At 36.8% G+C, this 57,671-nt stretch carries 57 protein-coding genes and 1 tRNA gene (1 of these 58 running past the window's edge); 27 read left to right on the forward strand and 31 right to left on the reverse strand.

The features are described from left to right. Positions 1 to 146 precede the first annotated feature (146 nt). The 5 genes from VB691_RS20660 to VB691_RS20680 form a co-directional block, all read right to left on the reverse strand. Positions 147 to 929 (reverse strand): DUF4058 family protein, encoded by a 783-nt coding sequence (locus tag VB691_RS20660; RefSeq protein ID WP_323293418.1) that lies wholly within the window; start codon positions 927 to 929, stop codon positions 147 to 149. Between the two features lie 37 nt (positions 930 to 966). Continuing rightward, positions 967 to 1,551, reverse strand: a complete 585-nt coding sequence (locus tag VB691_RS20665; protein ID WP_323293419.1) for a Uma2 family endonuclease — start codon at positions 1,549 to 1,551, stop codon at positions 967 to 969. Between the two features lie 68 nt (positions 1,552 to 1,619). Next, positions 1,620 to 2,999 (reverse strand): FADH(2)-oxidizing methylenetetrahydrofolate--tRNA-(uracil(54)-C(5))-methyltransferase TrmFO, encoded by a 1,380-nt coding sequence (gene trmFO / locus VB691_RS20670; RefSeq protein ID WP_323293420.1) that lies wholly within the window; start codon positions 2,997 to 2,999, stop codon positions 1,620 to 1,622. A gap of 60 nt (positions 3,000 to 3,059) precedes the next feature. After that, positions 3,060 to 3,356, reverse strand: coding sequence for a hypothetical protein (locus VB691_RS20675; protein WP_323293421.1), 297 nt, complete (start codon positions 3,354 to 3,356; stop codon positions 3,060 to 3,062). 22 nt (positions 3,357 to 3,378) lie between these two features. Next, positions 3,379 to 3,804 (reverse strand): DUF29 domain-containing protein, encoded by a 426-nt coding sequence (locus VB691_RS20680; protein WP_323293422.1) that lies wholly within the window; start codon positions 3,802 to 3,804, stop codon positions 3,379 to 3,381. A 96-nt stretch (positions 3,805 to 3,900) separates the two neighbouring features. On the opposite strand from VB691_RS20680, the gene VB691_RS20685 reads away from it, so the two are divergent. From VB691_RS20685 to VB691_RS20700, 4 genes are all read left to right on the forward strand, one after another. Continuing rightward, complete coding sequence (locus tag VB691_RS20685) at positions 3,901 to 4,650, forward strand: biotin/lipoate A/B protein ligase family protein (RefSeq protein ID WP_323293423.1); 750 nt, start codon at positions 3,901 to 3,903, stop codon at positions 4,648 to 4,650. Positions 4,651 to 4,653: 3 nt separating this feature from the next. Further along, the gene (locus VB691_RS20690) at positions 4,654 to 5,904 is read left to right on the forward strand and encodes a sugar ABC transporter substrate-binding protein (RefSeq protein WP_323293424.1); all 1,251 of its coding nucleotides are present in this window, start codon (positions 4,654 to 4,656) and stop codon (positions 5,902 to 5,904) included. Positions 5,905 to 5,919: 15 nt separating this feature from the next. Then, a complete protein-coding gene (locus tag VB691_RS20695) occupies positions 5,920 to 7,284 on the forward strand; it encodes a mechanosensitive ion channel family protein (protein WP_323293425.1) in 1,365 nt (454 codons plus the stop codon). A 167-nt stretch (positions 7,285 to 7,451) separates the two neighbouring features. Continuing rightward, positions 7,452 to 8,501: a leucine-rich repeat domain-containing protein gene (locus tag VB691_RS20700; RefSeq protein ID WP_323293426.1), complete on the forward strand. Its 1,050-nt coding sequence runs from the start codon at positions 7,452 to 7,454 to the stop codon at positions 8,499 to 8,501. A gap of 79 nt (positions 8,502 to 8,580) precedes the next feature. Here the strand turns inward: VB691_RS20700 and trmH are convergent, their stop codons facing one another. Continuing rightward, entirely contained in the window at positions 8,581 to 9,228 is a 648-nt protein-coding gene (gene trmH, locus VB691_RS20705; RefSeq protein WP_323293427.1) for a tRNA (guanosine(18)-2'-O)-methyltransferase TrmH, read from the reverse strand. Positions 9,229 to 9,301: 73 nt separating this feature from the next. Here trmH and VB691_RS20710 point away from each other — a divergent pair, with 73 nt between their 5' ends. Beyond that, complete coding sequence (locus VB691_RS20710) at positions 9,302 to 10,468, forward strand: FAD-dependent oxidoreductase (RefSeq protein ID WP_323293428.1); 1,167 nt, start codon at positions 9,302 to 9,304, stop codon at positions 10,466 to 10,468. On the opposite strand, the gene VB691_RS20715 is transcribed toward VB691_RS20710, so the two are convergent. The 3 genes from VB691_RS20715 to psbD all read right to left on the reverse strand — a co-directional run bounded on the left by VB691_RS20715 (position 10,439) and on the right by psbD (position 12,764). Continuing rightward, positions 10,439 to 10,837, reverse strand: a complete 399-nt coding sequence (locus tag VB691_RS20715) for a DUF2809 domain-containing protein (protein WP_323293429.1) — start codon at positions 10,835 to 10,837, stop codon at positions 10,439 to 10,441. The genes VB691_RS20710 and VB691_RS20715 overlap by 30 nt on opposite strands. 2 nt (positions 10,838 to 10,839) lie before the next feature. Next, the gene (locus tag VB691_RS20720; protein WP_323293430.1) at positions 10,840 to 11,583 is read right to left on the reverse strand and encodes a DUF2993 domain-containing protein; all 744 of its coding nucleotides are present in this window, start codon (positions 11,581 to 11,583) and stop codon (positions 10,840 to 10,842) included. A 125-nt stretch (positions 11,584 to 11,708) separates the two neighbouring features. Further along, positions 11,709 to 12,764 carry a photosystem II D2 protein (photosystem q(a) protein) gene (psbD, locus tag VB691_RS20725; protein ID WP_323289771.1) on the reverse strand — a complete coding sequence of 352 codons (1,056 nt, stop codon included), beginning with the start codon at positions 12,762 to 12,764 and terminating at the stop codon, positions 11,709 to 11,711. A gap of 273 nt (positions 12,765 to 13,037) precedes the next feature. On the opposite strand from psbD, the gene VB691_RS20730 reads away from it, so the two are divergent. Further along, positions 13,038 to 13,310 (forward strand): hypothetical protein, encoded by a 273-nt coding sequence (locus tag VB691_RS20730; protein ID WP_323293431.1) that lies wholly within the window; start codon positions 13,038 to 13,040, stop codon positions 13,308 to 13,310. Between the two features lie 68 nt (positions 13,311 to 13,378). Here the strand turns inward: VB691_RS20730 and VB691_RS20735 are convergent, their stop codons facing one another. Both VB691_RS20735 and VB691_RS20740 read right to left on the reverse strand, forming a co-directional pair. Beyond that, a complete protein-coding gene (locus tag VB691_RS20735) occupies positions 13,379 to 14,053 on the reverse strand; it encodes a PD-(D/E)XK nuclease family protein (RefSeq protein ID WP_323293432.1) in 675 nt (224 codons plus the stop codon). 119 nt (positions 14,054 to 14,172) lie between these two features. Continuing rightward, positions 14,173 to 14,964, reverse strand: a complete 792-nt coding sequence (locus tag VB691_RS20740; RefSeq protein WP_323293433.1) for a pentapeptide repeat-containing protein — start codon at positions 14,962 to 14,964, stop codon at positions 14,173 to 14,175. Between the two features lie 103 nt (positions 14,965 to 15,067). Between VB691_RS20740 and VB691_RS20745 the strand changes: the two genes are divergently transcribed. From VB691_RS20745 to VB691_RS20800, 12 genes are all read left to right on the forward strand, one after another. After that, positions 15,068 to 15,610, forward strand: a complete 543-nt coding sequence (locus VB691_RS20745) for a Uma2 family endonuclease (protein WP_323293434.1) — start codon at positions 15,068 to 15,070, stop codon at positions 15,608 to 15,610. A gap of 119 nt (positions 15,611 to 15,729) precedes the next feature. Then, positions 15,730 to 17,775 carry an elongation factor G gene (gene fusA, locus VB691_RS20750; protein WP_323293435.1) on the forward strand — a complete coding sequence of 682 codons (2,046 nt, stop codon included), beginning with the start codon at positions 15,730 to 15,732 and terminating at the stop codon, positions 17,773 to 17,775. Between the two features lie 49 nt (positions 17,776 to 17,824). Then, entirely contained in the window at positions 17,825 to 18,688 is an 864-nt protein-coding gene (locus tag VB691_RS20755; RefSeq protein WP_323293436.1) for a sulfotransferase domain-containing protein, read from the forward strand. 89 nt (positions 18,689 to 18,777) lie between these two features. Then, on the forward strand, positions 18,778 to 19,368 hold the full coding sequence (gene cbiT / locus VB691_RS20760) for a precorrin-6Y C5,15-methyltransferase subunit CbiT (RefSeq protein ID WP_323293496.1): 591 nt from the start codon (positions 18,778 to 18,780) through the stop codon (positions 19,366 to 19,368). Positions 19,369 to 19,508: 140 nt separating this feature from the next. Then, positions 19,509 to 20,405 (forward strand): phosphatidate cytidylyltransferase, encoded by an 897-nt coding sequence (locus tag VB691_RS20765; RefSeq protein ID WP_323293437.1) that lies wholly within the window; start codon positions 19,509 to 19,511, stop codon positions 20,403 to 20,405. Between the two features lie 50 nt (positions 20,406 to 20,455). Continuing rightward, positions 20,456 to 21,523, forward strand: coding sequence for a PstS family phosphate ABC transporter substrate-binding protein (locus VB691_RS20770; protein ID WP_323293438.1), 1,068 nt, complete (start codon positions 20,456 to 20,458; stop codon positions 21,521 to 21,523). Positions 21,524 to 21,583: 60 nt separating this feature from the next. Further along, positions 21,584 to 22,726, forward strand: coding sequence for an anhydro-N-acetylmuramic acid kinase (locus tag VB691_RS20775; RefSeq protein ID WP_323293439.1), 1,143 nt, complete (start codon positions 21,584 to 21,586; stop codon positions 22,724 to 22,726). Positions 22,727 to 23,080: 354 nt separating this feature from the next. Further along, positions 23,081 to 23,524: a hypothetical protein gene (locus VB691_RS20780; RefSeq protein ID WP_323293440.1), complete on the forward strand. Its 444-nt coding sequence runs from the start codon at positions 23,081 to 23,083 to the stop codon at positions 23,522 to 23,524. Positions 23,525 to 23,598: 74 nt separating this feature from the next. Beyond that, positions 23,599 to 25,128 (forward strand): serine/threonine-protein kinase, encoded by a 1,530-nt coding sequence (locus VB691_RS20785; RefSeq protein ID WP_323293441.1) that lies wholly within the window; start codon positions 23,599 to 23,601, stop codon positions 25,126 to 25,128. A 50-nt stretch (positions 25,129 to 25,178) separates the two neighbouring features. Further along, on the forward strand, positions 25,179 to 25,850 hold the full coding sequence (locus tag VB691_RS20790) for an energy-coupling factor ABC transporter ATP-binding protein (RefSeq protein WP_323293442.1): 672 nt from the start codon (positions 25,179 to 25,181) through the stop codon (positions 25,848 to 25,850). Between the two features lie 74 nt (positions 25,851 to 25,924). Beyond that, positions 25,925 to 26,458, forward strand: coding sequence for an NYN domain-containing protein (locus VB691_RS20795; protein WP_323293443.1), 534 nt, complete (start codon positions 25,925 to 25,927; stop codon positions 26,456 to 26,458). Between the two features lie 89 nt (positions 26,459 to 26,547). Further along, a tRNA-Glu gene (locus VB691_RS20800) sits at positions 26,548 to 26,620 on the forward strand. Positions 26,621 to 26,855: 235 nt separating this feature from the next. Here VB691_RS20800 and psaK read toward each other — a convergent pair. Continuing rightward, positions 26,856 to 27,122, reverse strand: a complete 267-nt coding sequence (gene psaK, locus VB691_RS20805) for a photosystem I reaction center subunit PsaK (RefSeq protein WP_323293444.1) — start codon at positions 27,120 to 27,122, stop codon at positions 26,856 to 26,858. 240 nt (positions 27,123 to 27,362) lie between these two features. Between psaK and VB691_RS20810 the strand changes: the two genes are divergently transcribed. The 4 genes from VB691_RS20810 (at position 27,363) to VB691_RS20825 (ending at position 30,140) form a co-directional block, all read left to right on the forward strand. After that, on the forward strand, positions 27,363 to 27,713 hold the full coding sequence (locus tag VB691_RS20810; protein ID WP_323293445.1) for a YbaB/EbfC family nucleoid-associated protein: 351 nt from the start codon (positions 27,363 to 27,365) through the stop codon (positions 27,711 to 27,713). A 112-nt stretch (positions 27,714 to 27,825) separates the two neighbouring features. Next, positions 27,826 to 28,939 (forward strand): peptide chain release factor 2 gene (gene prfB, locus VB691_RS20815; RefSeq protein WP_323293446.1). Its coding sequence is split into 2 segments (ribosomal slippage): positions 27,826 to 27,897 and positions 27,899 to 28,939, totalling 1,113 coding nucleotides; the frame shifts between segments, so codons are not numbered across the junction. Positions 28,940 to 29,078: 139 nt separating this feature from the next. Further along, positions 29,079 to 29,516, forward strand: coding sequence for a pentapeptide repeat-containing protein (locus tag VB691_RS20820; RefSeq protein WP_323293447.1), 438 nt, complete (start codon positions 29,079 to 29,081; stop codon positions 29,514 to 29,516). Positions 29,517 to 29,681: 165 nt separating this feature from the next. Continuing rightward, positions 29,682 to 30,140, forward strand: coding sequence for a VOC family protein (locus VB691_RS20825; protein ID WP_323293497.1), 459 nt, complete (start codon positions 29,682 to 29,684; stop codon positions 30,138 to 30,140). A gap of 10 nt (positions 30,141 to 30,150) precedes the next feature. On the opposite strand, the gene VB691_RS20830 is transcribed toward VB691_RS20825, so the two are convergent. The 10 genes from VB691_RS20830 to VB691_RS20875 form a co-directional block, all read right to left on the reverse strand. After that, positions 30,151 to 30,321: a hypothetical protein gene (locus tag VB691_RS20830; protein ID WP_323293448.1), complete on the reverse strand. Its 171-nt coding sequence runs from the start codon at positions 30,319 to 30,321 to the stop codon at positions 30,151 to 30,153. Positions 30,322 to 30,522: 201 nt separating this feature from the next. Continuing rightward, complete coding sequence (locus tag VB691_RS20835; RefSeq protein ID WP_323293449.1) at positions 30,523 to 32,709, reverse strand: hypothetical protein; 2,187 nt, start codon at positions 32,707 to 32,709, stop codon at positions 30,523 to 30,525. 46 nt (positions 32,710 to 32,755) lie between these two features. Continuing rightward, on the reverse strand, positions 32,756 to 33,820 hold the full coding sequence (locus tag VB691_RS20840) for an NAD-dependent epimerase/dehydratase family protein (RefSeq protein ID WP_323293450.1): 1,065 nt from the start codon (positions 33,818 to 33,820) through the stop codon (positions 32,756 to 32,758). 27 nt (positions 33,821 to 33,847) lie between these two features. Next, on the reverse strand, positions 33,848 to 35,704 hold the full coding sequence (locus tag VB691_RS20845; protein WP_323293451.1) for a hypothetical protein: 1,857 nt from the start codon (positions 35,702 to 35,704) through the stop codon (positions 33,848 to 33,850). A 105-nt stretch (positions 35,705 to 35,809) separates the two neighbouring features. Further along, positions 35,810 to 36,490, reverse strand: coding sequence for a class I SAM-dependent methyltransferase (locus tag VB691_RS20850; RefSeq protein WP_323293452.1), 681 nt, complete (start codon positions 36,488 to 36,490; stop codon positions 35,810 to 35,812). 38 nt (positions 36,491 to 36,528) lie between these two features. Further along, on the reverse strand, positions 36,529 to 37,827 hold the full coding sequence (locus VB691_RS20855) for a glycosyltransferase (RefSeq protein ID WP_323293453.1): 1,299 nt from the start codon (positions 37,825 to 37,827) through the stop codon (positions 36,529 to 36,531). 100 nt (positions 37,828 to 37,927) lie between these two features. After that, positions 37,928 to 38,992, reverse strand: a complete 1,065-nt coding sequence (locus tag VB691_RS20860) for an NAD-dependent epimerase/dehydratase family protein (RefSeq protein ID WP_323293498.1) — start codon at positions 38,990 to 38,992, stop codon at positions 37,928 to 37,930. 164 nt (positions 38,993 to 39,156) lie between these two features. Beyond that, positions 39,157 to 39,693: an NYN domain-containing protein gene (locus VB691_RS20865; protein WP_323293454.1), complete on the reverse strand. Its 537-nt coding sequence runs from the start codon at positions 39,691 to 39,693 to the stop codon at positions 39,157 to 39,159. Positions 39,694 to 39,840: 147 nt separating this feature from the next. Further along, positions 39,841 to 40,665 carry a sulfurtransferase gene (locus tag VB691_RS20870; protein WP_323293455.1) on the reverse strand — a complete coding sequence of 275 codons (825 nt, stop codon included), beginning with the start codon at positions 40,663 to 40,665 and terminating at the stop codon, positions 39,841 to 39,843. Between the two features lie 23 nt (positions 40,666 to 40,688). Then, positions 40,689 to 41,117, reverse strand: a complete 429-nt coding sequence (locus VB691_RS20875; RefSeq protein WP_323293456.1) for an ATP-binding protein — start codon at positions 41,115 to 41,117, stop codon at positions 40,689 to 40,691. Between the two features lie 194 nt (positions 41,118 to 41,311). Here VB691_RS20875 and VB691_RS20880 point away from each other — a divergent pair, with 194 nt between their 5' ends. Then, positions 41,312 to 42,451, forward strand: coding sequence for a PP2C family protein-serine/threonine phosphatase (locus VB691_RS20880; RefSeq protein WP_323293457.1), 1,140 nt, complete (start codon positions 41,312 to 41,314; stop codon positions 42,449 to 42,451). Positions 42,452 to 42,465: 14 nt separating this feature from the next. Here the strand turns inward: VB691_RS20880 and VB691_RS20885 are convergent, their stop codons facing one another. The 4 genes from VB691_RS20885 to VB691_RS20900 all read right to left on the reverse strand — a co-directional run bounded on the left by VB691_RS20885 (position 42,466) and on the right by VB691_RS20900 (position 46,996). Continuing rightward, on the reverse strand, positions 42,466 to 42,798 hold the full coding sequence (locus VB691_RS20885; RefSeq protein WP_323293499.1) for an STAS domain-containing protein: 333 nt from the start codon (positions 42,796 to 42,798) through the stop codon (positions 42,466 to 42,468). A 4-nt stretch (positions 42,799 to 42,802) separates the two neighbouring features. Next, a complete protein-coding gene (gene ftsH, locus VB691_RS20890) occupies positions 42,803 to 44,683 on the reverse strand; it encodes an ATP-dependent zinc metalloprotease FtsH (RefSeq protein ID WP_323293458.1) in 1,881 nt (626 codons plus the stop codon). A 134-nt stretch (positions 44,684 to 44,817) separates the two neighbouring features. After that, positions 44,818 to 46,509 carry a DUF3685 domain-containing protein gene (locus VB691_RS20895; protein WP_323293459.1) on the reverse strand — a complete coding sequence of 564 codons (1,692 nt, stop codon included), beginning with the start codon at positions 46,507 to 46,509 and terminating at the stop codon, positions 44,818 to 44,820. Positions 46,510 to 46,555: 46 nt separating this feature from the next. Next, positions 46,556 to 46,996 (reverse strand): Fur family transcriptional regulator, encoded by a 441-nt coding sequence (locus tag VB691_RS20900; RefSeq protein WP_323293460.1) that lies wholly within the window; start codon positions 46,994 to 46,996, stop codon positions 46,556 to 46,558. A gap of 108 nt (positions 46,997 to 47,104) precedes the next feature. On the opposite strand from VB691_RS20900, the gene VB691_RS20905 reads away from it, so the two are divergent. Together VB691_RS20905 and VB691_RS20910 are read left to right on the forward strand one after the other, a co-directional pair. After that, the gene (locus VB691_RS20905; protein WP_323293461.1) at positions 47,105 to 47,527 is read left to right on the forward strand and encodes a DUF29 domain-containing protein; all 423 of its coding nucleotides are present in this window, start codon (positions 47,105 to 47,107) and stop codon (positions 47,525 to 47,527) included. Between the two features lie 287 nt (positions 47,528 to 47,814). Next, positions 47,815 to 50,616 carry a protein kinase domain-containing protein gene (locus tag VB691_RS20910; RefSeq protein ID WP_323293462.1) on the forward strand — a complete coding sequence of 934 codons (2,802 nt, stop codon included), beginning with the start codon at positions 47,815 to 47,817 and terminating at the stop codon, positions 50,614 to 50,616. 1,642 nt (positions 50,617 to 52,258) lie between these two features. Here VB691_RS20910 and VB691_RS20915 read toward each other — a convergent pair. From VB691_RS20915 to infC, 4 genes are all read right to left on the reverse strand, one after another. Beyond that, the gene (locus tag VB691_RS20915; protein WP_323293463.1) at positions 52,259 to 52,429 is read right to left on the reverse strand and encodes a hypothetical protein; all 171 of its coding nucleotides are present in this window, start codon (positions 52,427 to 52,429) and stop codon (positions 52,259 to 52,261) included. 215 nt (positions 52,430 to 52,644) lie between these two features. After that, positions 52,645 to 54,366, reverse strand: coding sequence for a diflavin flavoprotein (locus VB691_RS20920; protein ID WP_323293500.1), 1,722 nt, complete (start codon positions 54,364 to 54,366; stop codon positions 52,645 to 52,647). A 16-nt stretch (positions 54,367 to 54,382) separates the two neighbouring features. Further along, the gene (locus tag VB691_RS20925; RefSeq protein WP_323293464.1) at positions 54,383 to 54,793 is read right to left on the reverse strand and encodes a DUF6174 domain-containing protein; all 411 of its coding nucleotides are present in this window, start codon (positions 54,791 to 54,793) and stop codon (positions 54,383 to 54,385) included. A gap of 176 nt (positions 54,794 to 54,969) precedes the next feature. Then, positions 54,970 to 55,506: a translation initiation factor IF-3 gene (gene infC / locus VB691_RS20930; RefSeq protein WP_323293465.1), complete on the reverse strand. Its 537-nt coding sequence runs from the start codon at positions 55,504 to 55,506 to the stop codon at positions 54,970 to 54,972. A gap of 238 nt (positions 55,507 to 55,744) precedes the next feature. On the opposite strand from infC, the gene VB691_RS20935 reads away from it, so the two are divergent. Then, positions 55,745 to 56,659 (forward strand): alpha/beta fold hydrolase, encoded by a 915-nt coding sequence (locus VB691_RS20935; RefSeq protein WP_323293466.1) that lies wholly within the window; start codon positions 55,745 to 55,747, stop codon positions 56,657 to 56,659. Between the two features lie 23 nt (positions 56,660 to 56,682). Beyond that, complete coding sequence (locus tag VB691_RS20940) at positions 56,683 to 57,312, forward strand: Uma2 family endonuclease (protein WP_323293467.1); 630 nt, start codon at positions 56,683 to 56,685, stop codon at positions 57,310 to 57,312. Positions 57,313 to 57,350: 38 nt separating this feature from the next. Here VB691_RS20940 and VB691_RS20945 read toward each other — a convergent pair whose 3' ends face one another. Next, on the reverse strand, positions 57,351 to 57,671 hold the 3' portion of the coding sequence (locus VB691_RS20945) for a Uma2 family endonuclease (RefSeq protein WP_323293468.1). It continues 243 nt past the right edge of the window; the window shows 321 of its 564 coding nt (coding positions 244-564); its start codon lies off the right edge, out of view — the gene reads right to left on this strand; it ends in the stop codon at positions 57,351 to 57,353.

Raw genomic sequence — 57,671 nt, forward strand, 5'->3', positions numbered from 1 at the left:
CACCGCCACGCCTTAAAAGGACGTGGCTAACTCTCGCTCACGGCTTTTTAGGTTTGAAAAAAGATGTAAAGTATTCTCTGTTATCATATGTTTACAGGGTCTGCTGCTAAAGATATTGATAATGTTTTGTCTAGTAAGAACTTTTGTTATTTTAATAAGTTATCAACCCAAATTTGATCATCTTCAGATAATTCTATTGAAGGTTGTTTTTGGTAATTAATCGCTAAATCATAACTGCCTTTTTCATAAATATTATGTAATAATTCTTGTAAAGGAATCAAGGGTTCTTGATCTTCTGGTTTTAAAGGTAAAGGAATTGAGGGAATTTCTTGTGCTAAATTAAAAGCATATAATTCGGCATGAGGGCGGTGATCACTACGACTAATAACAATACGATAATCCGTTTTCATGTCTTCATTAATATTCATCGGCATTATTTCCCCCTTTCTTAATAAATCTATCTCAATTAAGTGAGTTAAACTCATTAATACTTGCTCTCTTTTTTTAAGATATTTATTTTTTCCTTCTCCTGCTTTCTTATTCTTGGGTGAAAGTATTTCAATCACAGTAATAACTTGTTTAGTTTCCACATCTTTTACTTTTAAATACCATTCTTTTACTGTTTCTGGTTGTGGTATTATAATGGGTAAAGACTTAACTTTTGGTGGTGCAATGGCAATATTAGAAGATAAGGAGGGAGTTATTTTTGAAGTAGGGGTAAAAACAACATTATCGGGAATACCAACTAACTCAAAACCATTACCATTGTCTGTTTCTGTATATACTCTTTGTTCCATTGCCATACGATATTTTGGACGTAGGATAGGATTCATTTTTTCTGCGATCGCTACAATTAAATGAGTATGAATTTGTGACCACAGTGTAGGACTTTCTAAATAGGGGTTCATTCCAGGAAAAGGGGAAGGCATAATGATCTCCAGGTTAATTAATTACAGAATATATTCTTTACTCATTTTCAGTTTCATCTATTAAAAGAACATCCTCATAAATAAACTCAACAGGACAATTAAAATCAACTGAAGTTAATCTTAATTCAGCATTTTCAGCAAAACTGTATAACTCCCAAATACCTTTATCATTAACACGAAAATACTCAATCAATTTCTGTTCAGCACTAACTAAAACATACTCTTTTAATGTTTCAATTTTACGGTAATTCCTAAACTTTTTCCCTCGATCAAATCCTTCTGTACTGGGTGAAAGAACCTCAACAATTAAACAAGGATATTGAATAAATTTCATCGCTTTTTTATCCCGTTCATCACAACTCACGATAACATCAGGATAATGATAGGGGCCTTTTTCTGATACCTGTACTTTAGCATCAGACATTAATATTTTACATCCTTTCCCCCTGAGATGATTTTTAAGCATAGAAGCTAAGTTTAAAGCAATAGCAGCATGAGGAATTGTTCCCCCAGTCATTGCGTAAACTTCCCCATCCATATATTCATATTTAAGCGGTTGTTTTTCCTCCCATTCTAGATATTCTTCTGGACTCATGTAATAATGTTCTTTTGCTGCCACCATGTTAATATCTCCTGATAAAAAGTGAATTTTTGAACCTGTAGGGGCGAATGGTATTCGCCCTTAATTTATTACAAAATAACTAGATTGTTTTGCTTACAATTTAATTGTAATTGCCATTCATTCAAATCAGCTAAAGCCCGATCACGATATTTCCCGTATCTTTCCCGTTTATTGCGAATTCTCACAGGTAATTCCGGTAAAATACCAAAATTTGGGGGCATAGGTTGAAAATGTTTAGGAGATGCACTACTAATAAACCCAAATAACGCCCCCATCATCATACTTTCAGGGAGAGTTACTGTCTCTAACCCTAATATTAATCTTGCTGCATTTGTCCCCGCTAACCAACCCCCTGCGGTTGCTGCGGTATAGCCTTCTGTACCAATTAATTGACCTGCGGCCAAAAGCGTCGGACGGGTTTTAAACTGTAAAGTAGGATCAAGTAACTGCGGTGAATTAATGAAAGTATTACGGTGCATTACTCCCATACGGACAAATTCAGCGTTTTCTAAGCCAGGAATCAGCCTAAATACCCTTTTTTGCTCTCCCCATTTCAAATTAGTCTGAAATCCGACCATATTCCATAATTGCCCCTGTTTATCTTCTTGGCGTAGCTGTACCACCGCGTAGGGGCGTTTTTCTTTGTTTTCTGGTTCCCGAAAGTCCCCTAAACGTGCATCAAAGAGGCCAACGGGTTTCAGGGGGCCATAACGCATGGTTTCTTCTCCCCGTTTAGCTAATTCCTCGATAGGGAGACATCCTTCAAAAAATTTGGCGGTTTCTCGCTCAAAATCCTTTAATTCGGCTTGTTCTGCCTGACATAATGCCTCCCGAAACTGTAGATATTGGTCTTTGTTGAGGGGACAGTTAAGATAGGCAGCATCTCCTTTATCGTAACGGGAGGCTAAAAAGGCGATGTCTGTATTGATGGACTCTCCGACGATTATAGGGCTTGCTGCGTCAAAAAAGCTCATATATTCCATCCCTGTGAACCGTTGTAAGTCTTCCGCTAGGGAGGGAGTGGTGAGGGGGCCAGTGGCTAAAATGACGATACCTTCTGTGGGTATTTCGGTGATTTCTGAGCGTTTTAGTTCAATGAGGGGATGATTACCTAAGATTTCGGTTAATTGATGGCTAAAAATGCCTCTATCGACAGCTAAGGCACCGCCAGCAGGGACGGCGTGTTGATCTGCGGTTTGGATTATAATGGAACCAAGACGGCGTAATTCTTCATGGAGAAGACCCGCAGCGCGATCGCTGGACATAGCCCCAAAGGAGTTGCTACAGACTAATTCTGCTAATTCTTCGCTATGATGGGCGGGACTGGTACTAATGGGGCGCATTTCGTGTAATATCACGGGTATACCAGCTTGGGCGACTTGCCACGCTGCTTCGGTTCCGGCTAAACCGCCACCAATGACTTGAACTTTTGTTGTTGAAGATGTCATTAATTAAGTTCTAGTTTCTTATTTGTTGACTTAGAATACTTTTATTTTAGTATAGCTACCTTATACTTTGATTTGAGTAAAGTTATGAGAAGTTAAAGCGAGTTTTGGACTCAAATGATTAAAAAACTCAGCCAAAGACTCCGCTTGAGATGAACTAATTTCTTGTTTGTCTGTCATAATTGCTTCTAGGGTCTTAATATCTCCAAAAATATAAATAAGACTCTCATAATTAATATCAAATTCATAAATTAATGATTCTAAAGTAGCGATAGGATTTGTTTTATTCATCGGATAATATTGTTGTTCATAAGCTTCAATTAATAAAACTAATAACTCAAATTTACTGATAACGTGCATTTTTGCTTAATATTATCTTTATTTAATCAGGAAACCAATCGTCTAAAAGGGCATTGTCAAGGGTAATATTGTTGTCAGTATCAGGAATCGAAAAAAGTTTACTCATGACAGAAATTCGCTCAGGATAAATTTCTGTCCAAATTGTTTCTATTTTATTCTTTAATGCGGGATTTTTGCGAATAATTTTTTTTATTTGTACTCTAAAATTTGTAATTTCGGCTTTCCAACCTCTGGTACAGTATTCTTTTTCTGATTCCCAATAGGACAATTTAAGCAGATGTTCTAAAAGACGTTCTAAATAGCTTTCTAAGGCGTTTTCACGGCTATTTCCCAATTCTTCTATCTCCTCAATTAGATGTTCCCAATCAACTTGTTCAAATCGTTTTAATTTCAGTAGTTCTGCTTGTTCTTTTGTCCATGTATAATAATCAGAAATGTAATTTGTCATGATGGTTGTTGCTTATTGTACTTTTTATCTATTTTATAATTTCATTATAAGCATCCCTACACTGATAACGTATATCAATTGTAACCTAATTTTTCTATGACAACCAATAATCCCATTTCTTGGCGTTTTATTCCCTTAATGGTGGCTTCTGGAAAGCTACAAATGGCTATTGATGCTTGGTTATTGCAACAACATCTACAAGAAAATCATCCGCCAACATTGCGCTTTTATCGTTTTGATCCTGTTGCCATTTCTCTCGGTTCCCTACAACGTAATTATCCCCCACACTGGGACACTTTACAATGGCAAAATCAACCCATTGACTTAGTTTGTCGTCCGACAGGAGGTAGAGGGGTTCTACATAGCGGAGATTTATGTTATAGCATTATTACGAGTAATATTAAGGGGAAACGCTCAGAAATCTATCAATATCTTTGTGAGTTTCTGATTCAAGGTTGGCGGACTTTTGGTTTAGATTTATTTTATGGTAAAGCAGGACGGGGTTATATTCATAATGCTAGTTGTTTCGGGACAGCGACGAATGCTGACTTAGTAGATAGTTGGGGTAATAAATTTATTGGTAGTGCCTTACGATGTAGTGGTAAAGGCATTTTGCAACAAGGATCTATACAATTAGCTACCGATCCTAACTTATTTAAGACTGTATTTAGTGAAATTGCCCCTAAACCTCAATTTAGCGGTAGTCTGGATGATCCAACTTTTTTAGAAACTGCGATCGCTACTTTAACAGAAGCTGCTTGTCAGTGTTTTAATATTGAGTTTTTTTCTAAACCACTTTCTAATGATGAGTTAACATTGATTAGAGACTTCAAAGAACAATCATAAAACATGATTTTTAAAAGTTTACTGAAAATACTTCTAATTATACTTTTATTCCTTTATGGTTGTAGTAGTCAACCCCAGGAAATAAGCGAAATTGAACAGTCAAGTTCAAATCTTAAGGGAGAGATTTTAGAATGGGTAGAAATTCCCTTGGGACTCACAAAAGAGCAAAGCACACAATTTCAAACAATCGTTACGGATAGTGTTCAGGAATTCATGAAACTGAATCCTAGGGTTAAAATAGTCATAGAATTTGTCCCATCAGATGAAACTTTATCGAAGTTCAGTCAACAACTTTCTAGAGGGGCAGGGCCTAATCTTTTTGCAGTTTCTTTATTAAGAAAACAACTGCCGTTACTGATTCGCTCAGGATACTTAAAACGTCTAGATCAAGATAATTTAGATTTATCGCAGTTTCGGCCAGAAACCCTAAAACAAGTGAGTTATCAGAGTTATCTTTACGCTTTACCTGTTAATTTAACGACCCAAGTTCTTTGTTATAACAAAGATAAAATAAAGGAAACACCAACAACTTTAGATGATTTAATTAGTCAGGCCCGAAAAGGATATTCTGTGGGACTACATTCTGGTTTCCGTGGGGCATTTTGGGGAGCAGGGGCTTTTGGTGGCAAGCTATTTGATGAATCTGGGAACATTATTTTAGCCAAAAATCCCGGTTGGATAAAATGGATTGAATGGCTTAAAAATGCAAGAAATGAACCTAATTTTTTTCTAATTGAGGACACAGAAACTTTGCAAAAAAGCCTTGTCGAAGAGAAACTAAGTTATATTACTTGTTCGTCAGATTGGCTTCCTAATCTAACAGAAGCTTTGGGAAATAATAAGTTAGGGGTTGCCTTATTACCGGGTAGAGAAAATCAGCCCGCAACTCCTCCTTTATGGACAGTTGGCTTTATTTTTAATGGGGCTTCTAGTGGTAATCAACATCAATTATCCTTAAAACTTGCTCAGTTTTTGAGCAATGCTCAATCCCAACAAAGAGTTCAGGTAGCAGTTCCTTTTTTGATTCCTGTTAATAAAAATGTTACGGTTGATTTTCGTTTGTTTCCGATGCAAGCAGTTTTGGTGGAACAATCTAAAACAGGGGTGGTAGTTTCCCTCGATCAAATCGATAAACATCAAGCTTTTTTACAATATGGTGATATTATTTATAATAAAGTATTAGGGGGAGAAATTACGGCTGAGGAGGCAGCTTTGGAAATTACGAAAAAAGTCAATGCTCAATTCAATCAATAGTATTGGTGGTAATTTATGAGAGATAATTTTGTCCTTGATGACAGTTATTTATGGCAAGAATTGTTGAAAATTACGATTATTTTACAACGTCCTGCGGTTCAAATACAACTGTTGGTAATCGCCATATCAATTATTCTTATGTGGATACTTTCTAACTGGGTATGGAGTATATTTAGTCAGCGATTCCCTGAACTTAGTAAATTTTGCGAAAAAGATACAAGGATTTATTGGCAACAATCTGGGGCAGCTTTGCTTTATTATCTTCTTACACCATTACTTTGTTTAATAATCGTTAATTTGCTCCACATTATTTTTGTTCAACAAGGATGGTTTGGGGGATATTTAAAGGATAGTATCAACCTTTTGTGGCTTTATTGTTTCTATCGTATTTTTTTGATTTCTTTATATGCTTCATTTAGTCGCTCATCGGTTCAATACTATCATAATCATCTCTTTGCGCCGTTTTTTTGCATTGTGATTATTGCCCAGGTTATTAATCTTTTTACTGATTTAAACAGTATCTTACAAGTCTCGTTTATTAAATTATTTGGCCAGTCAATCACCATAGAAGCCATTTTTGTTATCGTTGGGGGATTATATTTTTGGATTGTTGGTTGTTCTCTTTTAGAAAAGTTATTGATTTATTTTTTTACCGCAGAAATTCGTCAAGATAAAAGAATATCTCAAGTAATTTATCTACTGCTTCGTTACTTTTTAATCGGACTAGGAATTGTCATAATTTTTGGTTATGTTGGGGTTAGTGCTACAGCTATTGCTGCCATTACAGGGGGTTTATCAGTTGGTATTGGTTTTGGTTTAAAAGAAGTGATTAGTAATTTTGTTAGTGGCATTTGGTTATTATTTGAAGGTGCTTTAAAACCAGATGATATTATTGCCATTGATGACGAAATGAGTCAAGTTAAAAAGCTAGGAGTAAGAGCAACAACAGTTCAAGTTTTGCGAGATAATTCAGAAAAAATTATTCCCAATCAATTCTTTTTTACTCAAAATTTTACTACTTTTACCGGCAGCAATAATTTAGTTTATCGCTCTGTAATTGTTGGTGCAAATTATGATTGTAACCCTCAAAAAGTTATCGACATTTTACTAAGTGTAGCTAATAATAACTCTGCGATCTTAAAAATCCCAAATCCTGTAGCTTTTGCGATTAATTTTGGTGATTCTAGTATTGATTTTGAACTAAAATTTTGGCTCAATGATTCTTTAATCGGCAAAAAAGTTACCAGTAATTTAATTTGTGAGATCTGGCAAGCTTTTAAGGAAAATGATATTGAAATTCCTTATCCTCAGCGAGATTTACATATTCGTAATGGTATTCAAACAAATAATTCTGAGTTTCTAGATTTTCCAAAATTGTGATCAAGATCAACAAATTTTAGTACCTAGATCACTGCGTAATATTTATGATCTTTTTCTAAATTTATCTGCTAAACTGGTAAAAATACTGTTGCAACTTACCTAAAAATTAAGTCATCAGAATTTTTAATTATGACTCTGTTTATCTCTTAGTTATTAGGATAGTCTCAATGTCACGTTTAAAAACTGTTATTCTTTCCTCTCGTATTGTTCAATTTTTGTTCGGTTTATTATTTTTCTTAATGATCAGTGAAACCCTGCTTAATTATACGTCTGTCAATGCAACTACTGCTTTTACAGAATTATGTTTAAACAAAGCTCATTTATCAGAAGACTCACAATATACTGTTTCAATTTTACTGGAAAATTCTAAACAACCTGATTGTGAAAAAGCTGCTCGTTATTTATCTCAAAATGATAATTTAGATTTGTCAGGAACTGAAATTAAAGATTTAACTCCATTATCTTCTTTTAAGCAATTAACAGGATTATATTTAGCTGATAATCAAATCTCAGATCTCACTCCCATCGCTTCTTTAACTAATTTAGAGAAGTTAGAGTTATCTAATAATCAAATTAGTAACCTAACAGCTTTATCGAAAATGGATAAATTAAAAACCCTGTGGATGTGGAATAATAATGTTAAAAATTTAAGTCCGCTTTCCTCTTTAAATAGTCTCACTCGTCTCTATCTACCTTTTAATCAAATTGCCAACCTTCAACCTTTATCATCTTTAAGTAATTTACAAGTTTTAATCCTTGATAATAACAAAATTTCTCAAGTTTCTGACCTATCTTCTCTAGATAAATTAACAGGACTTTCTCTCATAAATAATAAGATTAAAAAGATTGATGAGCTAGGAAAACTAGAAAATCTCAAAACATTAATTATTCCTGATAATCAAATTAGTAATATTAGTTATCTTGCTAAACTATCTCAACTTTCTTTGTTAATTCTTGATAAAAATAACATTACTGATATTACTTCTTTGTCAAGTCTAAGTAATTTAGAAAAAGTTTACTTATCCAACAATAAAATTGGTGATGTTACGCCCTTATCTTATCTCAGTAAATTATCATATATTGAACTGAGTAATAACCAAATCATTGATGTTTCATCCCTAGCATTATTAACAAAATTGACCAATCTTACCCTCTCTAATAATCCTCTGCAAAATTTAATTTGTCCGATTAACCCTGATTCAATTTGTAAATTTTAAATGGTTAACTAACAATGGCAGCAGGGTGGGTTTATATAACTTTTATTTAAAAATCATAATTCCAGTAAAAAACCCGCCCCTACTGAATAATCTCTCCATTTTCCCCTAAAGAGGGATAACATTCACCTTTTTCTTGATACTTGGCCGCGATGTCTGGATAACTCCATTCAAATAAAATGCGCTGATAGGTTTCAGGAGCAAGACGAGTATTATCATACATTTTAGCCCCTAATCTTTGACGCTGTGCTTCAAATAAAATAACCGCAGCAGCAACAGAAACATTCAAAGATTGCACCATTCCTAACATGGGAATAATAATATGTCCATCGGCTAATTGAGCAGCTTCTTGACTCACTCCCCATTTTTCTGCCCCTAATAAAATGGCTGTAGGTTGAGTATAATCGATTTGGCGATAGTCTACAGATTCCTCGCTAAAATGAGCCGCGTAAATCTTTAAATTTTGTTGTTTGAGATGAGTAATAGCCGTTTTTATGTCAGGATGAGAATCAAGAAAAATCCATTTATCACTGCCTTTAGCTACTAGAGAAACCTCTGGCAATTCATCAATCACATTCAGGGTATGCACCGTTAAAATTCCTACAGCATCACAGGTACGAATAATGGCGGATAAATTATGAGATTTATGGACATCTTCGGTTAAGACAGTTAAATCTGGTTGTCGTTGATCAAGGACTTGTTTGATGCGATGATAGCGTCGAGGAAGCACTTTTTTTTCAATTAAGGGTTTCTAAATTTTAGCAAAATAATGGTAAAATAAAGTAATAAATTTAGAAAAATATATGAAAACTTACGATTGGATTGTGATTGGTGGTGGCATTACTGGTTCCGCCCTAAGCTATGAGTTAATCAAAAAAGGATTAAGGGTTTTACTCTTAGAAAAAGATCCAAATCTAAATAATGCCACCCGTTTGAGTTATGGCGGGCTTTCCTATTGGTCAGCAACAGATAATTTATCTCGTGAATTATGTCAAGAAGGGCGAGAAATCCAGCAAAATTTATCAGAAGAATTAGCAGCAAATACAGAATTTCGTGAAGTTGATTTGATGCTGGTAATTTCCTCAGAAGATACGCCGGAAACTATTGCTAAAACCTATCAAAAATTTGCTATCAAACCCCAACTTTTAACCCCACAAGAAGCTTGTGAAAGAGAGCCTTTACTTAATCCTAATGCCATGTCTGGCTGTCTTCAATTACCCCATGGACATATTAACCCTCAAAAAACAAATAATGCCTATCAACAAGCATTCTTAAGATTAGGTGGGGAGATTAAATATGAAACAGTTACCCAATTTTTAGGGCAAAAAGAGAAGATTGCAGGAGTTCAAACTCTGTCGGAAAAACATTATAGTAAAAATACCGTTGTTTGTGCCGGAGGATTAACTCGTCTTCTGCTTAAAACCGTAGGTATTAATGTTAATATTTACTTCACCCATTCTCAATCAATTGTTACCCCACCTCTTGATATTCATCTTCGTACTTTAGTTATGCCATCTGCCTTACAAAGACTAATGTTAGAAGAAAAATCTAGGGATGTTGAGCAACAATCATGTTGGAATCATCCCAGTTCTAATATTATAGCTGATACGATGGAACCTGGGGCAATTCAATTTATGGATGGTAGTTTTTCTTTGGGACAAATTAGCCAAATTTGTCCTGATACCCAGGCTAATATTGATAGAAATAGGAGTGAAGAAAGAATTCGTCAATCAGTAGGAAAAATTCTCCCATCTTTACAAAATATCCCAGGAAAATTACATCATTGTTTAGTAGCTTTTTGCCCTGATTCTAACTTTTTAGTCGGTCAAATTGAAGGTTTTCAAGGATTACATATATTTTCGGGATTTACTAGCCCTCTTGTTTTTGTACCACCATTAGCAAGACATTTTGCGAGTTGGGTAACAGAAAATCATGAAAAATTACCAGTGATTACTGCGGATTCTTTTTAACCATAACCAACCCAAAAAACATCCGACCAAATAATGGGGAAAATCCCACCAAGAAAAAGTAGTTCCAAGTAATAATTTACCCAGAATATGAGAACGAATTAATACAAGTAAAGGGGGATTCCAAAGTTGTAAAATTTCTAATAAACAAGTAATAATAAATACATAAATGGGAATTATTTTGATAAATTTTGCCTGAAAAAAGAAATAAAAAGCAAATAAACACCAAAAAATTTCATACCAAATAGCTGCCCCATAATCATTAACCCATTGATGGCCGATTCCCTGATAATATTTAGAATATAAACCAAGGGGAATAACTATCAAGATAGATAAAGTAATTAATAAGGGTTTTCCTGTTAGGAATTTCATTATTAAGAATTGGGAAAATGTGTCATTCCTGCTTCAGCTTGTAATTTTAAAGATCCTTTTGTAATATTAACTTCTTGAATTTTCAGAGAAAACCCCTCAATTTTAAACTTCTTAAGATTAAAAATATTTTTGGCTTCTTCTAAAATTGGATTCAAGACAATAGAAGATAATTCAGGTTCCTGAAAATACTCAATGTCTTCAATAATAACACCATTACCTGCTTGACAAATGCGGGGAGTAATCTGTAAGCTAACTTCTCGACACTCTCCTGTATTTTCAACTTTAACATTAGCTATAATCAGCATTTTTCCTGTCTCTAACAACCTACAATTAACCTGTTGAAGATGTACCATAACAACTTTTTTATCAAGGATAACTTGGGTGTTTTTTGGATTTTTTCTCAAAATTTCCGCAGCAAATGACATAGTAATATCTACTTCAGTTAACAGAATACAAGCCTTGCCTTCGCTGGGTTTGGTTAATTGAATATTGCCCATCAATGCCTTAAAAGGACTCACCGCAATGGTATTAAGGGTAATATTTATTGTCTCCATTCTTAGGGAGTTTTCCAAAATCAATCCTTGACAATCAATGGCTAAAGATTCTAACATTCCTTGGGCCAATAAATTGGGGTCTGTCTTAACATTAACTCTTAATTTCTCTGTCTGCTCTAACTGAGTTGACAAAGCTACTTCAGCAATTTTATTAATCGTTTTTTCACCCAAATTATCAAACTTTAAAAACATAATTCTCTCAAGGTTTAGAATAATAAAAATAGCTAAAAAGAAACCCCATAAACGGGGCAAATGTCAAGGAATTTACATGAACGAAGAAGGATGAGATATAACCCACCCTTCTCACGAATTTTCCCTTAGAGAGCGTTACCACGAGGTAGAACTTCTTCAGGGAAGATAAAGTTCTGGTGGGGTTGGTCTTGGGGAGCCATCCAAGCTCTTAGACCTTCGTTTAATAAGATATTCTTGGTGTAGAATGTCTCAAATTCGGGATCTTCTGCTGCCCGTAATTCTTGGGAAACAAAGTCATAAGCCCGTAAGTTTAGGGCTAAGCCGACAATTCCGATAGAACTCATCCATAAGCCCGTTACAGGCACAAATAACATGAAAAAGTGCAACCAACGTTTGTTGGAGAAAGCAATACCGAAAATCTGTGACCAGAAACGGTTTGCTGTCACCATGGAGTAGGTTTCTTCTGCTTGGGTAGGTTCAAAAGCGCGGAAAGTATTGGCTTGCTCACTATCTTCAAACAGGGTGTTTTCTACCGTTGCACCGTGAATGGCACAAAGTAGCGCACCACCAAGGATACCAGCCACTCCCATCATGTGGAAGGGGTTTAGTGTCCAGTTGTGGAACCCTTGTAAGAACAGGATGAAACGGAAAATTCCAGCTACTCCAAAACTGGGAGCAAAGAACCAGCTAGACTGTCCCAAAGGATACATCAGGAAAACGCTGACGAATACCGCAATGGGGCCAGAAAAAGCAATGGCGTTATAAGGGCGAATGCCGACTAAACGGGAAATTTCAAACTGACGTAACATGAAGCCAATCAGTCCAAAAGCACCATGTAGGGCGACAAAGGGCCATAATCCGCCAATTTGACACCAGCGAGTGAAGTCTCCTTGTGCTTCGGGGCCCCATAAAAAGAGAATGGAGTGACCGAAGGCGTTAGCGGGAGAAGACACAGCAACGGTGAGGAAGTTACAACCTTCTAGGTAAGAACTCGCTAACCCGTGGGTGTACCAGGAGGTGACAAAGGTGGTTCCGGTTAACCAACCTCCTAAAGCTAGGTAGGCACAGGGGAACAGTAGTAACCCAGACCAACCTACGAATACGAAGCGATCGCGCTTTAACCAGTCATCGAGGACATCAAACCATCCTCGCTCTGGGGCGCGTCCGACTGCAATGGTCATGGCGCAAATCTCCAAATGAATATAAGGACAAGGTTTAAGAATTCTCTAAAATCGTCCGGCATACCTCAACTTCAGAATATGAAGCAGATACTTAGACGAAATGTGAGAAATTGTTACGTTTCTTAACTTATACCATATTAATGTAAACTGTCCGAGTTTTCCACCCCAAACCTTAACAAAATATAAAGATTCCCTGAAAGCCATCTCTATTCTGGGTTGTGCTAAGTTTTAACCGATAATTAGATGGAGAGCCTTTTTTTACGAGGAGCATTCATGATCAGTATTGATTTAGCCTTGAAGTACATTCCTATTCCCATTTCTGTCCAGCGCAAGGAAACTGAAGATGCAGAAGCTTTATATCAGCAAATTGTGAGCGCAATGAAATCCCCGACTCCCCAATTGTTAGAATTAACCTGTGAGAAGCAAACGGAAAAAAAGGTCGCTGTAATGAGTGATCAGATTGGTGCGGTGATTCTTTCTCAGAAAGATGGATCTACGGCTGCGGGACGGGTTCCTGGGTTCTTTTCGATGGTGGAACCAGAATAACCTGAGAAAGCTAAAACGCATTTAAAATGCGTTTTAGCCAGGAAAAAGGGGTAAAATCAACGGAACAATTAAGAAAAATTCGGCACATCTTCCGCATAACTATAAACCTCGATGCCTAATTCTCTGGCAATTTCAGATGCTCTGGGGTTTACCATTGGAGAAATGACAATTTTTCGGTTAGCAATGCGTTGATGACGATTTTGATAAAATTGTACTTTTTTTTCAAAGGTATAAATATCTGGTTTACTCATAGAAGATTTAATTTCGCAAATGATCAAAAGTCCATTTTTAATGAGTAAATCAAGTTCAATTTGATCAGGCCGGCCAAATACTTCCCCTTGGTCATCATATTCAATAACATTAACTACTTCAACCCCAAAAGAATCTTTTAAAATACCTTGTAGGGCATTGCGAAAACTACCTTCTGAATAAATGCCCCATCTTGCACCTAATGCGCCAATGGTACTGTCATGTTTGCGGTTCATGGCCTTAATTTCATTTTGAGTTTCTTCCCATCTTTGGTTATTTTCATCCCATTTACGATTTTGTTCATCCCATTTGCGTCTTTGTTCTTCTCGATCTTGGCGTAGTTCTGCTAGTATTTGGTCAAAACGGCTTTCTGTTTCCTGTTTTCCAGCATAAAAATCATTAACTGTCCGCAAAACAAAATCTCTCATCTCCCGATCTTGTAAAATTTTCGGAAGTTCTTCTTGAATAATGGCTTTAATATCGGGTTCTGTCATTAGGATATTTTTTTTTCTTCAATTATAACTAAAATCAACGAAATTCCTAGGAATTTGTCCGCTTGTAGGGGCGTAAGGACCTTGCTCCCTCGGCCTAGCTTACTTTAATGGAACATTAACTAACATTTTTGTATAATATGTCCTGAAGAACTATATTTATCTAAATTCGTACCGATTAAAATTGCACCCCGCAGGTTAGCTCCTTGTAAATTAGCTCCTCTTAAATCTGCATAACTTAAATTAGCTTCTGTGAGATTTGCTCCTGATAAATTCGCCCCTTGTAAGTTAGCTTGGGTTAAATTAGACCATCTTAAATCGCAGTGATCGCCTTTAATTTCTGTTAAATTAGCTCTGAATAAATAAGCTTGACATAAATGGGCTTGAATGAGTTGAGCTTGTGATAAATTCGCACGATAAAAATAGGCTCCTTGTAATTCTGCTTCATATAAGATTCCTTGACTCAAATCTGCTTCACAAAAGTTTGCATTTTGTCCCAAAGCTTCACTTAAATTGGTACGATTAAGTTGAGCGCGACTAAAATCAGCCCCTTTAATTTGGGTATTTCGTAGGGATGTTCCAATTAAATTCGCTTGAGATAAATTTGCATAATTGAGGCTTGCTTGACGTAAATTTGCACCAATTAAATTGGCATTTTGTAGGTTGGCATAATTGAGATTTGCTTCACTTAAATTTACTTGAGAAAGGTCAGCATTTTCTAGGTTAGCGTGATTTAAGATAGCTTCTTGAAGATGTGATCCTCTTAAATTTACTCCAAATAAATAGGCTTCTTGTAAATTCTTTCCTGTTAAGTCAATGTCTCTTAAATCTGGTGTAACTTTTGGGTTATCTTGTCGCCATGTTAACCAATTTATCTCTTTTTCTAACAGTGCTAAATGTTCTCGATTTGCCATAATTTTAATATACCCCTTAATTCCCCTGATTCCTAGTTTAGCAAAGAATGGCAATATTCCCTAAATTTGTTAACATAAAAAGTAAAATGAGTTGATAGCAATTATGGACACACTTATTAAATGGTCAGTGGAAGATTACCATAAAATGATTGAAGCGGGAATATTAAGCGATCGCTCTTGTGAATTAATTGCAGGAGAGATACTACAAATGAGTCCAGAAGGCACTTTTCATCGTTATATTAATCATAGTGTAGCTGACTATCTTCGGTCAATTTTAGGCGCACAAGCAGTTATTAGTGAAGCTCATCCTATTACCCTAACCGACTCGGAACCAGAACCAGATATTGCAGTGGTTCGTTCTCCTTATACATTATACCTGAATCATCATCCTTATGCTGAAGATATTTATTGGTTAATTGAGGTTTCTGATAGCACTTTAGCAAAAGATTTGGGTGTCAAAAAAAATATTTATGCTCAGGCAAAGATCAGGGAATATTGGGTAATTGATCTCCCTTCAAAAATTCTCAAAGTGTTTCAAAGTCCCCAAGACAAAGATTACCAAATAAAGCAAGACTATACTAAGGGTATTATTTCTCCTGTAGCCTTTCCAAATCTGGAAATTTCTGTTAACAAATTATTAGGGTAATAAGCACCAAAGTAGTTGTGATTCATGAATTGCCCCTACAGATAGAGTCTGTTAATAAGTCCTTATTAATTTGTTCAATTATCCATCTTTAATCATTTATAAATAGCCAATAAACGCTTATGTCTCCTAATCAAAAACTCCGCAATATTGGAATTTCTGCTCACATTGATGCTGGAAAAACTACCATTTCTGAACGTATCCTTTTCTACACAGGAAAAATTCATCAAATTCATGAAGTAAAAGGGGATGAAGAAGGCGCAACGATGGATTATATGGAACTAGAAAAAGAGAAAGGAATTACAATTACATCTGCTGCCATTACTTGCTTTTGGAACGATACTCAAATAAACTTAATTGATACCCCTGGTCATGTTGATTTTACCATTGAAGTTGAGCGATCACTAAGGGTTTTAGATGGGGGAATTATGGTACTTTGTGGAGTAGGAGGAGTTCAATCTCAATCTTACACTGTAGACCGTCAAATGAAACGTTATGGGATTCCTCGTATTGCTTTTATTAACAAATTAGATCGAGTTGGTGCCAACCCTTTTCGGGTTATAAAAGCTCTAAAAGACAAGTTAAATTTAAACCCAATTTTATTACAATATCCCATTGGAAAAGAAGAAAAATTTAAGGGTATAATTGATTTAATTGAGATGGTTGCTTATACTTATGAAGGGGAACATGGCGAAACAAAAATTAGTCAACCTATTCCTGAAGAATTACAAATAGAAGCACAACAAGCAAGAGAACAATTATTAGATAGTCTTTCCCTTTTATCAGATGAGATGACCGAAAAATTATTATTAGGGGAAGATATCTCAAAAGAAATGATTATTGATGTAATTCGTCAGGGAACATTAAACTTAGAATTAACTCCCGTATTATTAGGAACAGCTTTAAAAAATAAAGGGATACAAGACTTATTAGATGCTGTCAATTATTATCTACCTTCTCCCTTTGAAAGAGACACAATAACCGCTACTGATATCAATACGAATAAACCGATTAAAATCAATCCTGAATTAGATGGCAATGTGGTTGCATTAGCCTTTAAACTGATTGAAGATGACTATGGACAATTAACCTATACTCGTCTCTATTCAGGAACCATAAATAAAGGAGATCACCTCTATAACCCTCGAACAAAAAAGAATGTCAGGGTGACTCGTTTAGTGAGAATTGAAGTTAATAAAAGACAAGAATTAGACAGTGCATCTGTGGGAGAAATTATCGGATTAATGGGGGTAAATTGTGCATCAGGAGACACACTTTCCTCTATCAATACTAATCTTTCTTTAGAAGGAATTCAAGTTCCCGAACCTGTTATTACCCTATCAATTACCCCAAAAAACAAACAAGACGAAGAAAAAATAACTAAAGCATTACATCGCTTTTCTGATGAAGATCCGACGTTTAAAGTTAAGAATGATCCCGAATCAAACAATATTTTAATCTCAGGAATGGGGGAATTACATTTAGAAATTTATCTAGAAAGAATGAGACGAGAATATAAGGCTGATGTCTATGTAGGAACCCCTGCAGTTGCTTACAGAGAAACCATTACTCAAGGGGCAAATTTTGATTATACTCTTAACAAAGAAATCGGAAAAATACATTTTTATGCTAAAATTGAAGGACGGTTAGAACCTTGTAAAGAACCATTTATCTTTGAGAATAATATCAATGATCATACAATTCCTAATCAATTTATTCCTGCTTGTGAACAAGGGTTTAAAGATGCTATGACTAACGGATATTTAAAAGGATATCCCATTGTAGGAGTAAAAGTTATCTTAGAAAGCGGTGAATTTAACTCCCGTGACTCCTCAGAAATGGCATTCCGTTTAGCAGCAAAAGAAGGATTTGAACAAGGATTTTTCCAAGCAAACCCAACATTATTAGAACCGATGATGTTATTAGAAATTGAAACACCCGATCAATTTGTGGGACAAATACAAAGTAAATTATTATCCCGTCGCGCCTTGTTATTAGAGTCCGAAACCAGAGATAATTATACAGTGATTAAAGCAGAAGTTCCCTTATCAGAAATGTTAGGTTATGCTACAGAATTACGCTCATTATCTCAAGGAATGGCTACTTTTTCTATGGAATTAACTGATTATCATCCTTTACCTAATAATTTATTAACTGAAATTCAATAGTAGGGTCAATTCATGAATTAACTCCACCAATAAACAGAATAAACAAGACATGAAAAAACCTAGCTATCACTATCATAATGGATTTCGGATGCCCATGGGATTTCCCGTAGAAGGGTTTACCTCAGCACTGAATTATCAAGCGCAACCCTCAGACATTTTTATAGTAACTTATCCCAAATGTGGAACCACTTGGACACAATATATTGTCTGGTTAATTCAACATAATGGGGAACCTTTATCAGCATCAAAAAAAATAGAAGATGATATTCCCCATTTAGAAGAAGTTGGCAAAGAAAAGATTGAAATATTACCTAAACCTAGAATAATTAAAACCCATTTACCTTATAATTTAACCCCTTATCATCCAGACGCAAAATATATTTATGTAGCACGAAACCCTTTTGATTGTGCCGTTTCATTTTATCATCATACCAGAGGCTTTATTAAACATTATGACTTTGCAGAAGGGACGTTTGATGAATTTTTTGAATGTTTTATTAATGGAGAAGTAGACTTTGGCGATTATTTTGATAATTTAGTTCTTTGGTATGAAAACAAAAATGATCATAATGTTTTATTTTTAACCTACGAAAACATGAAAATAGATTCCAAAAAGGCTATTATAAAAATAATCCATTTTTTAGGAGAACCCTATATAGATAGAATTAAAAATGAGCAAATTCTCAACAAAATTATCATTAACAGTAGTTTAGAAAACATGAAAAAAGAGCAACAACGTTGGTCAAGTAAACGCCCCGAAAATATGCCCCCATTTATTCGTAAAGGACAAGTCGGGGACTGGAAAAATTATTTTTCACCCGAACAACAACAAAGATTAACAGAAAAGTTTATGATTAGGACGGCTGGAACCGATTTAGAAACATTATGGAACGGAAATATTATCAGATCCTAATCTCCGAAACTTAATAACATATAAAATTCAAGAAACAATCAACAACATTTAAGAGAAAATAGGAAAGAAAAATTAGTCTTATGATCACTATGCTTTGGCCCTACAAAACCCCTGGTATTCCTGACAACCTCTTTGAACGTTTACCAGGTATTCCCCTCAGTAAACGAGAAGTGCGCTTACTGCTCATTTCTGCTCTAAGATTAACAAAAGACTCAGTAGTGTGGGATATCGGGGCAGGAACCGGAACCATTCCCGTCGAAATTGGCTTATTATGTCCCGAAAATACTATTATTGCGGTAGAAAGAGATGAAGATGTAGCTAAATTAATTCGTCGTAACTGCGATCGCTTTGGGGTCAATAATGTAACGATTTTTGAAGGCAACGCCCCCGACTGTCTCAGTGAACTACAACCCCAACCCGATCGCGTCTGTATCGAAGGCGGTAGCCCCATCAAAGATATCATAACCCAAGTCTGGCAACGTTTAAAGCCCGAAGGAAGGCTGGTGGCCACGGCGGCCAACTTAGAAACCCTTTATCTCATTTCAGAGGGCTTCGCGGCACTACAAGCCCGTAATATAGAGGTTGTTCAAGCAGGGGTGAACCGTTTAGAAACCAGAGGGGTGCATCAAACCTTAGCTGCTGTCGATCCCATTTTTATTCTCAGTGGAGAAAAATTTTAACGTTTTGTACCATAGACGAAGGGGCAACTACCAGGAATTCCAGGAATTTTATACAATTGAAATAGCGGAACTTGTTAACCTTTTATAAGGAATTCTTAACATATCTTCCCCCTTTTCCTCACCCTATCTTATCCTCGCTTATGCCCTGGACTCGAATTATCACTACAATTATTGCCATTGCCCTAGCCCTCGGAATGCTGATTATTGGGGGATGGTATTTTACCCTAGGACTCTGTATTATCGTCTTCTTAGGGCAATTAGAATATTTTCAATTAGTCAGGGCCAAGGGTATTGCCCCCGCCGCCAAAACAACCTTAGTCGTGTCTCAGTTATTATTAGTAATAGCTGCGATCGCCCCCCATTTGACAGATGCTTTATTTCCCTTAACTGGGGCCTTAATTTGCTTTTATCTACTTTTTCAACCAAAATTAGCTACCATTGCTGATATTTCTACCTCAATTTTAGGGTTATTTTATGGTGGATATTTACCGAGTTATTGGGTAAGATTACGGGTAGGACTTGCTCAAAGTGTCCCCACAGTTGATATTGCCAGCAGTAATTTTAGTAACTTATCCTTGATGGGATATTGGCCAGAATCTTGGGTAGAACCTAAATTATTTCCCCCTGCTTTAACTGTAACTTTTTTGGCTTTTGGGTGTATTTGGGCCGCCGATATTGGGGCTTATATTATGGGTAAATGGTTGGGTAAAACTCGCTTATCAGATATTAGTCCGAAAAAGACTGTGGAAGGGGCAATTTTTGGATTGTTAGGAAGTATTTTAATTGCTGAATTAGGGGCTTGGTATTTAGAATGGCCCTATTGGTATATGACAGGAATGTTATTAGGGGTATTAATTGGTATTGTTAGTTTATTGGGTGATTTAACCGAGTCCATGATGAAACGAGATGCAGGTGTAAAAGATTCAGGACAGTTAATTCCTGGTCATGGAGGCATTTTAGATAGAACGGATAGTTATGTATTTACTGCCCCTTTAGTGTACTATTTTGTTACTTTATTTTTACCCCTATTACAGTAAAAAATGTTAACTTATAGCAGTCCTCTTTTGATTTAGGATTGCTAATGATAATGAATAACAAAAAAGATACACAAATTCTTTTATTATCTCTCCTCATGACATCAATAGTTTTAGGAGGGGCTTTTTGGGGAATCAATTATTTTGGAATCTGGCAATTTTCTCAAAATAAAGATTCTCAACCATCTGATTCACAAGTTAATCAAAATAATTCCGAGGATAAAACATCAGGAACACCGAAAGATTTCTTTCGTCAAGTTAATAATGTACCATCAGGATTATTTAACTATGGAGGTAGCACAACTTGGGCCCCAATTCGTCAACAAGTAGATTCAGTTATTCAATCAGTTTATCCGAATTTTCGTCTACGTTATACAGATCCAATTAATGGTAATGCGGGGTCAGGAACGGGGATTAAAATGTTATTAAATGGTCAATTAGCTTTCTCCCAGTCTTCTCGTTCATTGAAATCTGAAGAATATCAAGAAGCTAAAAATAAGGGCTTTAATCTCAAAGAAATTCCTGTTGCTATTGATGGAATAGCTATTGCTGTTAATCCGAATCAAAAAACCACTGGCTTAACTATATCTCAACTTCAAGATATTTATGTAGGAAAAATAAGAAATTGGAGTGAAGTAGGTGGAGAAAATATTCCTATTATCCCTTATTCTCGCAGAAAAGAAGCAGGAGGAACCGTAGATTTTTTTATTGAAAATGTTATGAATGAACAAGAATTTGGAGCAAATATTGAGTATATTGATACGACAACTCAAGCATTACGAAAAGTTGCCGATAATTTAGGGGGAATTTACTATGCTTCTGCCCCTGAAGTAGTTCCTCAGTGTAGCATTAAAACCCTTCCTATTGGCGTTAAAACCGATCAATTAATCCCTCCCTATCAATCGCCATTTGTCCCTTTGTCACAATGCCCTAAATTGCGAAATCAACTTAATCAGTCAGGATTTCAAAGCGGGGAATATCCCCTGACAAGAAGATTATTTGTTATTGTTAAAGAAAATGGTGAAGATGATGAAAAAGCTGGTTTAACTTACGCAGAATTAATGTTAACAAATCAAGGACAAACTTTAATTAAGCAATCAGGATTTATCCCTATTCGCTAAAATAAAGTATCAAAATTTTTGTTGTTTATTGATTTCAATTATGATAGGAGACATGAATTTATGTATTGTATTGGTTTAATGAGTGGCACATCTGTAGATGGAATTGATGCTGCTTTCGTAGAAATTACAGGTAAAGAACTCGATTTAAACATAAAATTTTTATCAGGAATTACTCATTTTTATCCCGAAAAAATCAGAAATCAAATCTTAGAAGTCTGTGGAGGAAAACCTCTATCAATGGAAGAATTAGCCCTATTAGATGATGCGATCGCCTTCTCTTTTGTCGAAGCAGTTAACAAAATCAAAGCAAATAATCCTCCCGCACAATTAATAGGTTCCCACGGACAAACAATCTTTCATCGTCCACCAACCCAAGAAAAATTAGGCTACAGTTTACAAATTGGTAGAGGAGAAATCATTGCTAATTTAACAGGAATTACCACAGTAAATAATTTTAGGGTAGCAGATATAGCAGCCGGGGGACAAGGTGCGCCCTTAGTCTCAAAAATAGATGCTTATGTATTAAGTCATCCAAAATATCATCGTTGTGTGCAAAATATTGGCGGTATTGGTAACGTTACTTATTTACCACCTCATCAAGAAAAAGACTGGGAAACTAATATTATTGGTTGGGATACAGGGCCCGGTAATGTTTTAATTGATCTTACCATTCAAAAATTAACCAAGGGTCAAAAAACCTACGACAAAAATGGCGAATGGGCCGCCCAAGGAACCCCCCATCAAGGATTAATTAAACAATGGTTAGGCCAGGAATTCTTTAAACAAAGACCCCCCAAATCTACCGGAAGGGAATTATTTGGGCCAGACTATTTAGAAAAATGTTGGCAAGATGCCCAAACAAAACAATTATCAGAAACCGACTTTTTAGCCACCATTACCGATTTTACGGCTGCTTCAATTACTGATAGTTATCATCAATTTATTCCACAACCCATCAATGAACTATTATTGTGTGGCGGAGGCAGTCGTAACCTATACTTAAAAGAGAGGATTCAATATCATTGTCCCGACTCAACCACAGTCAAAACCACTGATGAAGTTAGCATGAACAGTGATTTTAAAGAAGCGATCGCCTTTGCTGTTTTAGCCTATTGGCGGTTCAGTGGTATAACGGGGAATTTACCGAAAGTGACAGGGGCAAAACAAGCAATGTTACTGGGAGAAATTCATCTTCCTCTTTAAATTGAGATATTGCACCATGATTTAAAAATCACACAACCCCGATTTTAAAAGACAGCAAACCAAGCATGACTTCCTTACTATTTGGTAAAAAATCGGGGTTTTTAAGTTAAATGCAAGATCTCAGTTAAAGATTAATGTTCAAGGGTTTAACAGTGTTAAACCCCTACAATATGGGACTAAGGCAGCAACGCCCTTTGTCGGGGCTTAATACCATTAAGCCCTGTTGAAAAAATCAATTTTAATAAACTGTTAGTTTTCTGTGATTTTAGGGAAATCTAAAGTAGAGAAACCTGAGAGTTACCCTGTCCCCAGAGGATGTAAATCAAATTTGTTAGGAGATTAAGGAGTGGTATTTTGGCCCATAGCTTTTTAATGGAAAGTGGACGTTGGACAATTGAGGGAAATTGGTTAGAACGCAATGAACTGCCCCTACCCGTCAAAGGTAGGAGTATTGTGGCCTGGAGTCAGGATAATTGGTTCACCATGGTCACAAAACTGGTGTTTCCAGGCAGCGATCGCCCTGAAATATCCTTTCAGTACCGGGGTCGCTTAGATGGGGAGGAACGCCAGTACACCTATGTTCTTCAGCAAAGCTTACTCGGAAAAGTAGAAGGAGAAGGATGGATCGGCCCTGAGTCGATTATTCAACGCTATTGGGTTTTAGGCGATCGCCAACGACGTAGCGGCTTTGAAACCTTCTACCGCCTCAATAATAATACTTATCACTTCTCCAGTGGCATCCTGGCTGGTCATTACCTCACCAGTACCATGGAAGCAGTCCTAGAACGTCAACCTTAACCTGGTTTTCTCTGAACAGCACCCTTTTTTCTAAGCCCTGATTAATCACTCTACCGAATCCTTGGTGAACCATTATGAGTCCCCCAGTTACCATGAAAGAAGCTCATCACCGCCGTTTGTTGGCTAACCGCTATCAACTGATCGATCTTGTCGGTAGTGGTGCTATGGGTCAAGTATATCGCGCTGAAGATAAATTACTTGGTGGTGTCACCGTCGCTGTAAAATTCTTGTCCCAAGCTTTGCTAAACAATCGAATGCGGGAACGTTTTGAGCGAGAGGCGACCATTTCTGCCTTATTAGGGGAAAAAAGTAATCATATTGTTCGAGTACGAGATTATGGGGTAGATGAAAAAGAAATCCCTTTTTATGTGATGGAATTTCTGAATGGGGAAAGTCTCAGCGAAGTTATTAAGTTTCGCCCTCTATCTCTATCCCGATTTTTAAAAATAACGCGGCAAATGTGTTTTGGACTAGAATGCGCCCACAAAGGCATTATGTTTGAAGGGGAAATGTGTCCTATCATTCACCGTGATATTAAACCGAGTAACATTCTCGTCATTTATGATCCAGCTTTAGGGGAATTAGTCAAAATTCTCGATTTTGGTATTGCGAAATTAGTACAATCAGGAGAAGCTCAAACTCAGTCATTTATGGGAACCCTGGCCTATTGCTCCCCTGAACAAATTGAAGGAAAAGAACTCGATAGTCGGTCAGATATCTATAGTTTGGGCGTGATGATGTATGAAATGATTACCGGAGAAATGCCCATTTTTCCCGAAAATTCTTCCTTTGGGGGTTGGTATGAAGCCCATCACTACGCAAAACCAAAACCCATTCCGTCTAAACTTAGTCTACCCCCTGGGTTAGAAAGTCTCATTTTTAAATGTCTTTCTAAAGCCCCCGATGATCGCCCTCAAACCGCTACAGAAGTATTACAAGGGTTAGAAAAACTAGCACCCAGTGAACCGGAATCTCAACAAGAAACCTTGGTGGCCACCTCAACCATAGTTGCTGATAAACCTGCCAGCAAAAAAACTGTACCAAAGGTAGATGATATCTGCTTAAAAATGACCTGGCCAGAGGACAAACCGCAACAAAAAATTGTCTTTCCCCATGTCATACGGGCTGACGGAGGAAACTTTGCTAGTCTCTGGGTGATGTTGAATGAAGAAGATATTGCTAACCGAATGTCGAGTATTCGTTACAATCAATTTGTCTTTATTACCAGCCCTCATCCCATGATTCTCTGGATTACGGTTCTCTATCACCGTGAATATGGCCCTAGATGGCTTCCCTGTTATCTAGATTTAAAAACCTCATCGGGCCAAAGATTTGCCCGATTATTAGGAGAATCAGGCTCTTATTGGATTTTATTCTTTGCCTTGGAAAAGGGGGAACGCTGTCAGCACGTTTTGACCACGACTATCGCCCCTAACCAACGCCAAAACCTCCAGGAATGGGCTGATAAAAGTCAACTGCTACGAGGTGGCAAACCCCAAATCACCAAACGAATGTTAAAACAGGAGTTTGAGAAGCTTAAGCCAAGCATTCTTAATAAGCTGAAAGCGGCTTATACAACGTCCCGTACTGCCTCTAAATTTTAGCTATTTTTTGGGCTGTCCACTCCAGAATATAATTACGCTAAATTAAAAGAATGACTAATTTTGCCATCAATGTCCAAAATATAAGCTTTAGCTGGCATGAAAATGCCCCTGTACTTAAATCCTGTTCTCTGGCTGTCCCTGAAGGAGAATTTTGGATGCTCTTAGGCACTAATGGCAGTGGGAAATCGACTTTACTCAGACTCCTCACTAACCTGCTGATCCCCCAAAGCGGTACTATTGCCATGACTCCCCCTGTGGGCTTTGTTTTCCAAAACCCCGATCGCCAGTTAGTGATGCCCACCGTGGGTGCTGATATTGCTTTTGGGTTAGTCTCGGAAAATTTACCCCCCCTAGAAGTACGTTATCGCGTCCGAGAAGCCCTAAGCGCGGTGAATCTCTTAGAATTGGAAAGACGGCCTATTTATGCCCTTAGTGGGGGACAAAAACAACGCATTGCCATCGCGGGAGCGATCGCTCGTCATTGTTCTGTTTTACTTTTGGATGAACCCACGGCCCTCCTTGACCCCGATACCCAAGGAGAATTAGTAATTCAAGTGCAAAATTTAGTCAAAAGTCGGGGCATTACAGCTTTATGGGTGACACACCGTTTAGAAGAATTAAACTACTGTGATGGGGCATTTTTACTAGAAGGGGGCCAAGTCGTCGCCCAAGGTGATCCCCAACAACTTAAAGCTAGATTGTTAGCGAAAACTTCCCCATAAGCGTAAATTTTTTGTTAGGATCAGAAAATGTTTGGATTAAAAATGTTAACAATTTATGGTCACTCTCAAGAACAATGTCTTCTCACCACTATCCTTTACTATTGGTCGATGGCTATAACATAATTGGTGCTTGGTGTTCCCTCAAAACCACCCGCGATCGCCACGGACTAGAACAAGCGCGGCGTGAATTAGTGGAAGCCCTGATCAACTACACTGCCGAGAAAGGTTACAAAACCCAAGTTGTCTTTGACTCTCAATACCAAAGGACTCCTTGCTCTCTCGAACACCATTCTTCCCACTTATCCATCTATTTTACCGCTTGGACACAGACGGCTGACACCTACATCGAAAAGGTCTGCGCGTCTTTTTTTCATGGTAAAACTGTTGCGCCTCCTCGTCTCATTGTAGCCACATCCGATCGAGATCAACAGTTAACAGTGGTGGGTTATGGGGCAGAATTGATGTCCGCCCAAGTCTTGTCCAGTGACATTCAAGCTTCTGTCTCCCAAGTCAAACGCAAACAACGCAACAGTCAGCGCAGTCAAGGGCGTTTTTTGTTCAACTGTCTAGATGCCAAGTCCCAAGAACGCTTAGCCCGTTGGCGATAGGGTTCAAGGAGCATTTTCAAAAATTTTCCGAGGCCCTATTGACACCGCAAAAAAGTTTTGTTATAGTTATAAAGGTCTGAAAAATATAAGCCCCCATCGTCTAGTGGCCTAGGACACCTCCCTTTCACGGAGGCGACAGGGATTCGACTTCCCTTGGGGGTACTCATCCTTCCAAAATAAATAAGAGTATTAAGTTTTAGGAACCCCGCCCTAAAAGGGACGGGGTTCCTACCCATTTTTCTGATGACCTCTTTGAAAGACTAACCCAGAGAAAGGGCTGTATCGGGTCTAAAACAAATTGTAATGATATCTCAGAAAAAATACTGGGCGACTGCTGATTTTAACCGCCAAGGGCTAACTTCCATCAGTCGCCACATCTAGAACGAGGGCCAGAGAATTAGAGGGCGCCTGAACTAGCCAAACCTAAAATAACACCAGCCCCTAGAATATGACCAAAGCTAGTGGTTCCCAGTAAAGCACCAAGGCCCATACCGCCGAACATATTAGGAGAAGGTAAACCAGGGCCTTCGCTGGGTTTAGCAATGGTGAGTTTCCCAAAAACAATGGCCACGATATTACACAGGATCATGATCAATGCTACTTTCGGACTCCATTCAATGGTAGTGGGGACAGTAGCAGCCGCTAAAACAAGCATAGAATACATAAAAGACGTTTCTCCTTAGATATTAGGACGTTAAATTTTTAATCTTAAAAGGTTGACCCCCCATTCTCAGTGATGCTGTTGCAATACTTAATGAATTGAATCATTATCTTGCCGCTAGTTGAGTCAGGATTAGCCAAAAGATGCTAATGTGACAAAGGAGTTGATTGTCGTCAACGAACCCAGTCTCATCAGGGACTGCCATTGACTGATCGTTATTGAAATTAATAAGATTGAAGGAATATGACACAAGAAAAAGGTAAAGGATTTGGGTTCGGATTAGGTAAAATAAAAGAACTTCAAGAGGCATTTCAGAAGGCCCAGCAAGTTCAGGCTGGAGCGCAACAACTTCAAGAAGAATTGGAGCAAATGAATATTGAAGGCATGAGCGAAGATGGGTTAGTTAAAGTAGTTATGAGCGGCAACCAAGAACCTCGTGGAGTAGAAATTGCCCCAGATGCTATGGAAAAAGGGCCTCAAGCCTTATCTGAATTAGTGACAGCAGCCATGAAAGATGCTTATGCTAAGTCCACTGAAACCATGAGAGAAAAGATGGAAGCCCTTACCAGTGGCTTAAATTTGCCTGGGATGTAAGCTAATTAGTAACAGTCAGGAAAGGTATTCAGGAGGGGTCAACAACCGTTGACCCCTACAAGTTGAATAGCGTATAGAATAGAAGTATTTCCTCATAGTAGTTTAGAGGTATATGGAGACAACAGAATTAAAACGAGAAATTTACATTGTCGGTTTACGCCTGGGGAAAACCCAGGACTATCTTTGACTTGCCCGCACTTCAGTCCAGAATTCAAGACTTAGAAAATGTAGCGGCTCAACCGGAGTTTTGGGATAGTCCTGAAACCGCCCAAACTACCCTACAGGATCTCAATGATTTTAAATCAACTTTAGAACAATATCAAAAGTGGAGCAGTCAGTTAGAAGATACCAAAGCGATCGTTGAATTATTAGAATTAGATGATGATCTGACCTTACGTGAAGAAGCACAGAATAATATTATTCAACTAAACCACAATTTAGATCGTTGGGAATTACAACGGTTATTATCGGGCATTTATGATGCTAAAGGTGCGGTTTTAACTATTAATGCGGGGGCCGGTGGGACAGATGCTCAAGACTGGGCAGAGATGCTATTAAGGATGTACACTCGTTGGGCAGAAAAACAGGGGTATAAGGTGCATTTAGCTGAGATTTCTGAAGGAGATGAGGCAGGTATTAAGTCAGTTACTTTAGAAATAGAAGGCCGTTATGCTTTTGGTTATTTAAAGGGAGAAAAAGGAACCCATAGACTGGTAAGAATTTCGCCTTTTAATGCTAATGGCAAACGTCAAACGAGCTTTGCTGGAGTAGAAATTATGCCAGCTTTAGAAGAAGGAGATGTTAAGGTTGATATTCCTGAAAAAGACTTAGATATTAGCACTTCTCGCTCCGGGGGAAAAGGAGGACAAAACGTTAATAAAGTTGAAACTGCTGTGCGGGTGGTTCATTTACCAACGGGACTGGCGGTGCGTTGTACTCAAGAACGTTCTCAACTCCAAAATAAAGAAAAAGCCCTGACTTTGTTGAAAGCTAAATTATTAGTAATTGCTCAAGAACAAAGGGCCCAAGAAATTGCTGAAATTCGGGGGGATATTGTAGAAGCAGCTTGGGGGATGCAAATTCGTAATTATGTTTTTCATCCTTATCAAATGGTAAAAGATTTGCGAACTAATGTGGAAACAACTGATATTAATGGGGTCATGGATGGTAATTTAGATCAGTTTGTTGAGGCTTATTTACGTTATATAACTTCAGTCGATAGCTAAGCTTTTCTATGCTTCTCTGGAGAGAAGGCTGATTTATTTAACTTATTTGTTAGAATCATAAAATGGGAACAAATTCTTAAAAGATCACGTCTATCCTTAGTAAAGGTTTAAACTAAAATTAGTCTGGTGGAGATACTTTATGAAACGCCCAATTATTGCAATTTTAGGACTACTGACATCTTGCTTATTTACCAGTCAAGTCAAAGCAGCAAACCCGGATCATATTGAACAATTATTATCCACTAGATATTGCCAAGGATGTGACTTATCAGGGGCCGATCTTACGGCTGCTCATTTAATTGGTGCAGACTTAAGAGATGCTAATCTAAGAGGGGCAAACTTAAGAGATGCTAACCTAGAAGGAGCAGACCTGACAGGAGCAAATTTAGAAGGAGCAGATTTAACCGCAGCTTTAGTCACTAATGCCAGTCTTAATGAGAGTAATCTTAACAGTGTTAACTTAACAAAAGCAATGGTTTATGATGTTGATGTGACGGGTGCATCAATGATCTCTCTAATTTTAGATGAGGCACAAATTTTTAATACAAAGATTAGTATTGGGGGAGAAACAGAATAAACAAACTTCTGACTTTTGTAGGGGCTTAATATTATTAAGCCCCTACGACTTCTGACTTCACCTTGACTTCTCCATATTGATCATGACTAATTATAATACCCCCAGATCCAAAATTTGGGGGATTTGTTTATGATAGAAAGGATAGGAGTTTTTAGGCAAACCATGATGATTAATCAACCTCTAGTCACTCAAGGACTGGCGATCGGCAATTTAAGACAATTCCATCATATCGCATTAAATGTCAAAGACATGGCGATTTCTTGTCACTTTTACGGTAAAATATTAGGACTTCATGAGTTAACAGGAGATGAAATACCTAGCACCTTAAAAACCTTAGTTGCGGAGGGAAAAGTTGCTAATTTTGTAACCCCTGATGGCACAGTTTTAGATTTATTTTGGGAACCGGATCTCTCACCCCCAAATGCTGATCCCAAGCAACAATTTACCCGTGCGAATCATTTGGCCTTTGATATTGCTCCTGAGTTATTTGATCAAGCAGTGGAAGTATTAACAAATAATCAGGTAATAATTGATCATGGCCCTGTAACTCGTCCGACTGGAAGGGGAATTTATTTTTATGATCCTGACGGGTTTTTATTAGAAATTCGTTGCGATCCGAATTAATGACAATTTATCAGCGAAAATGGATTAAACTTGTCTGTGATTGCTTAGTTGAGAACCATGAGTGTGGTTGAACATAAGGAGAAGACAGGGATAAACTCTGGAGTAACATTAAAGCAACTGTCAGTCCGATCGCCCCTTGTAAGCATTGAGCAATTGTTAATTGAGATGTCTTCGTCTTCATTACCTTACTCCTCCGTAGCGAGTCCCTATGACTATTCTTCATTGCACAAAACATTGATTCCTGAAAAAAAATCTTGTTAAATGATCTTAATTCTCTCCATAGTGATAAATATGTAGTGATCTTAAGATGTACAGGAGATAATAAAGCTTTGAAATCTTAACTAAGTTGATTTTTTACCAGATATTTACAACTACTCTCTGTTTATTCTTGTTCAACATATACAGAAGATAAAGTGATATTTATTGTTGGTTTATATAAAAGAGAGTTTCGATTTTGGAAGCTAAAAGAATCAACTTGTGGTAATAATTCACCCTTGAAGAAAGACAAGACTTCCTGATGATTTTTCTTTCTGGGTAAATGACTAACGATAACCCCATTATTAGAATTTTCTGGAATAATACGGTATTGTTGTGTGGAACCATCTTTATGTGTAATAACTATCGTCACGGGGGGGACTCTAAAAATAGATTTTATTAACTTACCTAATAGGGAATATTTAATATCAACGTTAGCCTTGATAATCACGTTATTAGCAGCATCTAAAGATAGAAAAGTATTCCAAGGAAGTGATATATTTTTATCTGAATTTGGAGCATCAAGGAAACATCTATTTTCACTCTTTTCTAATAAGATAATATTTGAAAGTTGAGGAGTATTGACAAAATCTGATATTTGGGAAGAAGGTTTATAGTTACAAAAAACATAAGAAAAAGTTTTTGGTTCGTCAAAAAAAGGATGTCTCCCATCAATAGCCAAAAAGCTATAAAAAATATAGTCTCTTGGTTCTTTGGAAAAACTTTCAAAGTTGATGTTATCGAGTTTTTCGGTATAAGCTGAATAAGACTGAAATATCGGTCTTGGTTTCCAATTCAAATTATTAGCAGGGACTAAAGAGATTTCCCAAGGAATAATATCTACACTTTTATTTTTAACTAAATTAGTAACATTTTCAGATAATTTAACCCCTTGTAAATTATTCTTACTGACTTCAATTAAATTAGAGGAGAAATCATTAAAATTCAACAAAGATGATAAATTATTAATAGCGTATGATGGAGCTAGTCTTTGGAAAATTGGAAGAGCTACATTACCAACAGAAATATCCTTAACGTTTCTTACTCTAACAAAAATATTAAAGACTAGAGCCATCACTAATATATAAATAAAGAATAAAGAAACATATTGTTTTATCCTAATTGTTTTTATTTTCGTTAGACATAATGGAATAACGAATAGTGTCACTGTACTAAAATAGAAAACATGACCATCTTGACGAATAAATCCATGTTTAAAAGAGATAAATAAGCTAAAAAATACAGCCAAAGCGAAACTTAGTGAACCTTCTTTCGCCAGTAAAATTAAAATAAATAATGATAAAAAATATCCTAATAAAGCAGTATGTAAAGTAATATGAAAAGTGAAGCGAGGCACGTAAAGACTCATCGCACTGGAAAAACCTGATGAAATTTGTAAAGACGTTTTGGAGTAATCTATTAGAGAAGGATCGGAGTGGAGAATATTGCTAAATAGTAAAATGCCATAAACAATATAAAACACAATCCAACTTATTGGTTTTATCTCAGTAGTTAGGTTATTTTGTAAAAATAATGAGATATTCCTATTTTTTTTCTGACCCAAAATTAGTAATATTGCCGCTCCTCCTGAACAAACCAGGAAAAAGATAATTTGACCAAACCTACCGAAAAAAGAAGATGGATATAATAGGATAAACGCCACAGAAATAGCAGCAAATAAAGCATCAAGTAAAGCAAAAATACTTCTCTTTATTTCTGTATTAGACTTAAGAGATTGATAGATATTCCCTAAAAGAAAAAGAGTAAGAGAACCTAACGTAACAATTCCAAGACTAAACTTAGTAAGTAGGCAAAATCCTGATAATGCACCAAGAGTTAAAGCCACCCATCTAAGATGTTTTTGTAATATATTATCAAAGGATAAAATCAATAATAAAATAAATAAAATTTTGTAATCTGTTCCCAGTCCTCTTCCCAGCCAAAAAGCTAAGAAAAAACCAGAAGTTAACCAAACCTTATTACTCAAACTATCTAAACTGATAATTTTAATAGTGAATGTAATAAATAAAGCCAAATGAACTATTAAGCGAAAAGCTGTGATGAATATAACATTATTTTCTAAAGCTACTCCATCGATTAAATAACCAAAAGGCCCATAGGTAAAAACAATATCTTTTCCCCAAATTAGTCCATCTTCAGCAGCTTGACTAATAGCATATTGCCAGGAGGGATCTAACCCTAGACGTATCGATTCAGGTAAGGGTAAAAAAACTAGGAAAAAATATATTTCTAGACATATAAACAAGATATATGTAATGATTTTTTTTCGCTTATCCAATAAATTTATTTCCATTAGTAATAACCTTGAATTTTAAACTCAATATTGTAGCAAAGAATGATTAGAAAATACCTTTCAGTTCTTTTTCATACTCGATAATCCATTGATAAATATCTGTTAATGTTTTCTCTGCATTTCTTCTTGGTTGCCATCCAGTTACCTTTCTGATTTTACGGGAATCTGTCACAAAAATGGGAACATCTCCTGGACGGGTTTCGGCAACCCCTGTAATTTCAATCTGATTTCCAGTAATTTGTTGACAAAGCTGAGTCATTTCATAGAGGGAAATAGTGTTTTCTAGTCCACCTCCCACATTAAACGTTTCACCTTTTAACTGGTCTAAATTCTGAATTTGAATATCAATCAAATCTAATAAATCATAAACATGAAGAAAGTCTCGAATTTGCTTTCCTGTGCCTCCGTGACCAATATATTTTAAGGATTTGCGGAAGTAATGGCGAGCAACCCACAAGGCAAAAACCCCCTGATCAACCTTACCCATTTGCCAAGGGCCAGTGAGGACACCACAGCGATTAATTAAGGTTCTCAGTCCATAGGCATCGGCATATTCCGCAATTAGTAACTCTGAAGCCAATTTAGTTGTACCGTAGAGAGAACGGGCTTTATTTAGGGGAAATTCTTCGGCAATTCCTTCCTTTGATGCACCTGTTATGGACTGTTCTTCTAAGAGTTGAAAGCGAGTTGCTTGTTCTTCAAAATTTAAGGTATTTAGATAAGCAATGGGATAAACGCGACTGGTGGAGAGGAAGATAAAATCTGCTTGAGTCTGTCGGGCGAGTTCTAAGCAGTTAATCGTTCCGACCAAATTAGTTTGTAATAAATAGCCAGGGGAATTATAGCCCGCTAAAACCGAGGGTTCAGCAGAACATTCTATAATTAAATCTGGTTTTAAGAGTTGGGGGTCAAGGTCTTCTGGATTTCTAATATCTCCATGAATAAATTCAATTCCTGCTTGAGTTAAACGAGGAATATTGAGTTCTGAACCGCGACGCTTGAGATTATCTAATGCAGTAATTTTCCAGTCAGGATAAAGTTTGGTAAGTCCTAGTCCTAAACCGCTACCGACAAATCCTGCACCACCCGTAATAAGAACTTTTCTAGTCATTGAATTAACCTGTAATTAAATTTAATTTTATATCACTCTGCCAAAAAGATTTTCACCAAATTCAATATCTCCTATCTGATAATTGCTATATATGTCACTACTGTAGAGCAAGATACCTCTTTTTATAGAGTTCAACTTACCTGGTTGAAAACCTGACATAAATCCGTTGAGAGGAATAACTTCGTTACCCCTGAACAAGGGATATACAAAAAAACTGCGATGAAGAATTGTGTAAAGTTTAAGACTTGGGTATTGATCAATCCAATTAGTAACCCTCTTTAAAGGTTCAGTTAAATTTTTTCTATTTGTAGTCAATTGCTCAATTCTATCCATACTCAAAATTGATGGAATGCTTTTGTCGGGTACTAAATGTCGATTTTGACGGAAAGTCAAAGTTGTCAGAGCAGAAAATGAAGATATGATTATCAATAATGTTAAGAGGAAGCTAAGTATTTTATTCTTGTGATTATCTTGCCAAATTATTGTACTTATAGGAACCATAAAAATGGCACAGGCAATAAAAGCTCTTCCTCTCCAGGGATCGTATAAAGTAGCAAAAGATTGAGAGAGCAGAAAAAAAATCGCACCTAATGATAGGGGCAAAAATGCTCTAAGTTTCTTATTAAAAAGAGTTATAAAAACTAAGGGCCAAAGAATTGAAAATCCAAGCAACCCCCCATAGGAAAGATCTTCATGTGCAGCAGGATCATTAATGTTAAATGGAACTCTTACCAATTCTTTGTTATATACATCTATTCCAATCATTTGAAACGGATAAATCAATAATGTTTGCATTCCCATATTTATTGTATTTAAAGGTTTTATGGGTGGCAATCCATCTAAAGATAAAAATTTAGAACTAAAACGAACTAAATTTTCCAAACCAATTTTAAGAATACTGTTGAATGGTAAGTTTTGCAAGGAAACTGTATTAACAGCCTCTACTGGACCTAAAGCACTTCCAAAATGTATTAAATTTTGGTAATATCCCGAAGTAAAAAATACTGCTATCATCAAAGGAAAGATTAAAAACAAATGATATATTTTCCGAATAGAACCACTTAAATATAGATATGACAGTAATAATATAAGCAGTGGAAAAAAATAAAGAAAAGCGTTGGCTTTTATTCCTAAAGTAATAACAAAACTTAAGCAGCTATAAAGAGCAAATATTAATTTTCTATCTCTTATCCATAAAAGTAAGAAATATATAGAACAGCCCAAAAAACTTGTCATCAAAAGATCATTTTGAGTTGTGGTCATTTGTAAATTAACATTAGTTAAAATTAGGAACACACATCCCGATAAAAAAGAAGCAATCATTCTTCCACTAATTAATAGAGAAATTCCCATGACAGATAGAGCGGCAAAAAGACCTCCAAAATATTGCACCAAAGTCATACTTCTTTCTTCATTAAATAGCATTAAAAATGCTATATTTAGATAAGAGCTATAAACTGGATGAAGAACTTGCCAGTCAAAATTTGTATCGAAAATAGATGTATTTTTATGCTGTATAAAATACATTACTCTAGCCAGATGATATGTCATGCTATCCCAGTTGTGTGAGTATAAAGTAATAGCACATAACAGATTAATAGCTATGACTATTACTGTTGTTATGACTAATATTTTTGCTCTAATATTTAATTGCAACCATTGATGATTTGTGAAATTAGTTTTGAAGATTTGTAATATTGTAGAATTGGCTATGGGGACAAGGAATATCAAACTAAAAATGGTTAGTATTAATAACCATCCAACCCACCACAAAAATCTATTATCCAAACTATTGTTTGTACTTAGTAAAAATCCCCATGCAATAAGACAAGCATAAGTAGATATATAAAATTTCAAAACTGGTGAAATTAAATCATCTACCATAATTGAAGCATCCTTGAATTTTTCTGTATTCTCAAAAAAGATTTTTATCATGTCATATTCCCTGCTTGAAAGTAAAATCTAAAAGCCCTATCATTCCCTGTTTAGTTATAATCTAGATTTGACAGCTTTAATAAACATTTGTCCTCCTAAAAAATGCCAAGCAATGGGTATCTTAAGATAGAGACTTAGCAACAGTGGCGATGAAGGCCTACCTTTAGTTGAAAATGGCAAAAATTTAGGTAATAAAACATCAATTTTATAGCCAATGGTTTCTAATAACTCTTTAAGAGACAAATGAGTAATCGGCAATTGATGATCAATAAAATCATAGTATTCCCGATAGGAATAGGCAAAGTTAGGTTGAATCACTAATAGAGAGCCTCCTGGTTTAAGAATCTCAAAACAAAACCCTAAAATTTCAATTAGTTCTTCCTTATTAGCAAGATGTTCAAAAAAGTTGGAAATAAAAATTATGTCAAACTTAGTGTCAATCTTTTCTTGATCCGAAAGCTCCAAAACATTCAGATTAAGGACGGAAACATCTGGATCTGCATAAAGTTTAGCGTCGGGGTTTAAATCAATTAAATATTTGTCTTTTGATTTGATATTATTGATAAATTCACAATATCCTCCACCAATATCTAGAGTCACAGAATGAGGATCTACATACTTCTGTAAAAAATCCTTAATCAAGGTTTTCCATAATAATATTTTGGCTTTTCTTTGGGTCGGATCAAATCGATTAGCATAAAGTTTTTGCAAGTATTCTTGTTGTTTCATTCCCATGATGTAAATGTTCCTTTTTCTTAATTTATGAGCTTAGTTTAGTTGTTTTTCGATTGACCTACAAGTGGTGTTTGCTTTTTTACATAATCTCCTCTTGATAAATGTTTTTCTAACAATATAGATAATACAATGAAAAGATAACGACTTCCCATTTCTTTGAGTTTTAACTTAGAAACCCCAGTAGTTCGATTTCGCCATGTAATGGGAATAATACAATAATAATATCCCCTCGTAATTGCTTTTAAGGGAATTTCTACGGTTAAGTTAAAGTGATGAGAAAGTAAAGGAGAAATTCCTTCAATAACTTCTTTACGATAAGCTTTAAAAGCATTGGTTGTATCGTTTAAAGGAAGGCCAAAAAGGACTTGAACAAACCAGTTTGCTAAACGATTAACAATTAATTTATGGATAGGATAATCAACGACTTTTCCCCCCTTGATAAAGCGAGATCCAAAAACACAATCATAGCCTTCTTGCAGTTTTTGGTAATAGTCTATCATGTTTTCTGGAGAATCTGAATTATCCGCCATAACAATTGCTACCGCATCTCCACTAAAGTTTTCTAACCCACATCTAACCGCAAAGCCAAACCCATTGGGATAGTAGTTATTAATATAGCGAACTTTGGGATTTTGAGCATTTAATTGTTGTAATAATTCTTCTGTACGATCTCGACTATTATCATTAACCACTAAAATCTCGTAGGAAATTCCAACTTTTTCTAAGGTTTGAGAAATCAAAGTCACGGTCGAAACAATACATCCTTCCTCATTGTAGGCAGGAATGACAATAGAAAATTTACCGATTGGTTGAGAGGAACCCGGAGAATTAGTAGAGGGACTTCTCGAATAATTTGATAAGACCGGACTTAATCCTTCAGGATAATTAATGTTGTCTATTCCCGCCTTTTTGCCCAGGGATGAAGGATAACGAAAAATTAAGCGATCGCTAATGACATAATTGAAAGTAAAACTAACTAAAACACCGATTAAAGTATTAATAACATAGTTTACTTTAAGCCAATCAAGTATAGGAAAAACTATCAGAATGCGACTCAATATAGCAGCAGTAGCGGAAATATGATAGAGGGGAAGTTGTTTTAACAGAACATCGTGTAAATTCCAAGATCCTCCTGTCCATACTAAGAGACGATAAATAAAAAACCCTGCTATCAAGGAAATTTCCATCGAAATAATATTGGCGATGTTTCTAAGGGTAGGAGAGTCAAATCCTAATCTTTCAATTAAAACTATCATTAAAATGATATTGAGAAAAGCCGAGAGACTTCCTCCTAAGAAAAATTTGACTATTTTGCCTTGAACTGCTTGTTTAAACATCTGGATAAATTCTTAATATTTTATTTTTCATTAAATTCATGCTAAAAAACAAGAAAATCATAAACGGATAATCTCCTGAAACCTCCTAATTATCGATTAATTAATTCCAGCGATTGACATTGTTAGTAAATATTTCTTTCAAAATATCTTGAACTGCATAAGTAAGCTCCCAGTTAGGATAATGTTTTTTGAACTTACTGACATCACTAATCCACCAAATGTGATCCCCAATACGATTAGTTTCGACGTAATCAAAATCTAATTTTTTATCAGTAATGGCTTCACAATCTTGAATTGCTTCCAACATAGAACAATTGCTGTAACGACTGCCCCCGATGTTGTAAACTTCCCCAACTCTTGGTGCTTGGTAAAAATGATAAAAGGCATTCACTAAGTCGAAACTGTGAATATTGTCTCGAACTTGTTTACCTTTATAGCCAAACACTTGATATTTATCCCCTGTCATCGTACATTTCATCAGGTAGGATAAAAACCCATGTAGTTTTGTTCCTGAATGACTTGGCCCTGTTAAACATCCTCCACGAAAGGCGGCTGTTTTTAGGTCAAAATAACGCCCATATTCTTGAACTAAGACATCCGCCGCCACTTTAGAAGCACCGAATAAAGAATGTTTGGATTGATCGATACTCATGGATTCATCAATTCCCTGATAATAAGCATGATTGGCTTCAATTTCCCAACGGAATTCTTGTTCAATTAGGGGCAGATAATTGGGAGTATCTCCATACACTTTATTAGTTGAACAGAAAATAAAGACTGCTTCTGGACAGATTTGACGAGTATTTTCTAATAACACTAACGTTCCATTAGCATTAACAGTAAAATCCATATATGGGTCTTTAGCTGCCCAGTCATGGGAAGGTTGAGCAGCAGTATGGATAATGAGACTGATATCTGTTCCGTAAGTCCTAAAAATTTCGGCGATCGCATTTTGATCGCGGATATCAGCCCCATAGTGAATATAGCGATCGCCATATTCTTCCATAAGACGAATGCGGTTCCAGTCAGTTGAGGCATCTTCCCCAAAAAAGACACGACGCATATTGTTGTCAATGCCAACAACTGTATAACCTCGATCACAGAAAAATCTGACTGACTCAGAACCGATAAGTCCTGCCGATCCAGTTACTAAAATTATTTCCATAGCTTGTGTTTGACTCAGCAAATCGTTAAGTAAATCCTTAAGTTTTCTGCATCATATACCATGATTCGGCAAACAGACAAGTCCCAATCCTTAATCATCCCATCTTTTTGTACTACGTTTTGTGTTACAATTTAGAGTGAGGGTATTCCATAATAATCAGTCAGTCAGTAGTCTTGTTTCTCAATACTATCTTTGATACCATTTAAGTCAATATAACGATCCGTTGCATTTCTCAATTCTCTAGCAATCATACCTTCAGTTGAAACAACAGTAATATGGGTATTTTTTGAGCGTAATAATTCAATTGCCCTCTCAAAGTCTCCATCTCCACTAAACAAAATCACCCGATCATATTGTTCAACTGTATTAAACATATCTACAACAATTTCAATATCAAGATTCGCTTTTTGGGAATATCTTCCAGAGGTATCATCATAATATTCTTTAAGAATTTTTGTTCTGACAGTATATCCCAAACTAATTAAAGCATCTCGAAACCCCCGTTGATCTTGAGAATCTTTTAATCCAGTATACCAAAACGCATTAATGAGAGAAACATGGGGATCATTGGTAAAATAGTCAAGAACTCGTCTGGGATCAAAAAACCAACCATTTTTTTGTTGAGCATAAAACATATTATTGCCATCAACAAATATAGAAAGACGATCTTTCTTGCAAAGACAATTATTCGTAGCATCCATAAAATTAAGACCTAGTATAAATAGAAATAAAGGGATAGATTAGTAGCTTAATAGTCTAATTTAGTTAGGTTACTTAACTAAAATTTTACCTTAAAAGTTTACCAATTTGTGAGATAAATGGGATTTGGGTAATTATAGAGACAGAATTTAGACAAGGTAAGAACACCAGTCACTCCATCCCCCAGGATACAACTTAGCCCCCTGAATTCCCGCTAATTCCATTGATAAGAGATTAACGCAAGCAGTGACACCGGAACCACAATAAACAATGATTTCATCCTCTATTGAGCAATTCTCCCATAACTCCCGTTGTGCTGTCACAGGTAAAATATACCCCTGTTCGTCTGTCACCTGTTTCCAGGGAGAATTAATCGCCCCAGGAATATGGCCCGCGATCGGATCAATAGGTTCAATTTCCCCGCGATAGCGATCGCCATCCCGTGAATCGATCAACCGAGTCTGAGGTTGAATTTTACGGTGTTTAACCCCTTCAAGATCGACAATCCAATCATGACGAGGTTGTGGCGCAAATTGACCTAATTTAGCTTCTGGAATAGTGTTACTGGTAGGATAACCCTGGTTTTCCCAGGCATTCCAACCCCCATCCAGGACAGCGACCTGCTCGTGACCTAAATAACGCAATAACCACCAAAAACGGGCAGCAAAGGCCAAACGTAGATCATCATAAGCCACCACTAAGGTTTCCCCCAAAGTAATCCCCATAGCTCCTAATTTTTCGGCAAAAAGGGAGAGATCGGGGAGAGGATGACGGCCCCCATGTTGGGTCACGGGAGAGGATAAATCGGAATCTAAGTTTAAATAATAAGCTCCCTGGATGTGACGGGTCAGATATTGTTCATATCCCCAGTCGAGGTTTCCTAAGCGGAAGCGACAATCAACTATAACGAGATTAGAATTGGTAAGTTGGCTTGCTAACCATTCCCCCGAAACAACAGAATCAAGTTTAGACATATTAGTATTTTAGGCTGATGAGGTTAGGTCGGGGAAAAGTTTTTCACAATTAACAAACAATTCCTCTGATCATCAGTGCGAGCATAACTCAATTGGGCAGCAATTTTTTGTAAGATAGGAAGACCCTGGCCATGACCAGCAAGACGATTTTCGGAACGGTCATTAGCTTGGAGAAACCCTTGTAAATCAAAGGATGGCCCTGAATCCCAAATCCGCATTTCTAAACTGTTTGAGGTAAGTTTGATCTCGATTTCGACAGAAATATCGGCCGGAAGATCTTTATGAGCATGGCGTACAGCATTAGTAAAGCCTTCTGCTAACGCCAGCTGGCATTGCAACCAATCCTTTTTGGGAATCCAGGGTTGATTGATCTGGTCAAAGTAACCTAAAACTTCGTCTAATGCTTTTAGGTCACTTTCTACTTTGAACGAAATCTGTTTGAGGACGCTCAATGATTCAAAGCCTCTACAATCAACTAAGGTTGAAATGGTTAGACTAAGGATAAATTTCCTTGATCCATTTACTAGCTCTAGTTTACCTGGATTGTTCTAAGATCGCTTGTAATTATCCAATTTTGTTTTACCCTGTTTTTAGTCCGCTTAACCTGGCCTGTTGATTTCCCTCCTCAACTCCTTAACAGAGAGATATGACTCAAATCCTCCTGATTGATGATGATCACGCCATTCGCTTGCTCCTCGAACGTACTTTAAAGCGGAGTGGTTATGATGTAACTTGTGCCAGCCTTGGGGAAGAGGGATTAATCAAAGCACGGGAATTACATCCGGCTCTGATTATCTGTGATTGGGTGATGCCAGGAATCAGTGGTTTAGAGGTTTGTAGTCAGATTAAGAGTATTCCTGCTTTAGCGACTACTTTTTTTATTTTGCTTACCTCTTTAGGATCGGTAGAAGATCGGGTTAAAGGGTTGGATGCGGGGGCGGATGATTTTCTCTGTAAACCCATTGAGATGAATGAGTTAATTGCCAGGGTAAGGGCGGGTTTACGACTTCATCAATTAAGTCAAGATTTAAAGGAACAAAAACAACTTTTAGAGACAGAATTAGCGGAAGCGGCGGAATATGTTAGCTCAATTTTACCGGAACCTCTGCAAGAAAAATCCCTACAAATTAAGGCCCGTTTTATTCCTTCGAGTCAATTAGGGGGAGATGGGTTTGATTATTTTTGGTTAGATGATAATCATTTAGCGATTTATCTTTTAGATGTGTCTGGCCATGGACTGAGGGCGGCTTTACCTGCCTTATCCGTGATTAATTTACTGCGTTCGAGGGGATTAAATCGGGTTAATTATCATCGTCCTAATGAGGTTTTAAATGGCTTAAACCAGGCTTTTCAGATGACTTATCGCAATGATAAATATTTCACGATCTGGTATGGGGTTTATCATCGTAAAAAACGTCATCTTGTTTATGCTAGTGCGGGCCATCCCCCTGCTATTTTACTGACGGAAGATCCCGCAGAAGGTTTCATTGAACATCATCTTAAAACCCCTGGATTTCCTATAGGAATGTTTCCTGATGCTAATTATGTTAATGAAAACTTAACCCTGAATATTCTCTCAACTCTTTATATTTTTAGTGATGGAATTTATGAAATTGAACAAGAAGATAAAACCCTTTTAGGGTTAAAAAAATTTACTGACATTCTCAAAAGTTATCAAAGTCAATCCCCAAGAGATTTAGAAACACTTATTCAGTCTCTAAAACGCCATAATATTCAAGATCAGTTTGATGATGATCTCTCTATTATTGAAGTTGATTTTACTTAATCGAGTGCGAAAGTTTAACTATTTAACAATTTTTGTTCCAATTCTTCTCGACTCGAAAAAATTTCAAAAACCCGATCCATACTGGTTAACTCAAACAACATTGAGATCTGTTCATTAATAGAACACAAGAACAAGTTTGCGCCAGCGGCTCTTACCGTCTTTAAGGATAACACCAAAGCCCCTAATCCTGAACTATCCATGAAGGAAACATCTTTAAAATCAATCACAATAATTTGGATATTAGCTTGAACTGAATCACTAATTTGTTGGCGAAATTGAGCAGACTTTGTGCCATCAAAAAGGCCAGAAGGTTGGAAAACTTTGACGTTTTTTTTCATATTAAGAATTAAGTTAACGAGAAACTGCTAAGGGTTGATCGGAGGGTTCAGCAAATTTGGCTAACAATTCACGAAATTCTTCTCCCTCTATAGTCTCCTGATCAATTAGTATATCGACTAACTGATCAACAGTGACACGATTTTCTTGAATAATTTTTTGCGCTTGTTGATGACAATCTTCCACAATAGAACGGACTTGATGATCAATTTTTGCGGCAATTTCTTGGGAATATTCCCCTGATGCCCTGCCATCATACCCTGAGTAATTATTATTATCGCTTTCTAGGGCGAGTAATCCCAGTTCCGACATACCAAATTTGGTCACCATTTGCCGCGCTAAATAGGTCACTTTTTCGATATCATTGCCGGCCCCTGTTGTCACTTCATCTTCCCCAAAAACTAGCTCCTCAGCGGCCCTTCCTCCCAATAATCCGGCAATTCTCGCCAATAATTGATTACGAGTGATTAACCCAGATTCTTCGTCCGGGGTAAACCAAGTTAAACCCTTTGCTTGTCCTCTGGGAACTAGGGTCACTTTTTCAACAGGATCATGGCCAGCAGCCAAACTTCCCACCAAAGCATGGCCAATTTCATGATAGGCAATGAGTCGCTTACTCTTACTATCCACCAAAGGGGTTCCTTCCATTCCGGCCACCACCCGATCAATGGCATCGTTAATTTCCATCATGGTTATGGCTTCTTTCCGTCGTCTGGCGGTAAAAATTGCCGCTTCGTTGAGCAAGTTCGCTAAATCTGCCCCCGTAAAGCCTGGAGTACGTCGGGCCACGGCTTCGAGGGAAATATCATCACCGAGTTTCTTATTACGGGAGTGAACATCGAGAATGCCGACTCGTCCTTTAAGATCGGGATAATCTACCATTACCTGTCGATCAAATCGGCCAGGCCGTAATAAGGCCATATCCAAGACATCGGGACGGTTGGTGGCCGCAATAATAATAATTCCGGTATTGCCTTCAAACCCATCCATTTCCGTTAGCAGTTGGTTGAGGGTTTGCTCTCGTTCATCGTTGCCTCCACCATAGCCCACACCCCTTTGACGGCCCACTGCATCAATTTCATCAATAAAAACGAGACAAGGGGCGTTTTCTTTGGCTTTTTTGAATAAATCTCTGACCCGTGAGGCCCCAACCCCGACGAACATTTCCACAAATTCTGAACCAGAAATGCTGAAAAAGGGAACCCCGGCCTCTCCGGCGATCGCCTTAGCTAAGAGGGTTTTTCCTGTACCTGGAGGCCCCACTAACAAAACCCCTTTGGGAATTTTAGCCCCGATCGCCGTAAATTTTTCCGGTTGTTTAAGGAAGGTAACAACTTCTTCTAATTCTTCTTTAGCTTCATCAATACCGGCCACATCTCCAAAGGTGATGCCTGTTTTGGCTTCCATTTGAAAGCGGGCCCGAGATTTACTAAAATTCATGGCTTGGCCTGAGGCATTGGCCGAGCGACGAACAACGGCAATGACTATGATTAATATTAGGAATATCGCCCCAATTTGAATCAGCGATCCCACAGCAGCAGAGTGATCAGTCGAAGGGTTGTAGTCTAAGGGGATATTGTGTTCTCTAATTTTGTTGATCAGTTCAGGATTATTTTTGAGTAGGGGAACTTCTAGGGAGTCTTCTGGTTTTTCTTGTCCTTTCAAGGTGACTCTTGCTTTTTGCAGTCTGGGATCAATCTCGACTTGACTCACCTTCCCTGCTTCAATGTTTCTTAATAAATTACTGTAGCTTGCCTCATCTTGTTGTGTTTGTCCCCAACTGGGGCCACTCATCAGCAACAATTGTAGGAAAATGCCACTGCCGATTAATTTACCCCATCCTGGCCGATGACCTTGAGGGCAACGCTTTTGTGCCACAGATGGGCATTTTTTCATCTGTGAAGGGTTTAGAAAGGAATGTTGCACTGAAGTTAGCCAGGAGTAATGTTTCATAACCGATTGGGAAAGAATTTGCTCTTCTCTTATTATGAACGATGAGGTGGTATCTAGGGGAATATTCTAGAGAGAATTTATGATTTTGAGTCTCGCCCTGATCGCTTTTTGCCATAAGATGTTTCTTGAAAGCTATTTCCTACCCCTTGCAGGATGCCACGACCGATTAAACCAAGGCCACGACCGATCACCTGGGTTAGTAGATAAACTAATCCATTGCCCGCAGAAGCTAAGATTGAGCGTAAAATAGGGGAAAAGGCATCTCGGATTTCTAGGAGAATTGTCACACTCCAACGCAGTCCGGTCAGGTTTTCGAGTTGGGTTTGTCGTGGGGCATATATATAGGTACAGTCTAGCCCCTTTTCTTTTAGAAAAAAGAGACGATAACGACTTTCAAAAATATTCTGGGGTTCTCCCCAGTATTGTTCTTGGCGATATTGCCAGGCCAGTTGATTGCGAAATCTAGCGATCTCTCTAGAGGATGCCATTTTTATATTATAGAGTTTTTGTTTGATAGATTCATTGTCCGAAAAGTTGTTTAAAATGAGAGATGTGATACCGTTGGCGACTTGAATGATGAGGTGTTGTAGAAATTTTTCCCCTTGTTCAATGGCTTCTGGTGAGTCGGGACGATAAGGAACTTGTTCTACAATAAGATGATTTTCAAAGAGTAAGTAATCGAGTAATTCTGTGACAAATGGAATTTTTTTGAGTATGTCTTCTTCTACCTGAATCTCATAATCATTGAGTATGTCTTCAATGTCTTCGAGACGAAATTTTTGTTTTTCAACACAATATTTTCCTAGAAAAGTTAAGGCAGATTCTCGCCATATCTTTTGGAGGACAACCGCCGTATTTTCTGATAATTGTTTGGCTAAGGGTTCCACAAATTTTAAATCTTGTAAAATACGACGAAATTGATTTAAAATAATTAGCAGTAATTCTTGTTTGATTTCTGGTTTAAGAATATCAATCTCTATGGGAATCTTGGTTAAATTATTAAGATTACCTTGCAGCTTATCAAAGGTACTATTAAAAATGGTTAAATTGTTAGTAGATTCAGTGATTGAAGGGATTATTTCTAAGGGTTCTGACGGCTTTATCTTAGTAGATGAAACTGGAGAAAATAGTTCAGAATTAATCACAATTACTTCAACTGGAATTAATTTTTCTACTAACCAATGAGCCGCTAAAAGTTCCCGTTTTCTGCCTTGCCAAAATAGTCGATCTAGCTTAGATAAAGGACTCTGTTTAAGGGTTTGATTAATGATGTTTATATTCGCATCAATCTGGGCAAGACCTGATTTTTGTAGACGAGATAACCAGGGTTGATGAGCAATTCTTTCTCTGGGTTGAGTCGGTACCATTAAACTCGGCCAAACTGTCTCCCCTTGGATAATTCTATCTAATTGATTAACTAAATCTTCAATCGGAATACCTTTATGACAATACCCTTCTATTCCCAATTCTTTCAAGGTTTGCAGTTGAGAATTGTTAACTAATTTACTGAATAAACAAATTTTTAGCCGGGGATAATTTTGTTTGACTTCTTGACAAAATTGAGGAATTGTGATAGTTTTATCAACAATATTTGGCTCGAAAATCATGAGATCTACTGTATGCCTGGATAACTCAGTCAAAGTATCTGTCAGATTATCCGTTTGAGCGATAATTTGCCACTGGGAATAGTTACTTAAGGCCGTTGAGAGTCCTAAGCAAAAAATGGGGTTATCATCAACAAGAAGTAGATTAATTTTGCGATCGCTCACGAATTTTTCGGGGTGAAGGCTTACTTGATTCCTAGTTTAGTTTAGACTAATTTGGCTGTTTATAACCATAAAAATCGATACGATAGTCAGTAACTTTTACCCCCGTTTGTGCTTCGATTTGTTGTATAATTTCTGGCGGGAGTTCAATCTGAATATCCAAAATTTGTTCTGTATCAAGGCAGTTAACATGACTATGGGAATGACTAATATTGCCATATAGTCTCCCGTCACATCGTTCTAAACATTCAATAATTCCCTGGCTCGATAAAGCCTCTAAATTTTGATATACTGAAGTGTGGCCGATCTCTTTGCCTTCTAAATTCAGGCGATCATAAATCTCCCTGGCCGATAGGTGTTCCTGCACCTTCCAGAGTAATTCTAGGATATAACGACGCTGACGACTGACACGCATTCCTAGGGTTTGACATCGGTCTATGGCATCTTCTAGCGATCGCAGTGGCTGAGTTGTTCCTCCCTGATCAATCATACTACATATACTACAAAATACTACTAATACATACTCGTTACCAGTTTAGCTGAGAGAGACAACAATTGTCTAGTTAAAATTATATTGATGGAGGAAGATATTAAATTCATGAAAAGTTCAATTGATAAATCCCTTCACATTTTATATGAAAAAGACTATTATTTATGGTTAGGAAGTACCATAGAAAAATTACGTTGTGGTCAATTTTCTACCCTTGATTTAGAGAATTTAATTAAAGAATTAGAAAGTATGGGGAGAACAGATTTACGAACAGCAAATAGTTTAATTAAACAAATTATAATTCATCGTCTTAAATTAGATAATTTACCAGATCTTGAACCAAGAAAACATTGGCAAAAAGAGATCAATAATTTTCAAGAACAATTAGAAGATTTACTATCGACATCTCTCCAGGCTAAAATTGATTTAGAGAAAATTTATAAGAGGGCAAAAAGAGAATTTTTAGTTGATTATTCTGTGAATTTACCGGAAAAGTGTCCTTATATTTGGGATGAATTATTCACTGATTAAATTATAGGATCATATATAGGTTATTACAGAAATTTTCAGAACAATATTAAAGATTTGCAAAGAAAACAACAGCAACTTCGTCATAAATACCATAATTGCTATATTCTAAATAATAGTGTTTTCAGCAGAGATCGGGATCTAGATCGTCTCAATTCGTTGATATTCTCAAGAAAAGGGAGCAAAAAAATCCTCATTTTTAAGGAGAGTAGGGGGGATAGGAATAGTGAGCCATTTATGAATGCTTCTTTACCCCAAATATTAAACACTGATAACCAATAATTGAATAAATGCGCTGTTTAAACTGTCACCTTGATGATCTTCCCGAAAATACCCAATTGTGTCCCAACTGCGGGGCGCAGGTATTATCATTGTTACAGGAAGTCTTACCCAAGGGAACCCAACTGCGATCGCACACTTACTGTCTTGATGACGCGATGGGAAAAGGCAGTTTTGGGATCACCTATCGGGCCCATCATAGCGCATTAAATAATCCTGTCGCTATTAAAGAATTTTATCCCGTAGAATACGCATCACGAAACACAGAAACAAAACTATTAATTATTCCGCAAAAATATCGAGATGCTTATCAACGAAGTTTATACCGTTTTTTAGACGAAGGAAGAATTTTAGCGCAGTTACAACATCCCAATGTTGTGAAAGTAAGGGACTTATTTGAAGAAAGAGATACAGCTTATTTAGTAATGGAGTTAGTGCAAGGAAAAACCTTATTAAAAGAATTAGAAAACCAACCAGAAAATAAACTATCTCCTGAAAGAGTAGAAACCTTAATAGGACAGTTAGTTTATGCTTTAATGACCATTCATGAAGCAGGTATTTATCATCTAGATTTAAAACCAGAAAACATGATATTAACCCCCGATGATAAATTAATTTTAATTGATTTTGGGGCAGCGACTTTAGCGACGGATGCTAGACGAAAAAGAACTCGTTCCTTTACAGAATGCTATGCGGCCCCAGAAATTATGTCAGGGGGAGAAGTTGGCCCAGAAAGTGATATTTTTGAAGTAGGGATGATCCTCTATGAAATGTTAACGGGAAAGTTACCACCACCGGCCATGACTCGCATCTTAGAAAGTGATACTTGGCAACCAGAAGGCTTAGAATACCCTTGGCATATATTGATTACAAATGCGTTAAAAATACAACGAAAAGATCGCCCACAAACTGTAAAACAATGGTGGGAACAAAGACAAGAAAGCAATGATAATCATATTTCTATTGAGATTAAAAGTATTGAAACCTTACAAGGACAATTTATTTTGCCCTTATTAAAACAACAGGGAATGACCCAAAGACTCGGTAAAGGATGTATCAAAAAAGTTATTCCTATTAATAATAATGAAGTGTTAGTTTTGTCCGCAGCAGGGGCATCTTTACTCGATTTTAATAGCCATATTACCCATTGGGAAATTGACTGTCCTACCCACGGTGGTACGGTGAGTCAAAATCAAAAATTATTAGCCTTAGTTTGGCAACAAAATATTTATCTTTGGGATCTAACAAAAGGAAAATTATTAAGACAATTACAAGGTCATTCTAAAAAAATTAATGATGTTGCTTTTAATAAAGATGGGTCATTATTAGTCTCTGGAAGTTGCGATGAAACCTTAATATTATGGGATACTAAAACCGGAGAAAAACGCCATGAATTAGCAGAACCGATGGGTTGGGTAACAAGAGTTGCAGCGAGTGAAGATGGTCAATTTGTGGCTTCAGGTTGCTATGATGGAACTATTAGAATTTGGGGAGCTATATCTGGACAAGAATGGCGATGTTTAGAAGGTCATTCCAGGGCCATAGAAAGTTTAATCTTTAGTCATAATGGGAAATTATTAGCATCAGGAGGACGCGATCGCACTATCCGTTTATGGGACGTAACATCAGGTAAATTACAACAAGTATTAGAAGGTCATAGCGACTGGATAACGGCCTTAAGTTTTGCTAAAAATGATCAATATTTAGCCTCTGGTTCCAGTATTAATGATAAAACAATTCGGGTTTGGTCCTTAGTAAATAGACAAGAAACGCAACAACTAGAAGGCCATTGGAACTCTATTACTGCGATCGCCTATTGTCCCGATAACAATTATCTAATGTCTGGGTCTGCTGACTATACTGTACGTCTTTGGGATGTGATCAAGGGGGAAAATGTCGAGCAACTCCATCAACACACTAATTGGGTGTATAGTGTGGCTTGTAGTGCTGATGGTCGTTGGGTAGCGACAGGGAACAATGACTGGACAATTCGTCTCTGGGATATCATAGAACGGCGAGAGGTTCATATCCTGCGGGGTCATGAAGATGCAGTGTCTAGTGTGGTTTTTTCCCCTGATAGTGAGTGTTTAGTATCGGGAAGTTGGGACGGGACTCTACGGTTATGGGATGTCCAAAGCGGTAAATGTTCCCGTGTGTTGCAAGGTCATCAAAATTGGGTGAGAAGTGTTGCTGTTAGTCCCAATGGTCAATGGGTTGCGTCGGGAGGTTGGGATAAAAAGGTTTGTTTGTGGGATATTTCGTCAGGGTGGCCGAGTCTTAAGGGAAGTAAACCTACTCGTATTCTTCAAGGTCATTTAGATGATATTGAAGGGGTTGCATTTAGTCCTGATAGTCAATTAATTGCCAGTGCTAGTGATGATAAAACGGTTAAAATATGGGAAGTAAGTTCAGGGCAACAAGTGCAACAATTAGAAGGTCATAAGTATAATGTAGAGGGTGTTACCTTTAGTCCTGATGGTCAATTTGTTGCTTCGATTAGTTGGGATAAAACGGTTAGATTATGGCACGTTATTTCTGGTAAACAAATTCATAAGTTTAAAGGTCATTTGAGTTATGTAAAATGTGTGGCTTTTAGTCAGGATGGCCATTACATTGCTTCAGGGGGACAAGATAATATGATTGCCCTTTGGGATTTGGTTTCAGGGGAATTAGTTCAGTTAATTCAAGGTCATACTAATTGTGTTAATAGTATCGCTTTTAGTGGGGATGGTTCTTTTTTAGTTTCTGGGGATAATGATGGAGTTGTTAGGTTGTGGAAGGTACAATTAGGGGGTTCAGAGTCTATCACATAATCACATAACCAGTCTAAACTATGATTAAAATGATTGAATGAATACTATGATTATTTTGCATTACAACAAACTATTATTAAACACCAATCATAGTCCATCACATAATCAAATAAACCCTAGTTAAGACGCTACTAATATTCGTGCTTGTGACAATAATTCTGGATTGCTCTCTAATAGTTCTAGCATAGTCAACGCTAATTCTGTGTTAAACGCGGGTAACTCTGCTTGTTGTGCAAGTGCTTAGAGAATGCTTAACAATGTTTCTGTATCGCAATGCAGAAGTATTCGCATTTGTAACATTCTTACCCCAAGTAAAGCGTCTTAAGTATGAAAATGTTGATTACTTAATGTTTGCTGATACATTACTATAGGGATGAATTGCATTCACCCTTAATTTATGAAACTCATCAATAATAGGCTTAGGGTAAACAACATTTAACTATACAATCTCAATCATGACTTTAGGGCAAACGCAATTTGCCCCTACAATATTTATGCACAAAATCAATCATAGTCCATTATTTAATCAATTTTAAGCATAATAAAGTATTTAGAATATTGAGATGTTTATTACCTAATGTTTTTTGATATATTACTGTAGGGGCGAATTGCATTCGCCCTCAATTTATGACACTCATCAATAATAAACTTAGGGTAAACAACATTTAACTATACAATCTCAATCATGACTTTAGGGCAAACGCAATTTGCCCCTACAATATTTATGTACAAAATCAATTATAGTCCATTATTTAATCAATTTTAACCAAAATAAAGTATTTAGAATATTAAAATCTTAAGTACCTAATGCTTACTGATACATTACTGTAGGAATGAATTGCATTCGCCCTCAATTTATAACATTCATCAATAATAAGCTTAGGGTAAACCACATTTAATCATACAATTTTAATCATGACTTTAGGACAAACGCAATTTGTCCCTACAATATTTATGTACAAAATCAATTATAGTCCATTATTTAATCAATTTTAACCAAAATAAAGTATTTAGAATATTAAAATCTTAAGTACCTAATGCTTACTGATACATTACTGTAGGAATGAATTGCATTCGCCCTCAATTTATAACATTCATCAATAATAAGCTTAGGGTAAACCACATTTAATCATACAATTTTAATCATAACTTTAGGGCAAACGCAATTTGCCCCTACAATATTTATGCACAAAATCAATTATAATCCATCATTTAATCAATTTAAAAAAACATAAAGTATTTAGAATATTGAGATGTTTATTACCTAATGCTTGCTGATACATTACTATAGGGGCGAATTGCATTCGCCCTCAATTTATGGCATTCATCAATAATAGGCTTAGGGTAAACAATATTTAACTATACAATTTTAATCATGACTTTAGGGCAAACGCAATTTTCCCCTACAATGTTTATGCACAAAATCAATTATAGTCCATTATTTAATCAATTTTAACCAAAATAAAGTATTTAGAATATTGAGATGTTTATTATCTAATGCTTGCTGATACATTACTGTAGGGGCAAATTACATTCGCCCTCAATTTATGACACTCATCAATAATAGGCTTAAGGTAAACTACATTTAATCATACAATTTTAATCATGACTTTAGGGCAAACGCAATTTGCTCCTACAATATTTATGCAATAATCAATCGTCGTTTATCCTGAATTTTACCAATATTAATCTGATGAGCGATCGCTTCTGCTGTAAACTTCTTAGCAAGTTCCCCCGTTCCCGACTCAATAAACTTACGAAAAGCTAAATCAGCGATCGCGCTTGCTGTTAAGATTGTAATTGGATCTGTCATTGTTATTTCTCCACGAGTTTGAGATTTAGATTAATAATATTCATTATGGCGAACTTGTTCTGCTAAATGAATACCTAGAGATAGGCTGAAGCCTGATACTATAAAAACTAAGCCTCCCTTCGGAGGCTAAATTAAACCCTTAAGGGTTTTGTTTGTGTAGCTTAAGCCTTAAGGGTTTGAGCAGATAATTTCTACGTTATCAAACGCCCCTTAGATTAATAATGATTACCAGACTTCCGATAATGAACAGCCGTTACACCATCTTCTAAAACTTTACCCTTTTTCGCCACTCCATAAATTACCCAATGATCGCCACATTCCATGCGATCGCCGACAGTACATTCCAAATAAGCCAAAGCATCTTGTAAAATAGGAGAACCATTCTCAGCAGTCTCAATTTTAACCTCAGCAAAGCGATCTTCTCCAGGAGAAAAAGGCTTAAGAAACTGTTTCATTAAACCCAAATGATTCCCTTCTTTAAGAATATTTAAAACAAAAGAACTACCCTTATGTAATAAAGACTCGATCGCCCGTTCTTTCGCCACCGCAACAGTAAAACCAGGAGGGTTAAAGGTTGCTTGAGAAACCCAAGAAGCTAACATCGCCCCGTTTACTTCTCCCTGTTGACAAGTAACAATACATAAAGAACCCACAATGCGCCCTAAAGCTTGTTCTGTTCGCGCTGTTTGGGACTCATTAACAGAAGACTTAGGTTTGCGGCTTTTTTGAGCTTTTTTGATGGTTTGGGCAAAATCTGTCCCTGCTTCTTCACAGGTTTTCAAAGTCGCCTCTGTGGGCGTAAATTTAACCCTGATGGGGTCAAAACCGAACTGATACCCCCCATCCCGAATTTTACCTTCTAAGAGGTCGATCGCTTCCCCACTCCAGCCGTAGGAACCAAAAACCGCGGCCAGTTTGGTTTTATCAGCATTGGCCAAAGTAATGCCCAAGGCGGTTTGTATCTGAGTCGGGGCGTGGCCACCAAGGGTAGGGGAACCAAAAATAAAGCCTGAACATTGACGAATTGCTTCTTTAATTTCGTCGGGTTCGGCCGCTTCTGCATTGATAGAGTCTACCCTAACCCCGGCCTTTGTGATCCCACTGGCGATCGCTTGGCCTAAAACAGCCGTATTGCCATAAGCAGAGGCATAAATCAAGGCTACACTCAATTCTTGAGATTTTTGCGCCTTTAACCATTGTTCATAGGAGAATGTTAATTCTGTTAACCCATATTTGACTAAGGGGCCGTGGCCTGTGGCGTAAATTTTTGCAGGTTTACGGCTTAATTTTTCTAATCCTGTGGCAATTTGTTTACCATAAGGGGCAATTAAACAATCAAAATAATAACGTCGATCTTCGGCGTAAACTGTCCAACCTTCATCAAAGATTTGATCACCGCAAACATGGGCCCCAAATAATTTATCGGTGTAAAGAATTGCTGTTTTGGGATCATAAGTACAGAGTTGGGCCGGATAACGGGGGTTTGGGGTGGGAATAAATTCTAATTGATGCCCTTGCCCTAAATCTAAGGTTTCTTCTCCTTTAACTACTTTTAATTGCTCAGGAAATTGGGGTAATAAAATATTTGGTAATAACATCGCCCCTGGATTAGAACAAACTACGGTAATTTGAGGAGCAATTTCTAATAAGGCTTTGATAGTTTCCCCTCGGTTGGGGTTAACATGACTGAGAATTACATAATCAATGGTTTTTGGATCAATGCGCTGTTTAATTGCCTTTAAAAAAATCTCGGTAAAAGATTCACCAGGAGGATCAAATAAAGCAATTTTATCTGCTTGAATTAGATAGGAATTGGCGGTAGTTCCCCGTTGTAGTCCATATTCAATTTCAAATTTTAAGCGATCCCAGGTACGCGATCGCAAAACAATGGTTTCAAAACCAATGGGACAAGCTTGGACATCTCTCGGTTTAATCATCATTTTTTTTGACTCATTAATCAAGTTTACTGAGATTTTCGACGGTATAAGTGACTTCATCATCGGCTAACATTTTTTGATAGTCAATGGCGATACGAGTGGGATAACCCAAGGTAGAATGATAGGTGACTAAAATTTCATACGCTTTTTTTTCAATTGCCTCTGCTATGATTTGAAATAGTTGTTGAATCGTTTTGGGGTATGTTAAATCAGCGATCGCTTGATTGGTTTTTAGGTCGATAACTTGAGTAATTTTACCATTTTTAACCGAGACTTTGAGAGGAGTATTACCTGGAGAGGGACAAAAACACTGTTGTTGATAGTTATATTGATAGTTTTTGAGGGGTTGCGATCGCCATAATTCACGATTTTTTTGTAATTCTGTGATTAGTTGAGAACTTTCTTGAGAATTAGCATTAACTGGCATTATTTTTACACAGATTACTATTGCTAATCCTATCAGAGTTAAGATTAAAAAAGACCTCATTTGTCTGTTGTTTATCATCAATTCTGATTCTCCTAATTATTCAGTATTCCCTATATTAAACAAAGACAGACGCACCATAGCACGCCTGTCAATCCAGATTTAAGATTTCAATTAGCCTAACTTAATTTTTTGGGACTGAGTAACATCATCATGTTTCTTCCTTCCCGTTTTGGGGCCTGTTGAATATCAGCCAAATCTTTCAAATCATTAGCCATGCGATCTAGTAAATCTTGAGCTAAATTAGAGTGTTGAATTTCTCTACCCCGAAAGGTAATCGTCGCTTTTACTTTATCACCAGATTTAAGAAAGCGTTGGGCCTGATTGACTCGCACTTGATAATCATGTTCGTCAATTTTATAGCGCATCTTTACTTCTTTAACATCAGCAGTATGCTGTTTTTTCTTCGCTTCCCTGGCTTTTTTCTCCTGTTCAAATTTGTACTTGCCGTAGTCCATAATTCGGCAAACAGGGGGTTTAGCGGTTTCACTAACCAAAACCAAGTCTAATTCTCTCTCCTGAGCGATTTTTAAGGCTTCTTCAGGAGTGACTACCCCGACTTGTGAGCCATCACTATCGATGACTCGAATTTCGGGGAAGCGGATTCTTTCGTTGATTTTGGGGAGATCGCGTTGTGTGCGTCTTTTATCTATCACAGGCGTTTGTTAATGTCTCTCGGTTGGATGAATGAACTTTAGTAGATTAATGCTTTTCAGTAGCTTGTTTTATTTTACTGATTTTCTACCAGGTTCTGTCTGGATTTATTAATTTTATTTTCTAAGTTTGGGGGACTTATCTTTTTTAGAGACAACCCTCCCGTCTTTCCCCTAGTTTAATCCTTCCTAGGACTATCGTAAAATGAAAAGGTGTAAAGATTTATGACAGGCGAAGTGGGTGAGTTATCAACAACCTTGGGAAATGCGGATCGGACGGCAACGGGACTGGATTTGGCGCGGTTGGCCCATCCGTTATACTTTTTTACCCTCTGGGGCAGGAAAGTTGACGGAATCTCAACCCTCCATGATTCTTCTTCATGGGTTTGGGGCGGCGATCGAACATTGGCGGCATAATATGCCAATTTTAGCGCAGGATTATCGGGTTTATGCTTTAGATTTATTGGGGTTTGGGGGATCAAAAAAAGCGGCGGCGGATTACACGATTGATCTTTGGGTGGAACAAATTCATGATTTTTGGCAAACTTTTATTGGTAAACCTGTTATTTTAGTTGGTAATTCTATCGGTTCTTTGGTGTGTTTAACTGCCGCGTCTAAATACCCTGAAATGGTGGCGAGTATTGTCATGTTAAGTTTACCGGATGTTTCTTTAAGACAGGAAATGATTCCCAAGGTTTTACGTCCTATTATTAATACCATAGAAGGATTATTTGCGCCCCCTTTATTATTAAAAGGATTGTTTAATATTATTCGTCGTCCTCAGATTATTCGTCCTTGGATCGGGTTAGCTTATTATGATAAATCTGCTGTGACTGATGAGTTAGTTGATATTATTGCTATTCCACCCCAAGATGAAGGGGCTGCTAGGGCATTTTGTTTGTTGTTTGAAGGGTTAAGAAAGCCTGGTTATGCCCCGGTTGTTAAGGACGTTTTACCTGATTTTAAAATTCCTATATTATTAGTTTGGGGTCGTCAAGATCGTTTGGTTCCTTTTTCTTTAGCGGCTCAATTTGCTCAATTAAATCCTAAAATTACTTTGGTAGAATTAGATCATGCTGGCCATTGTCCTCATGATGAATGTCCTGATCGATTTAATTCTATTTTATTAGATTGGTTGAAGTTAGTTAACTATTAATCGTTACTTATTGCTTAAAAATCATGACAAAAACTTTACTAAAAACAGAAACCAGAATCCTATTAACAGGAGTACGTTGGGAAACCTATCAAGGTTTGGCTTTAGATTTAGCGGAAAATCCTAGTAAAAAATTAACCTATGACCAAGGAATATTAGAAATTATGACTCCTTTACCTGAACATGAAATCAATAAAGGGTTTTTAGGAAGATTGGTACAAACAACGACGGAGGTATTAGGATTAGAAATATTAAGTCTTTGTTCTACTACTTTGAGTAGAGAAGATTTACGAAAAGGCATCGAACCGGATGAGTGTTATTACATCACTAATGAGGTATTAATACGAGGTAAAATCAATTTTGATTTTAATGTTGACCCTGCGCCTGATTTAGCTATTGAGATTGATATTACCAGTAGTTCTTTAAATCGCTTAAGTATTTATGAGGCTTTGGGAATTGGAGAAATCTGGCGGTTTGATGGTCAAGAATTGTTTATTTATTGTTTAAAGGAAGGAGGTTATGAGGAACAAGAATTTTCTAAGGTTTTGCCTATTTTGTCTAAGTCGCTTATTTTAAGATTCCTTAAAAGACGGGGAGAAATGGGAGAAAATGCTTTAGTTAATGAGTTCCGTCAATGGTTACGAAATAATAGCTAATGGGTAAATCATAAATTTGCTTTATTTATTCATTATTTTCAGAGTTTTAACCAATTAAAAATATCCCCAACAGTTAATTTTAATTCAGCTAAAAATTCAGGAACGGGTAAATTATCTTTTGAATTTTCTAAGAATAAGGGTTGTTGTTGAGGAAGAAAGACAAGAATAGATTTTGTTTCAGGATCAATTAACCAACCCAAATAAGTACCATGATTGAGACAATAAAGGATATTTCCCATAACTTTAATCTGGTTTTGATTAGGAGATAAAATCTCAATTGTCCAGTCTGGATAGGTTAAACAAATATTAGCAATATCTCCATCTTTATCACAGGGTATTCTTGACCAACGCAAAACAAC

The organism is Crocosphaera sp. XPORK-15E, from assembly GCF_034931425.1.
GTDB lineage: Bacteria > Cyanobacteriota > Cyanobacteriia > Cyanobacteriales > Microcystaceae > UHCC-0190.

What these genes read in the sequence shown, in the direction of transcription:
- VB691_RS20660 (WP_323293418.1), bottom strand. Translation starts at nt 929, where the DNA reads ATGCCTTCCCCTTTTCCTGGAATGAACCCCTATTTAGAAAGTCCTACA.
- VB691_RS20665 (WP_323293419.1), bottom strand. Translation starts at nt 1,551, where the DNA reads ATGGTGGCAGCAAAAGAACATTATTACATGAGTCCAGAAGAATATCTA.
- trmFO (WP_323293420.1), bottom strand. Translation starts at nt 2,999, where the DNA reads ATGACATCTTCAACAACAAAAGTTCAAGTCATTGGTGGCGGTTTAGCC.
- VB691_RS20675 (WP_323293421.1), bottom strand. Translation starts at nt 3,356, where the DNA reads ATGCACGTTATCAGTAAATTTGAGTTATTAGTTTTATTAATTGAAGCT.
- VB691_RS20680 (WP_323293422.1), bottom strand. Translation starts at nt 3,804, where the DNA reads ATGACAAATTACATTTCTGATTATTATACATGGACAAAAGAACAAGCA.
- VB691_RS20685 (WP_323293423.1), top strand. Translation starts at nt 3,901, where the DNA reads ATGACAACCAATAATCCCATTTCTTGGCGTTTTATTCCCTTAATGGTG.
- VB691_RS20690 (WP_323293424.1), top strand. Translation starts at nt 4,654, where the DNA reads ATGATTTTTAAAAGTTTACTGAAAATACTTCTAATTATACTTTTATTC.
- VB691_RS20695 (WP_323293425.1), top strand. Translation starts at nt 5,920, where the DNA reads ATGAGAGATAATTTTGTCCTTGATGACAGTTATTTATGGCAAGAATTG.
- VB691_RS20700 (WP_323293426.1), top strand. Translation starts at nt 7,452, where the DNA reads ATGTCACGTTTAAAAACTGTTATTCTTTCCTCTCGTATTGTTCAATTT.
- VB691_RS20710 (WP_323293428.1), top strand. Translation starts at nt 9,302, where the DNA reads ATGAAAACTTACGATTGGATTGTGATTGGTGGTGGCATTACTGGTTCC.
- VB691_RS20715 (WP_323293429.1), bottom strand. Translation starts at nt 10,837, where the DNA reads ATGAAATTCCTAACAGGAAAACCCTTATTAATTACTTTATCTATCTTG.
- VB691_RS20720 (WP_323293430.1), bottom strand. Translation starts at nt 11,583, where the DNA reads ATGTTTTTAAAGTTTGATAATTTGGGTGAAAAAACGATTAATAAAATT.
- psbD (WP_323289771.1), bottom strand. Translation starts at nt 12,764, where the DNA reads ATGACCATTGCAGTCGGACGCGCCCCAGAGCGAGGATGGTTTGATGTC.
- VB691_RS20730 (WP_323293431.1), top strand. Translation starts at nt 13,038, where the DNA reads ATGATCAGTATTGATTTAGCCTTGAAGTACATTCCTATTCCCATTTCT.
- VB691_RS20735 (WP_323293432.1), bottom strand. Translation starts at nt 14,053, where the DNA reads ATGACAGAACCCGATATTAAAGCCATTATTCAAGAAGAACTTCCGAAA.
- VB691_RS20740 (WP_323293433.1), bottom strand. Translation starts at nt 14,964, where the DNA reads ATGGCAAATCGAGAACATTTAGCACTGTTAGAAAAAGAGATAAATTGG.
- VB691_RS20745 (WP_323293434.1), top strand. Translation starts at nt 15,068, where the DNA reads ATGGACACACTTATTAAATGGTCAGTGGAAGATTACCATAAAATGATT.
- fusA (WP_323293435.1), top strand. Translation starts at nt 15,730, where the DNA reads ATGTCTCCTAATCAAAAACTCCGCAATATTGGAATTTCTGCTCACATT.
- VB691_RS20755 (WP_323293436.1), top strand. Translation starts at nt 17,825, where the DNA reads ATGAAAAAACCTAGCTATCACTATCATAATGGATTTCGGATGCCCATG.
- cbiT (WP_323293496.1), top strand. Translation starts at nt 18,778, where the DNA reads ATGCTTTGGCCCTACAAAACCCCTGGTATTCCTGACAACCTCTTTGAA.
- VB691_RS20765 (WP_323293437.1), top strand. Translation starts at nt 19,509, where the DNA reads ATGCCCTGGACTCGAATTATCACTACAATTATTGCCATTGCCCTAGCC.
- VB691_RS20770 (WP_323293438.1), top strand. Translation starts at nt 20,456, where the DNA reads ATGAATAACAAAAAAGATACACAAATTCTTTTATTATCTCTCCTCATG.
- VB691_RS20775 (WP_323293439.1), top strand. Translation starts at nt 21,584, where the DNA reads ATGTATTGTATTGGTTTAATGAGTGGCACATCTGTAGATGGAATTGAT.
- VB691_RS20785 (WP_323293441.1), top strand. Translation starts at nt 23,599, where the DNA reads ATGAGTCCCCCAGTTACCATGAAAGAAGCTCATCACCGCCGTTTGTTG.
- VB691_RS20790 (WP_323293442.1), top strand. Translation starts at nt 25,179, where the DNA reads ATGACTAATTTTGCCATCAATGTCCAAAATATAAGCTTTAGCTGGCAT.
- VB691_RS20795 (WP_323293443.1), top strand. Translation starts at nt 25,925, where the DNA reads ATGTCTTCTCACCACTATCCTTTACTATTGGTCGATGGCTATAACATA.
- psaK (WP_323293444.1), bottom strand. Translation starts at nt 27,122, where the DNA reads ATGTATTCTATGCTTGTTTTAGCGGCTGCTACTGTCCCCACTACCATT.
- VB691_RS20810 (WP_323293445.1), top strand. Translation starts at nt 27,363, where the DNA reads ATGACACAAGAAAAAGGTAAAGGATTTGGGTTCGGATTAGGTAAAATA.
- VB691_RS20820 (WP_323293447.1), top strand. Translation starts at nt 29,079, where the DNA reads ATGAAACGCCCAATTATTGCAATTTTAGGACTACTGACATCTTGCTTA.
- VB691_RS20825 (WP_323293497.1), top strand. Translation starts at nt 29,682, where the DNA reads ATGATTAATCAACCTCTAGTCACTCAAGGACTGGCGATCGGCAATTTA.
- VB691_RS20830 (WP_323293448.1), bottom strand. Translation starts at nt 30,321, where the DNA reads ATGAAGACGAAGACATCTCAATTAACAATTGCTCAATGCTTACAAGGG.
- VB691_RS20835 (WP_323293449.1), bottom strand. Translation starts at nt 32,709, where the DNA reads ATGGAAATAAATTTATTGGATAAGCGAAAAAAAATCATTACATATATC.
- VB691_RS20840 (WP_323293450.1), bottom strand. Translation starts at nt 33,820, where the DNA reads ATGACTAGAAAAGTTCTTATTACGGGTGGTGCAGGATTTGTCGGTAGC.
- VB691_RS20845 (WP_323293451.1), bottom strand. Translation starts at nt 35,704, where the DNA reads ATGGTAGATGATTTAATTTCACCAGTTTTGAAATTTTATATATCTACT.
- VB691_RS20850 (WP_323293452.1), bottom strand. Translation starts at nt 36,490, where the DNA reads ATGGGAATGAAACAACAAGAATACTTGCAAAAACTTTATGCTAATCGA.
- VB691_RS20855 (WP_323293453.1), bottom strand. Translation starts at nt 37,827, where the DNA reads ATGTTTAAACAAGCAGTTCAAGGCAAAATAGTCAAATTTTTCTTAGGA.
- VB691_RS20860 (WP_323293498.1), bottom strand. Translation starts at nt 38,992, where the DNA reads ATGGAAATAATTTTAGTAACTGGATCGGCAGGACTTATCGGTTCTGAG.
- VB691_RS20865 (WP_323293454.1), bottom strand. Translation starts at nt 39,693, where the DNA reads ATGGATGCTACGAATAATTGTCTTTGCAAGAAAGATCGTCTTTCTATA.
- VB691_RS20870 (WP_323293455.1), bottom strand. Translation starts at nt 40,665, where the DNA reads ATGTCTAAACTTGATTCTGTTGTTTCGGGGGAATGGTTAGCAAGCCAA.
- VB691_RS20880 (WP_323293457.1), top strand. Translation starts at nt 41,312, where the DNA reads ATGACTCAAATCCTCCTGATTGATGATGATCACGCCATTCGCTTGCTC.
- ftsH (WP_323293458.1), bottom strand. Translation starts at nt 44,683, where the DNA reads ATGAAAAAATGCCCATCTGTGGCACAAAAGCGTTGCCCTCAAGGTCAT.
- VB691_RS20900 (WP_323293460.1), bottom strand. Translation starts at nt 46,996, where the DNA reads ATGATTGATCAGGGAGGAACAACTCAGCCACTGCGATCGCTAGAAGAT.
- VB691_RS20905 (WP_323293461.1), top strand. Translation starts at nt 47,105, where the DNA reads ATGAAAAGTTCAATTGATAAATCCCTTCACATTTTATATGAAAAAGAC.
- VB691_RS20910 (WP_323293462.1), top strand. Translation starts at nt 47,815, where the DNA reads ATGCGCTGTTTAAACTGTCACCTTGATGATCTTCCCGAAAATACCCAA.
- VB691_RS20915 (WP_323293463.1), bottom strand. Translation starts at nt 52,429, where the DNA reads ATGACAGATCCAATTACAATCTTAACAGCAAGCGCGATCGCTGATTTA.
- VB691_RS20920 (WP_323293500.1), bottom strand. Translation starts at nt 54,366, where the DNA reads ATGATTAAACCGAGAGATGTCCAAGCTTGTCCCATTGGTTTTGAAACC.
- VB691_RS20925 (WP_323293464.1), bottom strand. Translation starts at nt 54,793, where the DNA reads ATGCCAGTTAATGCTAATTCTCAAGAAAGTTCTCAACTAATCACAGAA.
- VB691_RS20940 (WP_323293467.1), top strand. Translation starts at nt 56,683, where the DNA reads ATGACAAAAACTTTACTAAAAACAGAAACCAGAATCCTATTAACAGGA.